The 57,671-nt window shown below is 75.3% G+C and carries 17 protein-coding genes (1 of these 17 running past the window's edge); 10 read left to right on the top strand and 7 right to left on the bottom strand.

Translation table 11 applies throughout. The annotated features are described in order from the left end of the window. Both RM555_RS24690 and RM555_RS24685 read left to right on the top strand, forming a co-directional pair. On the top strand, positions 1-1,086 hold the 3' portion of the coding sequence (locus tag RM555_RS24690) for a Gfo/Idh/MocA family protein (protein ID WP_311413972.1). It extends 48 nt beyond the left edge of the window; 1,086 of the gene's 1,134 nt are visible here — the last part of the coding sequence; the start codon falls outside the window, past its left edge; the stop codon is at positions 1,084-1,086. Positions 1,087-1,123: 37 nt separating this feature from the next. Further along, positions 1,124-1,819: an HAD-IA family hydrolase gene (locus RM555_RS24685; RefSeq protein WP_311413971.1), complete on the top strand. Its 696-nt coding sequence runs from the start codon at positions 1,124-1,126 to the stop codon at positions 1,817-1,819. Between the two features lie 19 nt (positions 1,820-1,838). Here RM555_RS24685 and RM555_RS24680 read toward each other — a convergent pair whose 3' ends face one another. Beyond that, entirely contained in the window at positions 1,839-2,351 is a 513-nt protein-coding gene (locus RM555_RS24680; RefSeq protein WP_311413970.1) for a DinB family protein, read from the bottom strand. Positions 2,352-2,807: 456 nt separating this feature from the next. Here RM555_RS24680 and RM555_RS24675 point away from each other — a divergent pair, with 456 nt between their 5' ends. After that, positions 2,808-3,482 carry a hypothetical protein gene (locus RM555_RS24675; RefSeq protein ID WP_311413969.1) on the top strand — a complete coding sequence of 225 codons (675 nt, stop codon included), beginning with the start codon at positions 2,808-2,810 and terminating at the stop codon, positions 3,480-3,482. Positions 3,483-3,575: 93 nt separating this feature from the next. Here RM555_RS24675 and RM555_RS24670 read toward each other — a convergent pair whose 3' ends face one another. From RM555_RS24670 to RM555_RS24660, 3 genes are all read right to left on the bottom strand, one after another. After that, the gene (locus RM555_RS24670) at positions 3,576-7,280 is read right to left on the bottom strand and encodes a non-ribosomal peptide synthetase (RefSeq protein ID WP_311413968.1); all 3,705 of its coding nucleotides are present in this window, start codon (positions 7,278-7,280) and stop codon (positions 3,576-3,578) included. An 84-nt stretch (positions 7,281-7,364) separates the two neighbouring features. After that, positions 7,365-11,063, bottom strand: a complete 3,699-nt coding sequence (locus RM555_RS24665; RefSeq protein ID WP_311413967.1) for a non-ribosomal peptide synthetase — start codon at positions 11,061-11,063, stop codon at positions 7,365-7,367. A gap of 128 nt (positions 11,064-11,191) precedes the next feature. Continuing rightward, entirely contained in the window at positions 11,192-14,890 is a 3,699-nt protein-coding gene (locus RM555_RS24660; RefSeq protein WP_311413966.1) for a non-ribosomal peptide synthetase, read from the bottom strand. A 1,090-nt stretch (positions 14,891-15,980) separates the two neighbouring features. On the opposite strand from RM555_RS24660, the gene RM555_RS24655 reads away from it, so the two are divergent. Both RM555_RS24655 and RM555_RS24650 read left to right on the top strand, forming a co-directional pair. Beyond that, positions 15,981-17,147 (top strand): ATP-grasp domain-containing protein, encoded by a 1,167-nt coding sequence (locus RM555_RS24655; protein WP_311413965.1) that lies wholly within the window; start codon positions 15,981-15,983, stop codon positions 17,145-17,147. A 226-nt stretch (positions 17,148-17,373) separates the two neighbouring features. Next, on the top strand, positions 17,374-18,141 hold the full coding sequence (locus RM555_RS24650) for an alpha/beta fold hydrolase (protein ID WP_311413993.1): 768 nt from the start codon (positions 17,374-17,376) through the stop codon (positions 18,139-18,141). Positions 18,142-18,175: 34 nt separating this feature from the next. Here the strand turns inward: RM555_RS24650 and RM555_RS24645 are convergent, their stop codons facing one another. Then, entirely contained in the window at positions 18,176-19,210 is a 1,035-nt protein-coding gene (locus RM555_RS24645; RefSeq protein WP_311413964.1) for a 3-dehydroquinate synthase family protein, read from the bottom strand. Continuing rightward, positions 19,191-20,027, bottom strand: coding sequence for a hypothetical protein (locus tag RM555_RS24640; protein WP_311413963.1), 837 nt, complete (start codon positions 20,025-20,027; stop codon positions 19,191-19,193). The genes RM555_RS24645 and RM555_RS24640 overlap by 20 nt, the downstream gene beginning before the upstream one ends. 225 nt (positions 20,028-20,252) lie before the next feature. Between RM555_RS24640 and RM555_RS24635 the strand changes: the two genes are divergently transcribed. The 3 genes from RM555_RS24635 to RM555_RS24625 all read left to right on the top strand — a co-directional run bounded on the left by RM555_RS24635 (position 20,253) and on the right by RM555_RS24625 (position 37,628). Continuing rightward, complete coding sequence (locus tag RM555_RS24635) at positions 20,253-35,054, top strand: SDR family NAD(P)-dependent oxidoreductase (RefSeq protein WP_311413962.1); 14,802 nt, start codon at positions 20,253-20,255, stop codon at positions 35,052-35,054. A 79-nt stretch (positions 35,055-35,133) separates the two neighbouring features. Next, positions 35,134-36,711: a bifunctional 3-(3-hydroxy-phenyl)propionate/3-hydroxycinnamic acid hydroxylase MhpA gene (gene mhpA / locus RM555_RS24630; protein ID WP_311413961.1), complete on the top strand. Its 1,578-nt coding sequence runs from the start codon at positions 35,134-35,136 to the stop codon at positions 36,709-36,711. 29 nt (positions 36,712-36,740) lie between these two features. Next, positions 36,741-37,628, top strand: coding sequence for a class I SAM-dependent methyltransferase (locus tag RM555_RS24625; protein ID WP_132240759.1), 888 nt, complete (start codon positions 36,741-36,743; stop codon positions 37,626-37,628). Positions 37,629-37,696: 68 nt separating this feature from the next. Here the strand turns inward: RM555_RS24625 and RM555_RS24620 are convergent, their stop codons facing one another. After that, positions 37,697-38,458, bottom strand: a complete 762-nt coding sequence (locus RM555_RS24620; RefSeq protein ID WP_151454782.1) for a thioesterase II family protein — start codon at positions 38,456-38,458, stop codon at positions 37,697-37,699. Positions 38,459-38,742: 284 nt separating this feature from the next. Between RM555_RS24620 and RM555_RS24615 the strand changes: the two genes are divergently transcribed. Together RM555_RS24615 and RM555_RS24610 are read left to right on the top strand one after the other, a co-directional pair. After that, on the top strand, positions 38,743-44,292 hold the full coding sequence (locus RM555_RS24615; RefSeq protein ID WP_311413960.1) for a type I polyketide synthase: 5,550 nt from the start codon (positions 38,743-38,745) through the stop codon (positions 44,290-44,292). 44 nt (positions 44,293-44,336) lie between these two features. Continuing rightward, positions 44,337-57,671, top strand: a 13,335-nt coding sequence (locus tag RM555_RS24610; protein WP_311413959.1) for a type I polyketide synthase, incomplete at its 3' end; no start/stop codon positions are given.

The raw sequence follows: 57,671 nt of genomic DNA, 5'->3' as shown, positions 1-57,671 counted from the left end.
GCGGTGGCCGGCCTCGGGTGGGCCGGGCGGGAGATCTGGCTGCCCCGGCTCGCCGCGCATCCGGGCTTCGAGGTGACCGCCGTGGTCGACCCGGAGCCCGGCGTACGCGACCGGGCCCGTGCCACCCACGATGTCCCGTCCGCGTACGCCGACGTCGACGACCTTCCCGCCGGGGCGGTCGACCTGGTGGTGGTCGCCGTACCGAACCACCTGCACGCCAGCGTCGCCGTCCGGCTGCTGCGCCGGGGCGTACCGGTGTTCCTGGAGAAGCCGGTCTGCCTGACCTCCGCCGAGGCGACCCTGCTGGCCGACGCGGAACGCGACGGCGGCGCGGTGCTGCTGGCCGGCAGCGCCGCCCGCTACCGGGCCGACATCCGGGCCCTGACCGGGGTGGCCGGCGAGCTGGGCCCGGTCCGGCACGTCGACGTGGCCTGGGTCCGCGCCCGGGGGGTGCCCGACGCGGGCGGCTGGTTCACCCGGCGCGACCTCTCGGGCGGGGGAGCGTTGGTGGACCTCGGCTGGCACCTGCTCGACACGGTGCTGCCGATGCTCGGCCCGACCAGGGTCACCCACGCCATCGGCAGCGTCTCCGACGACTTCGTCAACGACAGCGCCGCCCACGCCGCCTGGCGCAGCGACACCGCCGCCGGTGGTCGCGCCCCCGGGGACGTCGAGGACACCGCGCGGGGCTTCCTGCTCACGGCCGAGGGGGCCTCGGTCGCCCTGCACGCCTGCTGGGCCTCGCACGAGTCGCTGGACCGCACCACCGTCACCGTGCACGGCGCCGCCGGGTCGGCGACGCTGCGCTGCACGTTCGGCTTCAGCCCCAACCGGGAGCCGGCGCCGGTGCTGACCCGCACCCGGGACGGCGAGACCGTCCGGCTGCCGCTGCCCGAGGAGCCGATCGGTGCCGAGTACGACCGCCAGCTCGACGAGCTGCCCGGGCTGCTCGCCGACCCGGCGTCGCGGGGCGCGGCCGTCGCCGAGGCCCGCCGGACCATCGACATCATCGAACGGATCTACCAGTCCGCCCGGCCCACCGCGCCGGAGCGGCAGCACGCGCTGGCGGGCCATCGCGACAGGTGAGAACCACCGTCGGCCACACTCGCTTCCGGGAGCAGCCATGAGCCATCCATCGTCCACCGTCGAGGTGACCCCGCCGCCGTCGGGCCGCGGTCCGATCCGCGCGGTCGTGTTCGACCTCGACGGCGTCATCGTCGACAGCTCGGCCGTCATGCGTGAGGCGTTCAGCATCGCGTACGCCGAGGTGGTGGGCGACGGGCCGGCGCCGTTCGAGGAGTACAACCGGCACATGGGCCGGTACTTCCCGGACATCATGCGGCTGATGGGGCTGCCCCTGGAGATGGAGGAGCCGTTCGTCCGGGAGAGCTACCGGATGGCCCACCTGGTGCCGCTCTTCCCCGGCGTCCGGGAGACCCTGGAGACGCTGCACTCCCGGGGGATCCGGATGGCGATCGCCACCGGCAAGGCCGGCCCCCGGGCCCGCTCCCTGCTCGACCAGCTCGGCGTGCTGGGCCTCTTCGGCCAGGTGATCGGTTCCGACGAGGTGGCCCGCCCCAAGCCCGCGCCGGACATCGTGCTCCAGGCGCTCGGCCACCTCGACGTGCCGCCCAGCCAGGCGATGATGGTCGGCGACGCGGTCATCGACCTGCTCAGCGGCCGGGACGCCGGGGCGACCGCCGTGGCCACCACCTGGCACGGCGGGGACGTGGCCGCGCTGCTCGCCGCCGGCCCCGACCTGGTCGTGCACGCCCCGACGGAGCTGCTCGCGCACTGCCCGGCGGCCCTCGTCCACTGACCCACGTCGGTGGTTCCGGCTACTCGCCGGCCTGCCCGTCGATGCTCTCGCGCAGCAGGTCCAGGTGGCCGCAGTGACGCGCGGTCTCCTGGATCGTGTGCGCGAGCGCGTATCGCAGGGTGAAGGAGACCCCGGCGGCCCGGGCGCGGTCGTCGAGCGCCGCACCCGCCACGACGGCGGCGGACCGCGCGCACTCGGCCTGGTAGGCCGCGACGATCTCCGCCAGCGAGTCCTCCGGGCCGACGGCGAACGCGCCGGGCTCGTCGTCGGTCCATGGCGGGGGCAGCTCGTGACCGGCGAAATCGATGCTGAACCAGTACCGCTCCACCCCCGTCAGGTGCTTGACCAGCCCCGCGGGCGTGAGCGCGGACGCGGGCACGGGTCGACCGAATGCCTGCTCGTCGGTGAGCCCGGCGACCTTGTTCACCACCGAGGCACGCAGGAAGTCGAGCAGGCCGGCCAGGGTCACGCGTTCGTCGCCGTCCTCCGGAGGGCGGCTGCGGACCAGGGGCGCGACGGAAACATCGGTCATCGGGCCACCGTAGTGTCCGGCACCGACGCTTTTCGGACGTCGGGACCCGCCGGCCCTTTCCGCCATCCTCCCGCCCGCACCCCGGCGGGCGCGCGCGGCCCGGCCTGGCCGCCCGCGCCGAACCCGTGCGGGAGGTGCACCATGACCGGGTGGACTTTCTGGAGTTGCAGCAGCGCCTGCGTGCTGCGGGCCACGACCCGTTCCAGGTGCACGCCCCGCACTACGACACGCTGGACAACCGGAGTCGCGCAGCGGGCGGGTCGAGGTCGATCTGCCACGGCGCGTGGAACCTGCTGATCGAGGACGGCCGGTACATCGTCACCGTCCGGGACCTGTATCGCCCCGCCCGCTTTCCCCCCCGACACGCAAGGCCCGGAGCCGGTCGTCTTCGACAGCGAGCAGGCCGCCTGCGAGGAGCTGTGGGCCATCGCCAGCAGGCTCGATCCGCCCGGCAGCGTGCGGGCGGTCACCGTCGACGAACTCGATCCCGTCGCGGGCGACTGGCTACGCGAGTGCGGCTGGTGGCCGCCGGCGGAGTTGCACGGCAACCCCTTCGTCGCCACCGGTGAGCGGATGTCGTACCGGATCGCCGAACGCGCCGGCCGGTTCGAGCTGCACCTGCGCGACCACGGGGTGGCCAAGCTCGGCGATCCGGTGCACGCCGCCGACGATCTGGCCGACGTCACCCGGGTCCTGCTGACCGAGGTCGGCAACCGTTCCGCCCCACGCCCGCTGGGCTGGCCGTGCGTGGCGTTCCGGATCCCCTGCGCCGACAAGGAGGAACTCGCCGCGCTGCGTGCCCTCGACCTCGCGGCGATCACCCGGGCGTACCGCACCGAGCGTCCGGACCCGCCGCTGCGGATCATCTCCGAGGGGCCCGACCTGTCCCTGGTCACCACCGAACTCGTGGCACAGGCGGAGCGCAGCGGCCATCCGCTGCACCGGTTCGTGCGCACCGCCGAGTCGGCGGCGTTCGGCATGGACGTGCGGTACGTCGTCCGGCGTCACCACGAGCCGCTGCGCTACAGCGTCGACCGCTACGGCGAGCGGGAGAACCATGCCACCACCGTGTTCACCGCCGACGACCTGGCGCCGATCCACGAGTACCTGAGACAACGCTTCCAGCCCTGACCGTGGGCCAGCTCCGGCAGCGCGTCGTCCATCCGCGAACTGCGGCCCGGGGTGGTTCCGGCGGCAGGCCGGTCGCGGCGTGGGCGGGACCTCTCAGCGCGCCTCGTCGGCGGCCCCGGGTCCGGCTTCCAGGAAGCGCAGCATGGCGGTGGCCAGGATCTCGGCGACGGGGGCCGGGACCAGGTCGGTGCGGATGGTGACGCGCAGGAGGGCGCCCCCGTTGCCGGGAAGCACCTCGGCGACGCAGGAACCCGACCACTCCCGGGCGTACGGGTCGACGACCTCCTCGGTCCGGCAGCCGGGCAGCTCCAGCGGCAGCACCACGTTGTCCTGGTAGGCGAACGAGGGCATGCTGTTGGCCACCTCGCGGGACATGCCGAGGACCGGGTCGACGGTCATCTCCACGAAGGAGACGTCCTGGGCGGCCATCAGCCCGTCCGCCGTGCGCTGGACCGCTCGGATCAGGTTCCTCTCCGGTCCGTCGAAGCGGACCCGCAGGCAGTTGGAGGTGATCCTGCTCGTGAAGGTGGAGTCGAGGATCCGGCTGCCGCGCTGGGCGACGATCATCAGCAGGGCGATGTCGTCCTGCTGGTGGATGGTGCGCAGCGCCGAGGCGTAGGCGGCGGCGAAGTAGGTGGAGCGGCTGAACCGCTGTTCGCGGGCGGCCCGGTCCCAGCGGTCCAGCACCTCGGGAGGGACGGTGACGATGTGCCCGGTCCGGGGGCCCCAGGTCGGGGTCTGCTCCAGCAGCGACTGCGGCCGGCCCTCGCCCTGGCGGGCGAGGCCGCGCAACTCTTCGCGCCAGTAGTCCCGCTGCGCGTCGAGGTCGGTGGCGGCCCGCAGGCGGGTGTGCTCGTCGTGGAACTGGCGCAGCGTGGGCGCGGGACGGTCCCAGACGGGCGCCCGGCCGGCCAGGCGGGCGGCGTAGGCGTGGCCGAGGTCGCGGACGAGCAGCGCGTGTGACCAGCCGTCGAAGGCGATGTGGTGGATGCCGACGCCGAACAGGATCCGCTTCGTGGTCCTGTTGCGGATGAGCGCGGCGCGCCAGTTGCGGCCCTGGGTGTAGTCCAGCGGCTGCTGCACGGCCTCGGCGAGCTGGTCGAGGGCCTCCTGCTCGCTGGTGGCGTCGGTGAGCAGCCGCAGTTGCGGCATGCCCGGCTTCGGCGGGACGACGGCCACGGGCGGGTCGACCCGCCGGTAGCGGGCGTACAGCGCCTCGTGCCGGCGGTGCACGTCGCCGAGCGCCGCCATCAACGCGCGCAGGTCCAGGTTGCCCTCGATCCACCAGGTGGTCGGGCAGACCAGGTCGAAGGGGAGCCAGACGAACTTGCCGACCGACAGGGTCAGCGGGACGGGCCCGGCCGGGCCGGGGCGGCCGCTGACGGGTTGTTCCGGTTCGGCCGGGGGGCGGCGGGGCGCGGTGGTGAGCCAGTGCGCCAGGCCGTGCGGGGTGGGGGCGCGGTGGATCTGCGAGACGGGCACGACGACGTCGGCGGCCTCGTCGACGGCGGCGGCCACGGCGGCGGACTGCAGGGAGGTGCCGCCGAGGGCGAAGAAGCTGTCCCGCGTGCCGACCCGGTCGATGCCGAGGACGGTCGCGAACACTCCGGCCACGAGACGTTCCTCGTCGGTGGCGGCCTCGACGTAGTCCACGCCGAGGTCGGGGCGTTGCGCGTCGGGTGCCGGCAGCGCCCGCCTGTCGATCTTGCCGGTGCCGCCGACGGGGAACCGGTCGAGGACCATGATCACGGCGGGGACCATGTACGGGGGCAGTACGCCCGAGGCGTGCTCCCGCAGCCCGGTCACGGCCGGCTTCCGGCCGTCGCGGCCGGTCACGTAGCCGACCAGCCGGGCGACGCCCCGGTCCTCGCGGCGCACGACCACGGCCGTGCCGACGTCCGGGTGCTGTTCGAGGACGGCCTCGATCTCGCCGAGTTCGATGCGGATGCCGTTGACCTTCACCTGGTGGTCCATCCGGGCGAGGATCTCCAGCGCCCCGGTGGCGTTCCACCGGCCCAGGTCGCCGGTGCGGTAGGCGGTGCCGCCGCCGTAGGGGTCGGTGACGAACCGTTGCGCGGTCAGCTCGGGTCGGTTGAGGTAGCTGTCGGCGACCCCGGCGCCGGTGATCAGGATTTCCCCGGCCACGCCCATGGGGACGAGACCGAGGTTGGCGTCGACGACGCGGATCTGCCGGTTGGGCATGGGCCAGCCGATGGGCACGTACGCGCCGCCCCAGCCGGCCGACGCGTCGAACCACGTGCACGCCACGGCAGCCTCGGCGGGCCCGTACGCGTTGATCAGGCGCGCGCCGGCCGCGATCCACCGTCGCGCCATGCGCGGCGGCACGGGCTCCCCGGCGAGGGTCACGCACGACATGCTCGGGCAGTCGGCCGGATCCACGGCGGCGAGATTCGTGGGCGGGCAGAACGCGTGGGTGGTCTCCTCCTTCGCGATCAGCTCCGTCAACCGGCGGGCGTCGAGCAGGTCGTCGCGGGAGCAGACCACGACGCGGGCGCCGGAGGTCAGCGCGGTGTAGATCTCGCCCAGGGCCACGTCGAAGACCGGCGCGCAGCAGTGCAGCATCCGGCTGTCCGGGCCGACCGCGCACTCGTCGCGCATCCAGGTGACGAAGTTCGTCAGCATCCCGTGGGTCAGCACGACACCCTTCGGCGTGCCCGTCGAGCCCGACGTATAGATCACGAATGCCGGCCGGGAGGCGTCCACGACCGGCAGCTCGTCCGCCTCGGCCGCCGCCACGGTCGGCCAGTCGTCGTCGAGGGCGACGACCCGTACGCCGTCCGGGCGCGGGACGCGTGGGGCGACCTCGGCGACGGTGAGCACGACCCGGGCGCCGTGGTCGGCCAGCAACATCCGCATCCGCTCCGCCGGCCAGGACACGTCCATCGGCGTGTACGCCGCCCCCGCCCGCAGCACCGCCAGGGTGGCGACGAGGGTCCACATGCCACGGTCCAGCGCCAGCGACACCACGTCCCCGACGCCGACACCGGCGGAGCGCAGGTAGCGGGCGAGCAGCTCCGAACGGCGTGCCAGCTCCGCGTACGTGACGACCTCGCCGTCGGCGACGCCCGCGACCGCGTCCGGCGTGCGGCGCGCCCACTCCAGCACCAGCTCGTGCAGCGGCTCGGCCGGCACCGGGCGGACCGGACCCCGGCCCCACGCGAGCAGCCGCTCCCGCTCGGCCGGGCCCAGCAGCGGCAGTGCGGACAGCGGGACCTCGGGTTCCCGCACGCCGGCCGACAGCAGCGTCACGGTCTGGTCCAGCAGGCCCCGCACCCAGTCCGCGGAGAAACCCTCCGCCGCGTGGTCCACCCGCAGCCCGGACCCGTCCGAGGCCACGCTGACCACCAGGTCGACGTCCACGGTCTCCGGGCCCACGCCGGGCACCGGGCCGTCGACCAGGCCGACCGCCACCGGGCCCACCACACCCGCACCCGCCGCCGGCGCGGCCCACGCCGCACGCACCCGGCCCACCAGCTCACCGAACGCCGGATCGTCCGCCACACCGACCCGCAGCACCGCTCCGCCCGAGGAGAGGCCGAGGGCCACCTCCTCCTGACCGGTGTAGCGGGCCAGCACCCCGACGAGGCCCGCGAGCACCACCAGTCCCGCCGGCTCCGGGCCCGCCAGGTCGGGCAGCGCGAGCGTACGCAGCTCCGACGCCGCCCGGGCCGGCCATGCCAGCGGCCGGCGCAGGTCACCCATCAGGTCGAGGGCCTCGAAGTCGGGCCCGGCGACACCCGCGGTCGGGGCCTGGGCACCTACGAGCCCGACGGACATGGGTCAACCTCCGATCAGGACCGGCGCCACCCGCAGGGGTACGGCCGGGTCAGGAAAACCAGGAACAGGCGCGCGTACGGGCGTTCAGGCGGTGCCGGGAGCCGGGGCGGGCCCCGATTCGAGGAAGCGGAGCATGTGGGCGCCCAGCTCCTCGGCGAGGGTGAGCGGGATCAGGTCGGTACGGATGGTGATGCGCAGCAGGGCGTCGGTGTCCCGGGGGATCGCCTCGACGGTCAGCCCGCTCATCACCTCCCGCGCGTACGGCTCGACGACCTCCTCGGTCCGGCAGCCGGGCAGGTCCAGCGGGAGGACCACGTTGTCCTGGTAGGCGAAGCCGGGGATGCTGGCGACCACCTCGCCGGGCAGGCCGACGGCCGGGTCGGCGGCGGTCTCCGAGAAGGGCACGTCCTGGGCGGCCATCAGCTCGTCGACGGTCTGCTGGACGTGCCGGAGCAGGTCCTCCTCGGGCCGGAACCGGACCCGGACGCAGTTCGAGTTGATCCGGGTGGTGAAGGCGGAGTCGAGGATGCGGCTGCCGCGCCTGGCCACGATCATCAGCAGGCCGATGTCGTCCTGCTGGTGGATGGCGCGCAGCGCGGAGGCGTACGCGGCGACGAAGTAGCTGGACCGGCTGAACCGCTGTTCCCGCGCCGCCCGGTCCCAGCGTTGCATGACCTCGGGGGTGACGGTGACGATGTGCCCGGCCTTGGGGCCCCACGCCAGCGCCTGCTCCAGGGGCGCCTGGGGCTGGGCCCTGCCCTGGCGGGGCAGGCCGCGCAGCTGCTCGCGCCAGTAGGTCCGCTGGGCTTCGAGGTCGGCGGCGTCGCGTAGCCGGGTGTACTCCTCGTACGACTGGCGCAGCGTCGGCGCGGGCCGTGCCCAGACGGGGGCCGCGCCCGACACCCGGGCGGCGTAGGCGTGGCTGAGGTCGCGGACGAGCAGTGCGTGTGACCAGCCGTCGAAGGCGATGTGGTGGATGCCGACGCCGAACAGGATCCGCTTCGTGGTCCTGTTGCGGATCAGGGCGGCGCGCCAGTTGCGGCCCTGGGTGTAGTCGAGGGGTTGTTGTACGGCCTCGGCGAGTTGGTCGAGGGCGTCCTGTTCGGTGGCGGCGTCGGTGAGCAGTCGCAGTTGCGGCATGCCCGGGTTCGGCGGGACGAGCGCCACCGGCGGGTCGACCCGGCGGTAGCGGGCGTGCAGGGCCTCGTGCCGCCGGTGCACGTCGCCGAGCGCCGCCATCAACGCCCGCAGGTCCAGCTCACCCTCGATCCACCAGGTGGTCGGGCAGACCAGTTCGAAGGGGAGCCAGACGCACTTGGCGACCGAGAGGGTCAGCGGGACGGGCTTCGACGGGCCGGCGCGACCGGTGACGGGCGCCTCCGGTTCGGCCTCGGGGCGCCGGGGCGCGGTCGCCAGCCACCGGGCCAACCCCTGCGGTGTGGGAGTGCGGTGGATCTGCGAGACGGGCACGACGACGTTGGCGGCCTCGTCGATGCCCGCCGCCACCGCCGCCGACTGCAACGACGTGCCGCCCAGGTGGAAGAAGCCGTCGCGCGCCCCGACCCGGTCCAGCCCGAGCACCGCCGCGAACACCCCCGCGACGAGGCGTTCCGAGTCGGTCTCCGGCTCGGTGTACGGCACGTCGAGGTCGGGGCGTTGCGCGTCGGGTGCCGGTAGCGCCCGCCGGTCGATCTTGCCGGTGCCGCCGACGGGGAACCGGTCGAGGACCATGATCACGGCGGGGACCATGTAGGGCGGGAGCACGGCGGCGGCGTGCTCCCGTAGCTCGGCGGTGACGGGGAGGCGACCCTCGCGCCCGGTGACGTAGCCGACCAGCCGGGCGGTGCCGTGGTCCTCGCGGCGGGTGACGACGGCGGTGCCGACGTCGGGGTGTTGTTCGAGGACGGCCTCGATCTCGCCGAGCTCGATGCGGATGCCGTTGACCTTCACCTGGTGGTCCATCCGGGCGAGGATCTCCAGCGCCCCGGTGGCGTTCCACCGGCCCAGGTCGCCGGTGCGGTAGGCGGTGCCGCCGCCGTACGGGTCGGTGACGAACCGTTGGGCGGTGAGTTCGGGTCGGTTGAGGTACTGGTGGGCGACCCCGGCGCCGGTGATGAGGATTTCGCCGGGGACGCCCATGGGGACGAGGTCGAGGTTGGCGTCGACGACGCGGATCTGCCGGTTCGGCATGGGCCAGCCGATCGGCACGTACGCGCCGGGCCAGCCCGTCGACGCGTCGAACCAGGTGCACGCGACGGATGCCTCGGCGGGCCCGTAGGCGTTGATGAGGCGGGCGCCGGCGGCCATCCACCGCTGGGCCATGCGCGGCGGGATCGGCTCACCGGCGAGGGTCACGCACGACATGCTCGGGCAGTCGGCCGGGTCCACGGCGGCGAGATTCGTGGGCGGGCAGAACGCGTGGGTCGCCTGCTCCTTCGCGATCAGGTCGGTGAGGCGGCGGGCGTCGAGGAGATCGTCGCGGGAGCTGACGACGACGCGGGCGCCGGAGGTCAGCGCGGTGTAGATCTCGCCGAGGGCGACGTCGAAGACCGGGGCGCAGCAGTGCAGCATCCGGCTGTCCGGGCCGACGGCGCATTCCTCGCGCATCCAGGTGAGGAAGTTCGTCAGCATGTCGTGGGTCAGCACGACGCCCTTCGGCGTGCCCGTGGAACCGGACGTGTAGATGACGAACGCCGGCGCGGACGCCTCGACGACCGGCAGGTCGACGGGTTCGGCCGCCGCCACGGCGGGCCACTCGTCGTCCAGGGCGACCACCCGTACGCCGTCGGGTCGGGGGACGCGTGGGGCGACCTCGCCGACGGTGAGCACGACCCGGGCGCCGTGGTCGGCCAGCAGCATCCGCATCCGCTCCGCCGGCCAGGACACGTCCATCGGCGTGTACGCCGCACCCGCGCGCAGCACGCCCATGGTGGCGATCAACGTCCACAGGCTGCGGTCCAACGCCAGCGACACCACGTCACCGGCCCGCACACCCCGCGACCGCAGGTACCCGGCAAGCGCCCCCGAGCGGCGTTCCAACTCCGCGTACGTCAGCACCTCCCCGCCGGCGACGCCCGCGACCGCGTCCGGCGTGCGCCGCGCCCACTCCAGCACCAGCTCGTGGATCGGCCGGTCCGGCACCGGGCGGACCGGACCCCGGCCCCAGCCCAGCAACCGCTCCCGCTCCGCGTCGCCGATCAACGGCAACCCCGACAGGTCGAGCGTCGGCTCCGCCGACCCCGCGGACGCCAGCAGCACCACCTGGTCCACCAGGCCGCGCACCCACTGGGTCGAGAACCCGTCCGCCGCGTAGTCCACCCGTACCGCCGACCCGTCGCCCGCGACGGTCACCACCACGTCCACGTCCACCGCGTCCGGTCCCACCTCGGCCACCGGAGCGTCCACCAGCCCGACCACCACCGGACCCGCCGCGGCCCGCGCGACCGGCTGGGCCAACGCCGCGGCCACCCGGGACACCAGCTCCCCGAAGCCCGGGTCGTCCGCGACGTCGACCCGCAACACACCGCCTGACGACAGCCCCACCGCCACCTCGGCCTGGGCGGTGTACCGGGCCAGCACTCCCAAGACGCCGGCCAGCAGCACCACCGCGCCGGGGGAGCTCGCGCCCGCCAGGCCGGGCAGGTCCACCGCCCGGAACTCCGAGGCCGCCCGGGCCGGCCATGCCGTCGGCCGGCGCAGGTCGCCCACCAGGTCGAGGACCTCGAAGTCGGGCCCGGCGACATCCGTGGCCTGGGCACGACCACCAACGAACCCGACAGACATCAGTCAACCTCCGATCAGGCCCGGCGTCGCCTGCGGGGAATCCGCCGGGGGAATAACCACGAACTCCGGGGACGCGGCCCGCGCGCCCACGGCCATGACAAGCAGCCCGATGTGTACGGGGTGGACGGTCAACCGGCGGTGGGTGAGCCCGCCGGCCCGGCTTCCAGGAAGCGCAGCATGTGCCCGTTCAGCTCCTCGGCGAAGCTGTACGGCAGGTAGTCGGTGCGGATCGTGACGCGCAGGAGGGCGTGGTCGGCGCGGGGAAGCACCTCGACCGTGAGCCCGTTGGGCACCTCCCGCGCGTACGGGTCGACGACCTCCTCGGCCCGGCAGCCGGGCAGTTCCAGCGGAAGCACCACGTTGTCCTGGAACACGAAGGTCGGCAGGCTGGCGACCACCTCGCCGGAGAGCCCGGCGGCGGGGTCGTCGGCGGTCTCCGCGAAGGGGACGTCCTGGGCCCGCATGAGGTCGCTGATCGTCTCGTTGACCCGCAGGACGAGCTTGTCGTCCTCCGGCCCGTCGAAGCGCACCCGGACGCAGTTGAGGTTCAGCCGGGTGGTGAAGGCGGAGTCGAGGACGCGGCTGCCCCGCTTGGCCACCACCATCAGCAGGCCGATGTCGTCCTGCTGGTGGACGGCGCGCAGCGCGGAGGCGAACGCCGCGACGAAGTAGCTGGACCGGCTGAACCGCTGCTCCCGGGCGGCCCGGTCCCAGCGCTGTACGACCTCCGGCGTGACGGTGACGATGTGCCCGGCCTTCGGACCCCACGCCAGTGCCTGCTCCAGCGGTGCGGTGGCCTCGCCCCGGCCCTGGCGGGGCAGGCCGCGCAGTTGTTCGCGCCAGTAGGCCCGCTGCGCGTCGAGGTCGGCGGCGTCGCGCAGCCGGGCGTACTCCTCGTACGACTGGCGTAGCGTCGGCGCCGGCCGCGCCCACTCGGGGGCGGCGCCCGACAACCGCGCCGCGTAGGCGTGGCTCAGGTCCCGCACCAGCAGCGCGTACGACCAGCCGTCGAAGGCGATGTGGTGGATGCCCACGCCGAACAGGACCCGCCCGGTCGACTTCTCCCGGATCAGGGCGGCCCGCCAGACGCGGCCCTGGGTGTAGTCGAGCGGCTGCTGGACCGCCTCGGCGAGCTGGTCCAGGGCCTCCTGCTCGCTGGCGGCGTCGGTGAGCAGCCGCAGCTGCGGCATCGCCGGGTTCGGCGGGACGAGTGCCACCGGAGGAGCCGTCCGCCGGTAGCGGGCGTGCAGGGCCTCGTGCCGGCGGTGCACGTCGCCCAGCGCCGCCATCAGCGCGCGCAGGTCCAGCTCACCCTCGATCCACCAGGTGACCGGGACGACGACCTCCAGCGGCGACATCAGGCACTTCGCGACCTGCTGCGCGAGCGGAACCGGGCCGGGACGCTGACGGGCCTGCCCGGCGGTCGAGCCGGCGTCCGTACGGCGGGGCGCGGTGGTCAGCCAGTGGGCCAGCGCCTGCGGCGTGGGGGTGCGGTGGATCTGCGAGACGGGCACGACGACGTCGGCGGCCTCGTCGATGCGCGTCGCCACCGCCGCCGACTGCAACGAGGTGCCACCCAGGTCGAAGAAGCTGTCGCGCGTGCCGACCCGGTCGATGCCGAGGACTGTCGCGAACACCGCGGCGACGAGGCGCTCCTCGTTCGTCGCCGGCTCGACGAACTCCACCCCGAGGTCGGGGCGTTGGGTGTCGGGTGCGGGCAGGGCCCGCCGGTCGACCTTGCCGGTGCCGCCGACGGGGAAACGCTCGAGGACCATGACGACGGCGGGGACCATGTAGGACGGGAGCACGCTGGCGGCGTGCGCGCGCAGGTCGCCGACGGCGGGGGTACGGCCGTTGCGCCCGGTGACGTAGGCGACGAGTCGGGCGGTGCCGTCGTCCTCGCGGCGCACGACGACGGCGGCGCCGACGTCGGGGTGCTGGGCGAGGGTGGTCTCGATCTCGCCGAGTTCGATGCGGATGCCGTTGACCTTGACCTGGTGGTCCATGCGGCCGAGGATCTCCAGCGCGCCGGTGGCGTTCCACCGTCCGAGGTCGCCGCTGCGGTAGGCGGTCCCGCCGCCGTACGGGTCGGTGACGAAGCGTTCGGCGGTGAGTTCGGGGCGGTTGAGGTAGCCGTCGGCGACCCCGAAACCGGTGATGAGGATTTCGCCGGCCACGCCCGGGGGAACGAGGTCGAGGTTGGCGTCGACGACGCGGATCTGCCGGTTGGGCATGGGCCAGCCGATGGGCACGTACGCGCCGCCCCAACCCGCTGACGCGTCGAACCACGTGCAGGCCACGGCGATCTCCGCCGGCCCGTACGCGTTCACCACCCGCGTGCCCGCCGTCAACCACCGCTGGGCCAGCTGCGGCGGGACGGCCTCGCCGCCGAAGATGATGCAGCGCAGACCCGGGCAGGCGGCCGGATCGAGCGGGGCGACGTTGGTGGCCGGTCCGAACGTGTGCGTGACGTCGTGCCGGTTGATGAGGTCGGTGAGGCGGCGCGCGTCGAGCAGGTCGTCGCGGGAGCAGACGACGACGCGGCCACCACCGGTGAGCGTCGCGAAGATCTCCCCGAAGGCGGCGTCGAAGACCGGTGCCGCCGAATGCAGCATCCGGCTGTCGGGGCCGATGGCGCACTCGTCGGTCATCCACGCCAGGAAGTTCGTCAGCCTCTCGTGCGTCAGCACGACACCCTTCGGCGTGCCCGTCGAACCCGACGTGTAGATCACGAACGCCGGCGCGGACGCCGGCACCACCGGCAGGTCCACCGGCTCACACGCCCGCACCACCGGCCAGTCGTCATCCAACGCCACCACCGACACCCCGTCGCCACCGGGAATCCGGGGCGCCACCGCACCGACGGTCAACACCACCCGCGCGCCGTGGTCGGCCAGCAACACCCGCATCCGCTCGGCCGGCCACGACACGTCCATCGGCGTGTACGCCGCGCCCGCCCGCAACACACCCGTCGTCGCCACCAGCGACCACAGCCCGCGTTCCAACGCCAGCGACACCACGTCACCGGCACCGACGCCCACCGACCGCAGATACGCCGCCAGCGCGGCCGACCGGCGGTCCAGTTCCCCGTACGTCAACACCTCACCGCCCGCGACACCCGCCACCGCCTCCGGCGTGCGCCGCGCCCACTCCAGCACCAACTCGTGGATCGGCTCACCCGGCACCTCACGCACCGGGCCCCGACCCCACTCCAGCAACCGCTCCCGCTCCGCATCGCCCACCAACGGCAACGCCGACAACCCCACCTCCGGCCCCGCCAGCCCGGCGGAGACCAGCACCACGACCTGGTCCACCAGGCCCCGCACCCACTGCGCCGAGTAACCCTCCGCCGCGTAGTCCACCCGCAGCGCCGACCCGTCCGGGGCCACACCGATCACCAGGTCGACGTCCACCACGGCCGGCCCCGCGTCCGCCACCGGAGCGTCCATCAGCCCCAGCACCACCGGGCCCACCGGCTCCCGGCCCAGGGCCACCGGCGCCGCCAGCGCCGAACGCACCCGCGTCAGCAGTTCGGCGAAACCCGGCTCACCCGCCACGTCCACCCGCAGCACCGGACCGCCGCCACCGGACGCCAGGCCCAGCACCACCTGCTCCTGGGCCGTCCAACGGGCCAGCACCGCCACGAGCCCCGCCACCACGACGTCGCCGCCCGGCCCGCCGTTCGACGGCCAGGAGGGCAGCACCCGGTGCACCGACGCGGCCCGGGCCGGCCAGGCCGTCGGACGGCGCAGGTCCCCCACCAGGTCCAGCGTTTCGGCGTCGACCGCGCCGTCCACCGTCCGCGCACCATCGAACCCGACAGACATCAGCTCAACCTCCGATCGAGAGGGGGTGACCGGAAGGCACGGGGCCTCGGTACCGCACCACCGGGCGCATTCCGGTCGGCGCGGCAGGGACGGTTCGCGGGCACCGCGGCCGACTCGGGTGGCCGGGCGCGGACATGCGGTCCGACCAGGACGGGGTCACCGTCCGAATTCCGGGTCGCCACCACGTCGCCGATCGAAAGGAGCAGGTCGGTGCCCGATCCGATCACCGGCGCCTCCCGTCCGTCCGGGGCGCCGCGCACCCACATTCGTCCCCCGCCCGGTGCAATGAAAAGGGAACGACGAACCGATGGGGCCCGACCCTACGAAGCGGGGTGGAGTGGCGTACACCCCTAGAGATGCGCACGTCGACCCCTAGGGTGACGGCCGGAGATTCCGGCCGGGGGCCGCCGAGGATGCGTGCGGAGTAATCACCGGCCACCGGCCCGCGTCGGTGTCCTCACCGCCGGAACGGCAATTTGCGCTGGTCAGTGTGGTGTTTCCTCGTGGTGATTGATCAGGATCGCGGCCGGATGCCGCGAATTTTTCGGCATTAACATACGCGGCTATATCTTTTCTATAGTGGATGGTTGGCGCCCTCCGAGAGGGTCGATGCATGAATGTCCGGGTTTCGACGCAGAACGATCCCGGGGGGTAAGTCGAAAAGGGCTATTCGGTCAGCCCAGGTCCAGGGTTCGAATCGGAGAATTGGCGATCCTGGCGGCGGAAAGGGCCGCCTGCGGTCGGCTGACCGGCCCATCCCTCGGAAATGAGGATTGACTATGCTTTGCCGATCATGACCCAGTCGGTGACTGGCACATTCAGTCACCGCTGTTGGTGTGCACCTCGCCAAACGCAGCGCTGACCACAAGCCAGCCCGCTACCTGGCCGGTCTCGCCAGAGACCGTCCGGTCGGTGCACGCGGTACGCCCGACTCTCGTGGCCGAGCGGCCTCATCAGGACCGGGAGCGCCCGCGACCGTCCACGTTCTCCGCTGTTCGTGGTCGTTGCGCACCCGGACTCCGTGCCACCCCGAGGCCCCTTGCGGGCCGGCAGTTCAGGAGATCCAATGGACGGACCTATCCAGGTACAGGTGTTCGCTCACGACGGGGTGGTCCTGGCCCGGCCACCCGATCCGGTGACGACCGCCGGCAGCCGCTATCTCGCCGGTGCGGGCGCCGCCCTGTACAACGGGCTGGACATGATCACCGGTCTCCACCTGACCCTTCCGCACCAGTCGTCGGCCATTTGCAGCACCGGCTCCAGCGCGGACAAGTCGCTGCGCCTGCTCAGTCGGTGCGGTCTCAAGACGCCGAGCGACCTGCGCGAGTTCCGCTCCGGCGCGCAGGCGGTGCAGTTCGCCCGGGACGCCGCCGAGCGGGGCGAGACGCTGGAGTTCCAGTTCCCCCCGCACGATCCGCAGTTGCGGGCCGCGCGGGCCCGGGTCGCCCCGGACCTGCTCGCCCGCCTCAACAACAAGACCACCCTGGACACACTCGTCGCGCCGGAATACCTGCCCCGTCGCCAGGTCGCCACCCCCGCCGAGGTACGCCGCATCGTGCAGCAGGACCGGCGGCCGGCGGTGGTCAAACCGGCCGGCGTCGAGGTGTACAGCGGAATCGCGATCTTCACGAGGCGGTTGCAGGACCGGCGGCACCGGTCACTGTTCAACCAGCTGGAACAGGTGAGCGATCGGTGGATCGTCGAGGAGGAGGTGCCCTTCCGGACGATCTGGGGCGTCCAGTTCGGCGTGACGGAGAGCGGAGCGGTGCAGTACTTCGGTGCGTCCGTACACCTGCCGCAGCCCACTTCGACGTGGGTCGGTTGTGTGTTGGACGACGACCAGCCGCCGGCGGAGCTGATCGAAGCGCTGACCGTAGGGGTCCGAAAGGCCAGTGCCCTCGGGTACCGCGGGTACTGCTCCTTCGACGCCGGGATCGGTCGCGACGGCGCCCTGCGGGTCATCGACCCGAACTTCCGGGTCAGCGGGGCCACCAGTTCGGTCCTGCACCGCAGCTCGCTGCTGGGCCAGCACCCGTGCGCCATGACCACGTTCTTCTCGCTGGCCCCCGGCGTCGACGCCGAGCCGATCCTCGCCCCGTTCATCGACCGGGGGCAGTTCGTCGCGTTCATGCACCACGACCCGGCGGAGACGGACAACGGCCCGCTGCCGGCGACCATCGTCGGCATGGTCGGCGCCGCGGACCGGTTCGCCTGCGGGGTGCTGGTCGCGCAGATCCAGCGGGCACTGGGCGGTTGACGCGTCGTCCCCTCCGGGCCGTGGTGACGGGCCGGAGGGGACGCCCGACGGCCACGGCGGCGCTCGTCCCGCCCGGGCGAAAACGCCGTGCGCGATCGCCGGCGCCGCGGCCATGATGAGGATCATGAGGGTACGCGTCGACGATCCGGTCCGCCTCGGTGAGAGCCGACTCCCCGACGGACGGTTGCTCGGCTGGGCGGAGTGGGGGCCGCCGGACGGTGTCCCGGTGTTGCTGTGCCCGGGGGCGGCCACGAGCCGGTGGCTCGGCTTCGGCGCGGACGCCGTCGACACGCTCGGGGTGCGTCTCGTCTCCGTGGACCGCCCGGGGCTCGGCAGCTCGACGTCCGCGCCCGGCCGGACGTACGCCGACTTCGCCGCGGACGTCCGCGACCTCGCCGGGCTGCGAGGGCTGGCGTGCCCCGCGGTGGTCGGCAACTCGCAGGGCGCGCCGTTCGCACTCGCGTGCGCCGAGGCGGGTGTCGCCGCGGCGCTGGCCATCGTGTCCGGTGCGGACGAGGTCGCCGCGCCGGAGTTCGCCGAGGCGCTGCCGGCGGAGCTGCGTCGGCTCGTGGACACGACTGCCGTCGATCCCGCCGGGGCGGAGCAGATCTTCGCCGGCTTCGACGCGGACGCGATGTGGGACATGGTGACGAGCGGGAGCCCCGAGGCCGACCTGGCGGTGTACCGGGATCCGGGCTTCGAGGCCGCCTACCGCCGCGCCCTGCACGAGGGATTCGCCCAGGGCCCGGCCGGCTACGCCCGGGACACCGTCCTGGCCATGGGGCGATGGCCCTTCGACCTCGCGGAGATCACCGTTCCGGTCGACGTCTGGTACGGCGAGCAGGACACCAGCCACTCACCCGACAACGGAGCGACGCTGGCCGCCCGGATCCCCGGTGCCGTCCGGCATCTCGTCCCGGGGACCGGTGGCGCGGTGCTGTGGACCCGTGCCGAGCCGATCCTCCGCTGTCTGCTCGGACGAGCATGCACCTGAGCCGGGCTGCCGGCGGTGGTCGGGGTGCCGGCCGCTACCACATGCCGCCCAGCGCGGTGCGCACGGCGGACTCGGGGACGTCGGCGACCAGTTCGGGCCCGGCCGGGCCGTCCAGGACGAAGGACAGGCCCGAGGTGGCCTTCTTGTCCCGCCGCATCAGCGCGACCAGCTCGTCGTGGTCGACACCGTCGGGCAGCGCGGTGTCGAGGCCGTAGCCCGCCACCACCTCGTGGTGCTCGGCCACCCGGTCGGCCGGGACGCGGCCGAGGACGCCGGCCAGCCGGCCCGCGAAGACCGTGCCGACGCCGACCGCCTCGCCGTGCCGCAGGCCGAAGTCGGTGGCCCGCTCCAACGCGTGCCCCAGCGTGTGACCGTAGTTGAGGATGTGCCGCAGACCGGAGTCACGCTCGTCGGCGGCCACCACCCGCGCCTTCAGCGCCACGCAGGCGGCGATCTGCTCCGCCACCGGCCGGTCGCGCAGCTCGCCCGCGCCGATGAAGTGCGCCCGGGCGATCTCCCCGTAGCCGTTGCGCCACTCCCGCTGCGGCAGCGTGCCCAGGTGCTCGGTGTCGCAGAGCACCGCCCGGGGCTGCCAGTACACCCCGACGAGGTTCTTGCCCTCCGGCAGGTTGACCGCCGTCTTCCCGCCGACGCTGGCGTCCACCTGGGCGAGCAGCGAGGTCGGCAGGTGGATCACCGCGACGCCCCGGTGGTAGAGGCCGGCGGCCAACCCGACCACGTCCGTGGTGGTGCCGCCGCCGCAGGAGACGACGGCGTCGGCGCGGGTCAGCCCGAACTCGGCGAACGCCCGGCAGAGCTGCTCGACCGTGGCCAGGTTCTTGTCGTGCTCGCCGTCGCGGGCCGGCACCACCCGGTGCGGCACACCCGGGTCGGGCGTCCACTCCGGGGGCCGGGCCGAGACCACCACGACCCGCCGCGCACCGATCCGCGCCACCTCCGCCGGCAGCCGGTGGCGCACACCGGGGCCGATCAGCACCGGGTACGCGCGCTCGCCGAGCGCCACCTCGATCCGGGCCGGGACGTGCGGTTCAGGTGCGGACGGGTGCATGTGGCTGCTGCCTCCTCTGGACGACGGGCACCGGCACGGCGGCGACCGGGCGCTCCCGGACCATCGACAGGCGCAGCGCCAGCGCGGCCAGCGAGTCGACGTCCGGTCCGATGCCCCAGCGGTCGTGGGTGAGCTGGGCGTGGTGCGCCAGCAGGAAGCCCGACGGCGCCGCCGGGTGGTGCCGGCCGACCACGTCGGTCACCCGGTCCAGGTACCGCTGCCAGGCCACGGCGACCTCCCCGCACAGCGGCAGGTCGCCGGCCGCCAGGACGATCTTCTCCGCGCCGGCGTCCGCCTGCGCGGCCAGGTCCCGCCGCTGCGCGGCGGTGAGCCGCTGGCTGCGTTCCTGCCAGTGCAGGAAGAGGAACGCCAGCCGGTCGGCCGCCGGCACCAGCCCCGTCAGGTACCGCAGGTGCGCCACGGCCAGCGGCAGCTCGACGCCGGCCAGCCAGGGAGTGTCCCCGCCGAGCAGGGCCAGGGCCAGGTCGCTGCCCGCCGACGCGAGCGGGCCGCCCCGGGCGGCGTCGCGCACCACGTACCGGTCGGCGGCGAAGGAGACCCCCGGGTCGTACGCGAGCAGCCCCGCCCGTACCGCGTCGAGCGCGGCCGGGGCGGCGTGGAAGCCGAGGCTCACGTGCGGCCCGGCGGGGGAGCCCTCCGGGTCGAAGAACCAGTCCATGCCCGGATCGGCCCGGCGGGCGGCGGCGACCAGAGCGGCGAGGACCGTGCCGACCAGTTCGGTCACCCGCGTGTCCGGGGACCCGTCGGCCGGCACGGCCGAGCGGGCGAACAACCAGCAGCGTTCCAACGACGGCACCTCGGCTGACGGGCGGGTGGAGCACAGGACTCGACGGTCTGCGGGGGGTGGCCCCATCATCGGCCTGCGGCCCGTCCCACCACCTGATCAGCGGTCCGAACTGGGGACGACTTAGGGGGTGACAGGGGTAGGACGCCGGCAGGGTGCTCGGAAGACTTGGGCCGCTACGGCGAGCGGGGTCTACGCCGCGGATGAGAAGTCTCGCCGACGGACGGATGTGGTGACATGCTTCGGAGCGACCTGATCCAGCCGTTGTCCGATCTGATCGAGGCGCACGCCGCCAGGTTGGGGAACAAGGTCGCGTTCCGCGACGACCGCCGGGCGGTCGGCTACGCCGACCTGGCGGCGCGGACCCGTCGGCTGGCCGGTCACCTGGCGGCGTCGGGGGTCGGGCGGGGCGACCGGGTGGCCTTCTGCCTCGGCAACCGGGTGGAGACGGTCGAGACCTGGCTGGCCGTGACGCGGGCGGCCGCGGTCGGCGTACCGGTGAACCCGCACAGCACCGACGCGGAGCTGGCCCACCTGCTGGACGACTCCGGTGCGGTGCTGGTGGTCACCGACCCGCGGCACCTCGACCAGTTGCTGCGGCTGCGCGCGGGCCGGCCGGCCCTGCGGGTCGTGGTCACCGGGGACGGCCCGGTGCCCGCCGGGGTCACCGCGTGGCGTGACCTGGTCGACACCGAGCCGGGTGTGGACGCCCGTGACGACCTGGGCCTCGACGAGGTCGCCTGGATGCTCTACACCTCCGGCACCACCGGCCGGCCCAAGGGCGTGCTCTCCACCCAGCGCACCTGCCTCTGGTCCGTCGCCGCCTGCTACGTGCCGATCCCCGGGCTCACCGACGCCGACCGGGTGGTCTGGCCGCTGCCGTTGTTCCACAGCCTCTCCCACATCGGGTGCGTGCTCAGCGTGACCGCCGTCGGCGCCACGGCCCGGCTCATCGACGGCTTCTCCGCCGACGACGTGCTGCGCGCGGTCGACGAGGACGAGGCCACCGTGCTGGCCGGTGTGCCGGCCATGTACCACCACCTGGTCACCGCCGCCCGGGAGAGCGGCTTCCGCGCCCCGGCCCTGCGGGTCTGCCTGGTCGGCGGGGCGATCACCACCGGCGCGCTGCGTCGGGCGTTCGACGAGGTCTTCGACGCGCCGCTGCTCGACGCGTACGGCAGCACGGAGACCTGCGGCTCGATCGCCGTCACCCGGCCGGACCAGCCCCGGGTCGAGGGTTCCTGCGGGCGCGCGGTGCCCGGCGTCGAGGTGCGCCTGGTCAGCCCGCAGACCGGCCTGGACGTACCGACCGGCGCCGAGGGGGAGGTCTGGGTCAGCGGGCCGAGCGTCATGCTCGGCTACCACGGCCTGCCGGAGGTCACCGCCGCCGCCCTGCGCGACGGCTGGTACCGCACCGGCGACCTGGCCCGCCGCGACGCCGACGGCAACATCTTCGTCACCGGACGGCACCAGGAACTGATCATCCGGGGCGGCGAGAAGATCCACCCGGCCGAGGTGGAGGAGGCCCTGCGCGGGGTGCCCGGCGTCGCCGACGTGGCGGTGACCGGCCGCCCGCACGACGTGCTCGGCGAGGTGCCGGTGGCGTTCGTGGTGCCCGGGCCGGAGGGCTTCGACCCCCGGGCCGGGTACGCGGCCTGCCGGGAGAAGCTGTCCTACCACAAGGTTCCCGAGGAGCTGTACGAGATCGGGCAGGTGCCCCGCACCGCCTCCGGCAAGGTCACCCGCCGGCTCCTGCTCGACCGGCCGGCGCGGCTGCGGGCGGTCAACGGCAGCCACCACGAGACGCTGAGCCTGCTCGCCTGGCAGCCGCTCGACCTGGCCGCCGTACCGCCGGTCGAGGCGCCCGTCCCGACGGCCGCGCAGGCCGCCGCCGCACCGGCCCGCCGCTGGGCGCTCGTCGGTAGCGGAAGCGAGGCGCTGCTGGAACCGCTGCGCGCGGCGTCGCCCGAGGACCGGTTCCGGTCCCACCGCGACCTGGCCGCCCTGCGCGACGCCCCGGACGTGCCCGACGTGACGGTGCTGCTGGTCGAGCCGGCCGACGCCGTCGCGGCGGACCTCGCCGATCGGCTGCGCGGCTGGCTCGACGACGACCGGTTCGCCGGCACCCGCCTGGTGCTGCTGACCGGCCCGGCCGATCCGGCGGCCGGCGCGGTCCAGGCGGTCGGCCGCAGTCTGCAGGCCGCCCACCCGGACCGGATCGTGCTGGTCGACCGCGACACCGGACACCGTTCGACCGCCCTGCTCCCCGCCGTGCTGGACGCCGGCGCCGCGCAGGTCGCGCTGCGGGCCGGAGCCGCCCTGCACGCCGTTCTCGTGCCCGCCCCGGCGGCCGTGCCGGCGCGGCCGGTGAGCGTGGCCGACCCGGACCGCCCGGTCCTGGTCACCGGCGCGGACGGGCCGACCGGCGCGGCGCTGGCCCGACACCTCGTCGCCGCGCACCACGTCCGCCGGCTGCGGCTGCTCCACGTCGGCGCCACGCCCGGGACCGCCCTGGCGGACCTGGTCACCGAACTCGTCGCCGCCGGCGCCGACGTCGCCGCGCTGCCCGCCGACCGGGCGGGCGACGAGCCGCCCGGCGGGGTCTTCCTCTGCCCGTCCGACGACGAGCTGACCGACGACGAGGACATCGCCCGGCTGCTGCGCCTCGCCGGGAGGCTGGACGCCGCGACCCGGCTCCCGGCCGCCTCGTTCACCGTCCTCGCGCCGTCCGCCCTGCTGCTGGGCGCCGCCGGCCGGGAGCGGGCCGCCTCGGCCGTCGGCGCCCTGCACGCCCTGACCGCCCGCCGCCGGGCCGCCGGTCTGCCGGCCCGGGTCGTCGGCACGACCGCGCACGCCGACCGGGAGCCGTCGCCCGCCACCCTCGCGGCCACCGGAACCGGGGCGGGAAGCGTCGTCCCGGCGGCCGTACGCGCCGATCTCGCCGCGTTCGACGTGGCCCACGACGGCGACGACCTGGTCGTGCTCGCCCGCCCGGCGGGCCACGCCGACGCCGCGCACCCCGCCTGGCGCGGCCCCGTCGCGGCGCCCGACGACGCCGCCGACGACCGGGACGCCGCCGAGTTGCGCCGCCGGTTGGCCGGGCTGAGCACCGCCGAGGGGGACCGGCTCCTGCTGGATCTGGTCCGCACCGCCACCGCCGAGGTGGCCGGCCTGTCCGGGCCGGCCGCGGTGCGCCCCGGCCGGGCCTTCAAGGAACTCGGCTTCACCTCGGTCAGCGCGGTCGCCCTGCGCGACCGGCTGGCCCGGGCCACCGGGGTACGGCTCTCCGCCACGGCCGCCTTCGACCGGCCCAGCCCGGACGCCCTCGCCCGGCACCTCGCCGCCCGGCTGCGCGGCACCACCGGGCAGGCCGGCCCCGCGACGGACCGGCCGTCCGCGCCGTCCACCGTGGACGACCCGGTGGTCGTCGTCGCCATGGCCTGCCGGCTGCCCGGCGGTGTCGCCTCCCCCGAGCAGCTGTGGGACCTGGTCGACCAGGGCCGGGAGGGGCTCACGGAGTTCCCCACCGACCGGGGCTGGGACCTGGCGCACCTGTTCTCCGACGACCCCGACCGTCCCGGCACCTCGTACGTCCGGGTGGGCGGGTTCCTCACCGACGCGGCGGACTTCGACGCCACCCTGTTCGCGATCAGCCCGCGCGAGGCGCTCGCCATGGACCCGCAGCAGCGGCTGCTGCTGGAGACGTCCTGGGAGCTGTTCGAGCGGGCCGGCATCGACCCCACCTCGCTGCGCGGCAGCGCCACCGGTGTCTTCACCGGCGTCATGCACCACGACTACGCCGCGAACCTGCGCCAAGCGCCGCCCGGCACCGAGGGCTACCTCGGCGTCGGCACCGCCGGCAGCGTCGTCTCCGGCCGGGTCGCCTACGCGCTGGGGTTGGAGGGGCCGGCGGTCACCGTCGACACGGCGTGCTCGTCGTCGCTGGTGGCGCTGCACCTGGCCGCCCAGGCGCTGCGCGCCGGCGACTGCTCCCTCGCCGTGGCCGGCGGCGTGGCGGTGATGGGCACCCCGCAGGCGTTCGTGGAGTTCAGCCGGCAGCGCGGGCTCGCCCCCGACGGCCGGTGCAAGGCGTTCGGCGAGGGCGCCGACGGCACCGGCTGGTCCGAGGGCGTCGCCGTGCTGCTGCTGGAACGGCTCTCCGACGCCCGCCGGCGCGGGCACCCCGTCCTCGCCGTGCTGCGCGGCTCCGCCGTCAACTCCGACGGCGCGTCCAACGGGCTCACCGCCCCCAACGGGCCCGCCCAGGAGCGGGTCATCCGCCGGGCGCTGGACGCGGCCGGGCTCTCCGCCGCCGACGTGGACGTCGTCGAGGCGCACGGCACCGGCACCCGGCTGGGCGACCCGATCGAGGCGCAGGCGCTGCTCGCCACGTACGGGGTGGGCCGCGGCGACGCCGAACCGCTGCGGCTGGGCTCGCTGAAGTCCAACCTCGGCCACACCCAGGCCGCCGCCGGGGCCGCCGGGGTGATCAAGATGGTGCTCGCGATGCGGCACGGAACGCTGCCCCGCACCCTGCACGTGGACGCCCCGACGTCCGAGGTGGACTGGTCCGCCGGCGCCGTCGAGGTGCTCACCGAGGCCCGCCCGTGGCCCGAGGTGCGACGGCCCCGGCGGGCCGGCATCTCGTCGTTCGGCATCAGCGGCACCAACGCGCACGTCATCGTCGAGGCGCCCGCCGCCGACCCGCCCTCCGGGTCCGGGGTCGCGGACCAGCAGCCGTCGTCCGGGGTCGCGGACCAGCAGCCGTCGTCCGGGGCGGCCTCCGTGACCCGGCGACCGCCCGTGCCGTGGCTGCTCGCCGCGGCCTCCGGCGAGGCGCTGCGGGACCAGGCGGCCCGCCTGCTGACCTGGCTCGACGGGCCCGGGGCGGACGCCGACCCGGCCGACGTCGGGCACGCGCTCGCCACCACCCGCGCCGCCCTCGAACACCGGGCCGTGGTGCTGGCCGGCGACCCGACCACCGCCCGGACGGGCCTGACCGTGCTGACCCGCGGCGAGGCGGACCCGGACCTGCCGACCGTGCTGACCGGCCGGGTCGTCGACGGCCAGCTCGGCATGCTCTTCGGCGGGCAGGGCGGCCAGCGCGCCGGCATGGGCCGCGAGCTGCACGCGGCGTACCCGGTCTTCGCCGACGCCTTCGACGCGGCCTGCGCCGAACTCGACCGCTGCCTCGCCGGCCACGCCCCGCACCCCGTCGCGGACGTCGTCTTCGCCGCCGAGGGCGACGAACTGGCCGACCTGCTCGACCAGACCCTGTACACCCAGCCGGGGCTGTTCGCCTTCGAGGTGGCGCTGTACCGCCTCCTGGAGTCCTGGGGGGTGCGTCCCGACGCGGTGCTCGGCCACTCCGTCGGCGAGCTGGCCGCCGCGCACGTGGCCGGGGTGTTCCCCCTCGCCGACGCGGCGGCGCTCGTCGCCGCCCGCGCCCGGCTGATGCAGCAGCTGCCCGCCGGGGGCGCGATGGTCGCCGTCGAGGCCGACGAGGCCGAGGTCGCCGCGCACCTCACCGACCGGGTGGGCCTCGCCGCCGTCAACGGCCCGACGAGCGTCGTCGTCTCCGGCGACGCCGACGCGGTGCTGGCCGTCGCGGCCACCCTGCGCGCCGCCGGGCGTCGTACCAGCCGGCTGCGGGTGTCGCACGCCTTCCACTCGCCGCGCATGGAGCCGATGCTCGACGAGTTCCGCGCGGTGGCGGCCGGCCTCACGTACCGCACCCCGCACCTGCCGGTGGTGTCCAACCTGACCGGCCACCCCGTCGACCCGGCCCGGCTCTGCTCGCCCGACTACTGGGTGGCGCACGTGCGGGGCACCGTCCGCTTCCACGACGGCGTGCGGGCCCTGCACGGGCAGGGCGTCACCACCTTCCTGGAGGTCGGTCCGGCCGGCGTGCTCACCGCGATGGCCCAGGACTGCCTCCTCGCCGAGGCCGACGAGCTGGCCTTCGTGCCCGCCGTGCGGGGCGTCGCCGACGAACCGGAGGCGCTGCTCGCCGCCGTGGCGCGGCTGCACGTCCGGGGCGTCCCCGTCGACCGCGCCGCCCTCGCCGGCCCCGGGCCGCACCGCCGCGTCGACCTGCCCACGTACGCCTTCCAGCGCCGGCACTACTGGCTGCCCGCCTCAACCGCGGCCGGCGGCCCGGTCGGCGTCGGGCTGGCCGACGCCGGGCACCCGCTGCTCGGCGGCGTGCTGGCGGTCGCCGGCACCGGGCAGGTCGTCTGCACCGGGCAGGTCGCCGCGGCCACCCAGCCCTGGCTGGCCGCCCCCGGTGACGGCACTCCCGCGTTGCTGCCCGCCAGCGCCCTGCTGGACATGCTCACCCACCTCGGCGAACAGCTCGGCACCCCGACGGTGCAGCGGCTGCGCGTCCCCGATCCGGTGCCGCTGCCCGCCGAGGCGACCCTCGAGGTGCAGGTCGGCGTCTCCGCGCCGGACGAGCACCGGCGCCGGGTGGCGCACTGCCACGTCCGGGCCGGCGACGGGCAGCCCTGGCGGGAGGTCGCCGAGGCCGTGCTCGGCCCGGTCGACCCGGAGAGCGGCAGGGGTGTCCTCGCCCCGGCCTGGCCGCCCACCGGCGCCCGACCGGTCGACCTGACCGCCCCGCAGTACCAGGCCATGGCCGGGGAACTGGCCCGGGCCGCGTGGGTCGCCGCCGACCGGCTCTTCGTCGACGTACGCCTGCCCGAGGACGCCCGGGACCCGGATGCCGAGCGGTACGGCGTGCACCCGCTGGTGCTGGAGGCGGCCCTACGCCTGCTCCCGCTCGCCGACTTCGCGCCCGGTGACGACGCCGCGCCCACCGGCCGGCTGCTGCCCACCGAGTGGGCGGGCGTGCGCCTGCACGCCACCGGGGCGCACGCGCTGCGCGTCTGCCTGGCCCCCGCCGGGGCGGACGCGGTGACCCTGAGCGCCGTCGACGCCGCGGGCGTGCCCGTGCTCGACGTGGACCGGGTGGTGCTGCGGACCCTCGACCTGCCGCCCGCCGAGACGCCGGCGCCCCCGCCCGCCCCCGCCGGGCTGTACGCCGTCGACTGGTCGCCCGCCGCGTTCCCGGCGACGCCCGCGCCCTCCTGGACGCTCGCCGACGGCACACCCCCGGACGGGCCGCTGCCGCCGCTGCTGGTGCTGCGCGTCGGCGACGGCGAGCCGGGCCGGTCGGTGCCCGACCGTGCCCACGCCGTCGGCCTCGCCGTGCTCGGCGTGCTCCAGAGCTGGCTGGTCGACCCCCGCGCGGAGACCACCCGCCTGGCCCTCGCCGTCCGCGACGGCGACCCGGTGCACGCCCCGGTGGCGGGGCTCGTCCGGGTCGCCCAGGCGGAGCAGCCCGACCGGTTCCTGCTGCTCAGCCTCGACGCCACCGACGACGCGACCGTCCGGGCGGCGCTGGCCGTCGCCGGGGACGAGCCCGAGATCGCCGTCCGCGACGGCCGGGTCCTGCTGCCCCGGCTCCACCCCGTCGAACGACCTCCGGCCGCTACGCCGGTCCCGGCGCTGGCCGGCGGCACCGTGCTGGTGACCGGCGGCACGGGCGGCGTCGGGCGGCACGTCGCCACCCACCTCGCCACCGTGCACGGCGTCGCCGAGTTGGTCCTCGTCAGCCGCACCGGTCGGGCCGGCGACTGGACGGAGGCGTTGACCGACGCCGGCGTCACCGTCCGGGTGGTCGCGGCCGACGTCGCCGACCGGGCGGCGCTCGCCGAGGTCGTCGCCCCGCTGGCCGATCGGCTGGTCGCCGTCGTGCACGCCGCCGGGGCCACCGAGGACGCGCTGCTCACCGACCTCGACCCGGCACGCTGGGAGCGGGCCCTGCGGTCCAAGGTGCACGGCGCGTGGCACCTGCACGAGCTCACCGCCGGCCTCGACCTGGCCGCGTTCGTGCTCTTCTCCTCGGCCGCCGCCACCTTCGGCAGCCCCGGCCAGGGCAACTACGCGGCCGGCAACGCGTTCCTCGACGCGCTCGCCGCGCACCGCCGCGCCCAGGGCCTGCCGGCGACCGCCCTGGCCTGGGGGCTGTGGGCCGCGCAGGACGGGATGGCCGGCCGGCTCACCCCGGCGGACCTGGCCCGCCTCGCCCGGGGCGGCACCCGTCCCCTCGACACGGCCGCCGGGCTGGCGCTGTTCGACGCCGCCCTGCGCGTCGACCGGGCGACGCTGGTGCCGATCGGGCTCGACCTGGCCGCCGTGCGGACCTCCGGCGAGGTGCCCGCCCTGCTGCGGGCGCTGCTGCCCCCGCCGCCCCGTCGGGCCGTCAACGCCGACTCGGCGCCCGCCTCCGCCAAGGGCTTCGCCGACCGGCTGGCCGAGCTGGCCGAACCCGACCGCGCCGCCCTGCTGCTGGACCTCGTACGCACCCGGTGCGCCACCGTGGTCGGGCACACCGGCCCCGACGACGTCGAGCCGCGCCGCCCGTTCAAGGAACTCGGCTTCGACTCGCTGATGGCCGTGGAGCTGAGCAACCGGCTCACCGCCGTCACCGGCGTCCGGCTCGCCCCGCACGCCGTGTTCAACCACCCCACCCCGGAGCTGCTCGCCGCGCACCTGCACGCCCGGCTGCTCGGCACCGCCGCCACCGAGGTCACCGACGCGAGCACCGTCGCACTGGACGAGCCGGTCGCCATCGTCGCGATGGCCTGCCGCTTCCCCGGCGGCATCGGCTCCCCGGAGGAGCTGTGGCGGCTGCTCGACGCGGGCGCCGACGTCATCGGCGACCTGCCCGCCGACCGCGGCTGGCCGCTGGCCGACCTCTACGACCCGGTGCCCGGCACGGCCGGCCGCACGTACGTGCGGGCCGGCGGGTTCCTCACCGGGATCGCCGACTTCGACGCCGCGTTCTTCGGCATCAGCCCCCGCGAGGCCCTCGCCATGGACCCGCAGCACCGGCTGCTGCTGGAGACCTCCTGGGAGGCGCTGGAACGCGGCGGCATCGACCCGGTCACCCTGCGGGGCAGCCGCACCGGCGTCTTCGCCGGCACCCACGGCCAGGACTACGGCGACCGGATCGCCCCCGGCGTGCTCTCCGACGACGGCGAGGTCACCGCCGACGAGGGGCACCTGCTCACCGGTACGGCCGGCAGCGTCCTCTCCGGCCGGGTCGCGTACGCGCTCGGGCTGGAGGGGCCGGCCGTCACCGTCGACACCGCCTGCTCGGCGTCCCTGGTGGCGCTGCACCTGGCCGTGCAGGCCCTGCGCCAGGGCGACTGCGACCTGGCCCTGGCCGGCGGGGTGTCGGTGATGTCCACCCCGGCCGGGCTGACCGGCTTCAGCCGCCAGCGCGGCCTCGCCGCCGACGGGCGGTGCAAGGCGTTCGCCGAGGACGCCGACGGCTTCGGCATGTCCGAGGGCGTCGGGATGCTGGTGGTGGAGCGCCTCTCCGACGCCCGCCGCCGGGGCCACCCCGTGCTGGCCGTGGTCCGCGGCTCGGCGGTCAACCAGGACGGCGCGTCCAACGGGCTGACCGCCCCGAACGGGCCCTCGCAGGAGCGGGTCATCAAGGCCGCGCTGGGCGCCGCCGGGCTGAGCGCCGCCGAGGTGGACGTCGTCGAGGCGCACGGCACCGGCACGTCGCTCGGCGACCCCATCGAGGCGGAGGCGATCCTCGCCACGTACGGGCAGCGCCCCGCCGGCGCCCCGCCGGTGCTGCTCGGCTCGGTCAAGTCCAACCTCGGGCACACCCAGGCCGCGGCCGGCGTCGCCGGGGTGCTCAAGATGGTCCTCGCCATGCGGCACGGCCGGCTGCCCCGCACCCTGCACGCCGGGCGCCGCAGCTCGCGGGTCGACTGGGAGTCGGGCTCGCTGGAGCTGCTCACCGAGGCCCGCCCGTGGCCCGCGACGGACCGGCCGGCGCGGGCCGGTGTCTCGTCGTTCGGCATCAGCGGCACCAACGCCCACGTGATCGTCGAGGCGGTCGCCGGGCCGGCCCCGGACGCCGACGCCGCAGCCACGCCGACGGAGGCGTACGCGCTGCCGTGGCTGCTCTCCGCGCGTACCCCGGAGGCGCTCGCCGGGCAGGCCCGCCGGCTGCGGGAACACCTCGCCGAGCGGCCCGACCAGCGGCCCCTCGACGTGGCCTGGTCGCTGGCCACCAGCCGCAGCACCTTCGACTCGCGGGCGGTGCTGGTCGGCGCGTCGCCGGACCAGGTCGCCGCCGCCCTCGACGCGCTCGCCGAGGGCCGGCCCGACCCGGCGGTGACGCGGGGCGAGGCCCGGCCCGTCGGCCGGTGCGTCTTCGTCTTCCCCGGGCAGGGCTCCCAGTGGCTCGGCATGGGACTGGACCTGCTCGACCAGGCCCCCGTGTTCGCGGAGCGGATGGCGGCCTGCGACGCGGCGCTGCGGCCGTACCTGGACTGGTCGCTGCTGGACGTGCTGCGTCAGGTGCCCGGCGCGCCCGGCCTCGACGAGGTCGACGTGGTGCAGCCCGCGCTGTTCGCGATGATGGTGTCGCTGGCCGAGCTGTGGCGCTCGTACGGCGTGCAACCGGCCGCCGTGGTCGGCCACTCGCAGGGCGAGATCGCCGCCGCCTGCGTCGCCGGGGTGCTCTCCCTGCCCGACGCCGCCCGGGTGGTGGCGCTGCGCAGCCGGGCGCTGCGGGCCCTGGCCGGGCACGGGGCGATGGCCTCCGTCGCGCTCCCCGCCGACACGGTCCGCGACCGGATCGCCCGGTTCGGCGACCGGATCTCGGTCGCCGCCGTGAACGGCCCGGCCGCCGTCGTGGTGTCCGGCGAGCCGCAGGCGGTGGAGGAACTCCTCGCCGAACTGGTCGGCGAGCAGGCCCGGGTCCGGCGCATCGCCGTCGACTACGCCTCGCACTCCGCCCAGGTGGAAGGCCTGCGCGACGAGCTGGCCGAGGTGCTGGCGGGCATCGCCCCCGGCCCGGCGGCCGTGCCGCTCTTCTCCACCACCGACCTGCGCTGGCTCGACGGCGAGGAGATGGGGCCGGACTACTGGTACCGCAACCTGCGGCAGCCGGTCGAGCTGGAACAGGCGATCCGCTCGCTGGCCGGGCAGGGCCACGACACGTACGTCGAGTGCAGCCCGCACCCGGTGCTCACCGTGGGCATCGAGGCGACCCTCGCCGACCACGACGGCGAGAGCGTGGTGGTCGGCTCGGTGCAACGCGACCAGGGCGACCGGGCGCGGTTCCTGCTCTCCCTGGCCCAGCTGCACGTGTGCGGGGTCGCGGTGGACTGGCGGCCCGCGCTGGCCGGCGGCCGGCGGGTCGACCTGCCCACGTACGCGTTCGCCCACCGCCGCTACTGGCCCCGGCCCGTCTCCGGCCCCGGCGACGTCGGCGCCGCCGGCCTGGACGCCGCCGGGCATCCGCTGCTCGGGGCGTCGGTCGCGCTCGCCGAGACGAGGGGCCACCTGTTCACCGGGCGCCTGTCGACCGACGCGCAGCCGTGGCTGGCCGACCACCGGGTCTCGGACAGCGTGCTGGTGCCCGGCACCGGCCTGGTGGAACTCTGCCTCCGCGTCGGCGACGAGATCGGCCACCCGGTCCTCGACGAACTGGTCATCGAGGCCCCGCTGACCCTGCCCGCCGACGGCGCGACCCAGGTGCAGGTGACGGTCGGCGTGGGCGGCGACGACGGACGCCGCCCGGTGACCGTGCACTCCCGGCCCGCCGACGGCCCGGCCGCGGGGCCGTGGACCCGGCACGCCAGCGCCACCCTCTCCGCCGACCAGCCCGCCGCGTCGCCGCAGCCCACCACGTGGCCGCCGCGCGACGCCCGCCCCGTCGACCTGACCGGCTTCTACGCCGGCCTGGCAGCCGACGGCTACGCGTACGGGCCGGCGTTCCAGGGGCTGCGCGCGGTGTGGACCAGCGGCGACGAGGTCTACGCCGAGGTGGAGCTGCCAACGGCCGCACGGGTCGACGCCGACCGGTACGGCCTGCACCCGGCACTGTTCGACGCCGCCCTGCACGCCGCGCACTTCGGCGGCCTCGCCGGGGCCGGGGCCGGCCGGTTGCTGCTGCCGTTCGCCTGGAACGGCGTCAGCCTGCACGCCACCGGGGCGACCGCCCTGCGGGTACGGCTCACCCAGGTCGGACCGCACGCCATCGCGCTGACCGTCGCCGACCCGACCGGCGCCCCGGTGGCCGAGGTGACCGCCCTGACGATGCGGCCGATCTCCGCCGCCGAGCTGGCCGTCACCGACGACCGCGCCACCCGCGACGCCCTGTTCCGGCTCGACTGGACGCCGCTGCCGCCGGCCGACGCGGCCACCCCGGTCGACGCCGTGGCCGTCGCCCCCGGCCTGGACGGCTTCGGGCTGCACCCCGGGCTGGACGGGCTCGCCGACGCCGTCGACGCGGGACTGGCCCTGCCCGGGGCCGTGCTCGTGCCGCTCGACGCGGAACCCGCGCAGCCCACCCCCCGCGCGGCGCGGCACGCCGCCGTCCGCGCCCTCGACCTCGTCCGGCGCTGGCTCACCGAGCCCCGCTGGGCGGCGTCTCGGCTGCTGCTGGTGACCCGGGGCGCGGTGGCCGTGCACCACGCCGGCGAGGTGACCGACCCGGCCGCCGCGGCGGCGTGGGGCCTGGTCCGCTCCGCCCAGTCGGAGAACCCGGGCCAGGTCGTCATCGTCGACGTCGACGTCGACGGGATCGGCCCCGACCAGGTCGCCGCCGTGCTGGCGGCGGACGAGCCGCAGGCCGCGATCCGGGGTGGCACGGCGTACGTGCCGCGGCTGGCGCGGGCCGGGTCGGCGGGCGAACTCGCCGCGCCGCCCGCCGCCGCATGGCGGTTGGACGCGCCGGTGCGGGGCAGCCTGGAGAACCTCACCCTGGTCCCGACGGACGCCGCCGACGCCGTTCTCGGCCCCCGCGAGGTCCGGGTACGCGTCCGCGCCGCCGGCCTGAACTTCCGCGACGTGCTCAACGCGCTCGGCCTCTACCCGGGCGACGCGGGGCCGCTCGGCGGCGAGGGCGCCGGCGAGGTCGTCGAGGTGGGCGCCGAGGTGACCGACCTGCGCCCCGGCGACCGGGTGTTCGGGGTCTTCGTGGGCTGCTTCGGGCCCGTCGCGGTCACCGACCGCCGCCTGCTGGCCCCGATGCCGGCCGGCTGGTCGTACGTCGAGGCCGCCTCCGTGCCGGTGGTCTTCCTGACCGCCTACCACGGCCTGGTCAACCTGGCCGGGCTCGGCCGGGGCGAGTCGGTGCTGGTGCACGCGGCGGCCGGCGGCGTCGGTATGGCCGCCGTGCAGCTCGCCCGGCACCTCGGCGCCGAGGTCTACGCCACCGCCAGCCCCGCAAAGTGGGACGCCCTGCGGTCGATGGGCCTCGACGAGGACCGTATCGCCTCGTCCCGGACCCTCGACTTCGAGAACCGGTTCGCCGAGGCCACCGGCGGACGCGGCGTCGACGTGGTGCTGGACTCGCTGGCCCGCGAGTTCGTCGACGCCTCGCTGCGGCTGCTGCCGCGCGGCGGGCGGTTCATCGAGATGGGCAAGACCGACATCCGCGACGCCGCCCAGGTCGCCGCCGACCACCCGGGGGTGGCCTACACCGCCTTCGACCTGACCCTGGAGGACCCCGACGAGGTGCAGCGCATGCTCGTCGAACTGCTCGGGCTCTTCGAGCGGGGGACGCTCACCCCGCTGCCCACCCAGGTGTGGGACGTCCGCCAGGCACCGGAGGCGTTCCGGCACGTCAGCCAGGCCCGGCACGTCGGCAAGGTGGTGCTCACCATGCCCCGGGCGTGGGACCCCGACGGCACCGTGCTGCTGACCGGCGGAACCGGAACCCTGGGCGGGCTGGTCGCCCGGCGGCTGGTCGAGACGCACGGCGTACGGCGGCTGCTGCTGGTCAGCCGCCGCGGCGAGCAGGCCCCCGGCGCGGCCGAGACGGTCGCCGAACTGCGCTCGATGGGCGCCGAGGCCACGGTGGTGGCGGCCGACGTGGCCGACCGGGAGAGCCTGGCCCGGATCCTGGACGAGGTGCCGGCCCGGCACCCGTTGACCGCGGTCGTGCACCTCGCCGGGGTGCTCGACGACGGGATCGTCACCGCCCTCACCCCGCAGCGCGTCGACACGGTGTTCGCGCCGAAGCTCGACGCCGCATGGCACCTGCACGAGCTCACCCGCCACCTCGACCTGGCCGGGTTCGTGCTGTTCTCCTCCGGCGCGGGCGTCTTCGGCGTACCCGGTCAGGCCAACTACGCGGCGGCCAACGCGTTCCTCGACGCGCTCGCCCTGGCGCGCCGGGCCGAGGGCCTGCCGGGCCGGTCGCTCGCCTGGGGGCTGTGGGAGCAGGCCAGCGAGATGACCGCCAAGCTGGACCGGACCGACCCCCGGATCACCGCCCGCGACGGGCAGCTCGCGATCCCGTCCGACCTGGGGATGGCCCTGTTCGACGCGGGCCTGCGGCTGGCCGAGCCGGTGCTCGTGCCGACCAGGATCGACGTCGCCGCACTCGGCGAGCGGGTCGAGCGGCCCCCGGCCCTGCTGCGCGGGCTCATGCGGCGGGAACGGCCGAGCGCCCGGTCGAGCGCCCCGACCGGCGGCGGGCGCACCCTCGCCGACGAACTGGCGGCCCTGGCCGGGCCCGACCGCCACACCCTGGTGGTCGACCTGGTACGCGAGCAGGCGGCGAGCGTGCTCGGGCACGGCAGCCGCGCGGCGGTCGCCCCCGGCCGGGCGTTCAGCCAGATCGGCTTCGACTCGTTGACCGCCGTCGAGCTGCGCAACCGGCTGACCACGGCGACCGGTCTGCGCCTGCCGGCCACGCTGATCTTCGACTACCCGGACCCGAACGAGCTGGCCACGTTCCTGGTGTCGCAGCTGGCGCCGGACACCGGCCCGGAGGTTCCGCCGGTCCTCACGGACCTCGAGAACCTGGAACGCTCGCTGACCGAGGCCAGCGTCGAGGCGGAGCTGCACGCCCAGATCGGGTCCCGGCTGGAGGTGCTCATCGCCAAGTGGCGGACGATGCGCGCCGGCTCGGGCGGCGACCCCGACCTCGACCTCGAACTGGCCAGCGACGACGACCTCTTCGACCTCATCGACTCCGAACTCGGTCTCTGATGGCCGTCCGGCCGCCCCGCACGGCGCGAGCCGTCCCTTCCGACACCGTGTCCGACCGACCCCCGAGGAACCGATACCGATGCTGATGACCGACGTCCTGATCGTGGGCTACGGCCCCGTCGGTGAGATGCTCACGATCCTGCTGGCGCAGCGCGGGCTCACCGTCACGGCGGTCGAGCGCTGGGCCACCCCGTACAACTTCCCGCGTGCGGTCTCGTACGACGGGGAGGCGAGCCGCATCCTGGCCGCCGCCGGGGTCGCCGACCGGCTCGGACCGGTGGTGGAGTCGTCGGGCGAGTACACCTTCAAGAACGGCTTCGGCCGGACCCTGCTGCACGTCAAGGTGACCGGCGACGGCCCGATGGGGTGGCCCGACTCGGTCTCCTTCTACCAGCCCGGGCTGGAGGCGCTGCTCGCCGAGCGGGGAGCGGAGCTGCCGGGCGTGACGGTGCTGCGCCCGTACCAGGTGACCGGCCTGGTCGAGCACGACGACCGGGTCGAGGTCACCATCGCCGGCCCGGAGGGCGAGGAGGTCCACGCGGCCCGCTGGGTCGTCGGCTGCGACGGCGCCAACAGCTTCGTCCGGGAACACCTGGGCAGCGGCGTCACCGACCTCGGCTTCACGTACGACTGGCTGGTCTGCGACGTCGTGCCGCACGAGGCCCGCGAGTTCAAGCCGAACAACCTCCAGGTCTGCGACCCGGCGCGCCCCCGCACGGCCGTGTCGGCCGGCCCGGGGCACCGGCGGTGGGAGTTCATGCGGGTGCCGGGGGAGAGCCGGGAGGAGTTCGAGACCGTCGAGAGCGTGTGGCGGCTGCTCGGTCTCTTCGACATCACGCCCGACAACGCGACCCTGGAGCGGTACGGCGTCTACACCACCCAGGCGTGCTCGGCCGACCGCTGGCGCTCCGGCCGGATCCTGATCGCCGGCGACGCGGCGCACGTGATGCCGCCGTTCATGGGGCAGGGCATGAGCTCGGGTTTCCGCGACGCCCTCAACCTCGCCTGGAAGCTGGACCTGGTGCACCGCGGCCTGGCCGACGAGGCGCTGCTGGACACCTACCAGGAGGAGCGCTGCGCGCACGTGCAGCACGCCATCCGGATGTCCATGGACTCGGGCACGGTGATCTGCGAGACCGACCGCACCGCCGCCGCCGGCCGGGACGCCGTCATGCTCGCCGAACTGCGTCGGCGCACCTCCCGGCCGCGTACCCGTTCCCTGCTGGAACCCCTGGTCGGCGGGGTCCTGCACGCCCGTACGGCCGAGGCCCCGGCGGCCGGCGCGGGCGTGCCGATGCCGCAGGGGCGCGTCGAGGTCGACGGCCGCGCCGGGCTCTTCGACGAGGTCGTCGGCACCGGCTTCGTCCTGGTCTGCGCCGAGGACCCCGACGACCTGCTCGACGCGGACGCCCGGTCCTTCCTGGACTCGCTCGACGCCCGGGTCGTCCGGGTCGTCCCCGCCGGCGCGCCCGCCCCCGGGCCCGGCGCCGCGCCGACCGCCTTCGACCTCGACGACGTGTACCTGTCCCACCTCAAGCGGTACGACGCCGTCGCGGTGCTCGTCCGGCCCGACTTCTACGTCTTCGGCACGGCAGCCGACCCGGCCGGTGTGCCCGCGCTCGTCGAGGACCTGCGTCAGCAGGTCCGGCGCGGCTGATCGGCATCCATCCACCGGAAGGAACCCACATGTTCGAGAACCTGAAGATCGCCGGCCGGGCGATCCGCACGGTCTTCACCGCCGACCCCATCACCCGGGTCCGGCGCTTCTACGAGATCCAGTCGCCCGACGTCGAGTTCGCGGCCCGCCGCACGCACTACATGAACGTGGGCTACTGGGAGGACGGCGTCACCGACCTCGACACGGCCGCCGAGGCGCTGGCCGACAAGCTGGCCGACGCCGCCGGGCTCAAGCCGGACGACACCGTCCTCGACGTGGGCTTCGGCTACGCCGACCAGGACTTCAAGTGGCTGCGCGAGCGCCGGGTCGCCAAGGTGTACGGGCTCAACATCACCCCGCACCACGTCGAGGCGGCGCAGCGCCGGGCGCAGGAGGAGGGCCTCGCGGACCGCACCGACTTCCGGCTGGGCAGCGCCACCGAACTGCCCTTCGAGGACAACACCTTCGACCGGGTCGTCGCCCTGGAGTCGGCCTTCCACTTCTACCCGCGCAGCGCGTTCTTCGCCGAGGCGCTGCGGGTGCTGCGCCCGGGTGGCGTGCTGGCCACGGCCGACATCATCCCGGTCAGCGGGGACGTCGTCCGCGCGGCCATCCAGTCCGGCCCGCTGAGCTTCGTCAAGTTCAGCATCCCGAAGGAGAACTGGCACGACCGGGACACGTACCGGCAGGAGCTGGTCGAGGCCGGCTTCGCCAACCCGGAGGTGCACTCGATCAAGGAGCGCACCTGGGAGGGCTGGCGGGCGTACATGGCGGGACGGACCAACGACCCCGAGTTCCGCGCCGTCGTCAAGCCCGCCGTACGCAAGAGCATGGCCGCGCACTGGAAGAACCAGGACCTCATGAAGCGCGAGATGGCGCAGCTCGACTACGTGATCGCGGTCGGCCACAAGCGGTGACGCCCGGCACGGACGAGGGGCCCGCCGACCGGTCGTGACACCGGTGGACGGGCCCCTCGTCCGTGGGATCAGACGGCGGGCGCCGCGGTCAGGGCCGTCGAGATGGCCCGCAGGACCGCCGGCTGGTGCTCGGCCAGGAAGAAGTGCCCGCCCGGGTAGACCTTCAGGTCGAACGGCCCGGTGGTGTGGGTCGACCAGGCCCGGGCCTCCTCGACCGTCGTCTTCGGGTCGTCGTCGCCGGTGAAGACGGTGATCGGGCAGCTCAGCGGCGGACCCGGCCGGTAGGTGTAGGTCTCCGCCGCCCGGTAGTCGCTGCGGATCGCCGGCAGCGCGGCCCGCAGCATCTCCGGGTCCCCGAGGACGGCGGAGTTGGTGCCGCTGAGCTTCCGGACGTCGGCCAGCAGGCCCTCGTCGTCGAGCAGGTGCACCGTCTCGTGTCGCGCCTGCGACGGCGCGCGGCGTCCGGACGCGAACAGGTGCGCCGCCGTACCGCCGTCCTGCTCGATCAGCCGGGCGAGTTCGAAGCCGACGCTGGCCCCCATGCTGTGCCCGAAGATGGCCACCGGCTCGTCCAGCCACGGCCGCAGCACGGTGAAGACCTCCCGCGCGAGCTGGTGGATGTCACCGATGCACTTCTCGTGGCGGCGGTCCTGCCGGCCCGGGTACTGGATCGACAGCACCTCGACGGCGGGGGAGAGGCTGCGGGAGACGGGGAAGTAGAAGCTGGCCGACCCGCCGGCGTGGGGCAGGCACACCAACCGCCTGGCGCCACCCGGAGCCGGGTGGAAGCGTCGCACCCACAAGCCGTTGTCGGTATTTGGCGTGGTCATCCTTGGCGGTCCTTCCAGCGGCTGCGTTTCCCGACCGGATCTGCACGGACCCGGTCGAGGCGACGCTAGTGCGGCGGGTGGGGACCGGACACCCCTAGCTGGCCCGTTGCCTGGTTAGGGGTTGTCCGCGCTCGCGCACACCCAATAACTTCTCCCCGCAGATGGGGATCTGCGTGGCTCTCGGCCGAGCGAGCCGAACGACAGATACAGGTGTCGCCTGAGACTTCTGCGCATTCGTACCGTCGCTTACGTCGAGTCTCCGCCGTGAATCGCGATGGGCTGGGTTGATGGACACCGAAGACAAGCTCCGGGAGTACCTGAAGAGAGTCACCGCCGACCTGCGGCGGACCCGGCAACGGCTCCGTGACGTCGAGGCCGATGCGCAGCAGCCCATCGCGATCGTCGGCACCGGCTGCCGGTTCCCGGGCGGCGTACGCACGGCCGAGGAGCTGTGGGACCTCGTCGCGGCCGGCGGCGACGCCATCGCCTCCTTCCCCACCGACCGTGGCTGGGACCTGGACGCGCTCTACGACCCCGAGCGCTCCCGGCCGGGCACCTCCTCGGTACGCGAGGGCGGCTTCGTGCCCGACGCCGCCGAGTTCGACCCCCGGCTGTTCGGCGTCTCGCCGCGCGAGGCCCTCGCCATGGACCCGCAGCAGCGGCTGCTGCTGGAGACCTCGTGGGAGGCCGTCGAGTCGGCGGGCATCGACCCCACCAGCCTGAGGGGCGCCCGCGTCGGGGTGTTCGCCGGCATGACCCACAGCGGGTACGCCCACCCGCCGGAGACCCCGCCGGCGGGCGTCGAGGACTACCTGGGTCTCGGCAACGCGGGCAGCATCGCCTCGGGTCGGGTGGCGTACTCGTTCGGTTTCGAGGGGCCGGCGGTGACGGTGGACACGGCGTGTTCGTCGTCGCTGGTGGCGTTGCACCTGGCGGTGCAGGCGCTGCGGTCGGGCGAGTGCGACCTCGCCCTGGCCGGCGGCGTGACGGTGATGCCCACCCCGGCGGTGTTCGTCGACTTCACCCGGCAGGGCAACCTCTCCCCGGTGGCCCGGTGCCGGGCGTTCGCCGACGCGGCGGACGGCACGGCGCTCGCCGAGGGCGTCGGAATGCTGCTGGTGCAGCGCCTGGCGGACGCGCAACGCGACGGCCGCCAGATCCTGGCGGTGGTACGCGGCACGGCCGTGAACCAGGACGGCGCGTCGAACGGGTTGACGGCGCCGAACGGCCCCTCCCAGCAGCGGGTGATCCGGCAGGCCCTCGCGAGTGCGGGTCTGTCCACGGCCGACGTGGACGTGGTGGAGGCGCACGGCACCGGCACGACGCTGGGCGACCCCATCGAGGCGCAGGCTCTGCTGGCGACGTACGGGCAGGGCCGGGATGCGCCGTTGTTGCTGGGGTCGGTGAAGTCGAACATCGGTCACACGCAGGCGGCTGCCGGGGTGGCCGGGATCATCAAGATGATCTCGGCGATGCGGACGGGTGTGGTGCCGGCGACGCTGCACGTGGACGCGCCGTCGTCGCACGTGGACTGGGCGTCCGGTGCCGTGGAGCTGGTGACGCGGACGCGTGAGTGGCCGGCGGTGGAGCGTCCCCGGCGCGCGGGCGTGTCGTCGTTCGGCATCTCCGGCACGAACGCGCACGTGATCCTGGAACAGCCGGAACCCGAGACCGATCCCGAGACCGAGGCGGAACCGACGGCGGGCCCCCCGGGGTTGCCGGTGCCGTGGGTGGTGTCGGGGCGCTCCGAGCGGGGCCTGGCGGGTCAGGCGGCGCGGTTGGCGTCGTTCGTGCGCGATCGTGGCCTGTCGCCGGCGGATGTGTCGTGGTCGTTGGCGACGACCCGCGCGGCGTTGGAGCACCGTGCGGTGGTGTGGGGCTCGGACGTTGACGCGCTGGTCGCCGGCCTGTCGGCTGTCGCCGAGGGCGGGCCGGCGGTATCGGGTGTGGTGTCGGCGGGTCGCCGGGCGGTGTTGTTCACGGGTCAGGGTTCGCAGCGCGTGGGCATGGGCCGCGAACTGTGCGACGCGTTCCCGGTCTTCGCGGCGTCGTTCGACGCGGTGTGCGCGGAGATCGATCCGCGGCTGCCGCGTGCGCTGCGTGAGGTGGTGTTCGCCGAGCCGGGTTCGGCCGAGGCCGCGTTGCTGGACCAGACGGTGTTCGCGCAGGCGGGCCTGTTCGCGGTCGAGGTGGCGTTGTGGGAGTTGTTGTCGTCGTGGGGTGTGCGGGCGGACTATCTGGCGGGTCACTCGATCGGTGAGGTGACGGCGGCGTACGTGTCGGGGATGTTGTCGCTGGCGGACGCGTGCGCGCTGGTGGCGGCGCGGGGCAGGTTGATGCAGGCGTTGCCCGCCGGCGGCGTCATGGCGGCCGTCGGCGCGTCGGAGGAGGCTGTCGCCGAGCTGATCGGCGCGTCGGGTGCGGCGGTGGACGTCGCGGCGGTCAACGGTCCGGCGTCGGTGGTGGTGTCGGGCGCTGCCGGCGAGGTGGCCTCGGTGGTGGCGGCCGCCCGTGAGCGGGGTTGGCGGACGAAGGATCTCGCCGTCAGTCACGCGTTCCATTCGCGGTTGATGGAGCCGATGCTGGACGAGTTCGCGTCGGTGGTGGCGGGGCTGGACTGGCGGTCGCCGCGGGTGCCGATCGTGTCGAACGTGACCGGTGCGGTGGCGGGCGCCGGGGAGATCACCGATCCCGGCTACTGGGTGCGGCACGTGCGGCAGCCGGTGCGCTTCGCCGACGCCGTGCGGACCCTGCACGAGCAGGACGTGACGCACTTCCTGGAGGTCGGCCCCGACGCGGTGCTCACCGCGATGGCCCAGGACTGCGTCGAGGCGACCGGCGACGTCCGGTTCACCGCCACGCTGCGAGCCGGCCACCCCGAGCCCGACACGCTGCGCACCGCCCTCGCCGAGCGGTACGTCACCGGCGGCCACGTCGACTGGACCGGATACCTCACCGCTGCCGGGGCCCGGCCCCGCACGGTCGCCCTGCCCACGTACGCCTTCGACCACCAGCGCTACTGGCTCAACACCACCGCCGGTGGCGCGGGCGCGCCCGGGCTCGGCGTCCGCCCCGTCGACCACGCGCTGCTCGGCGCCGCCGTACGCGTGGCCGACGACGACGTACGGCTCTTCGGCACCGAACTCTCCGCGCGTACCCACCCGTGGCTCGCCGAGCACGTCGTCTGGGACTCGGTCGTGGTGCCCGGCGCCGCCCTGGTCGAGATGGTCCTGCACGCGGGCGCGCAGGTCGGCTGCGACACCCTCGACGAACTGACCCTGGAGGCGCCGCTGGCGCTCACCGGGCAGGACGCCCGGTCGGTGCAGGTGAAGCTGGGCACGGCGGACGAGGAGGGACGCCGGCCGGTCACCATCCACTCGCGGGCCGCCGCCGACCCGGACGGGGAGTGGGACCGGCACGCGGCGGGCGTCCTCGCACCCGCCGCACCGCAGCCCGACGGGGCCGAGCCGGCGCCCTGGCCGCCCACGTCCGGCACCGCCGTCGCGGTCGACGATGTCTACACCGAGCTGTCCCGCCTGGGCGTCGAGTACGGCCCGCTCTTCCGTGGCCTGCGCGCCGTCTGGCGTACCGACGACGAGGTGTGCGCCGAGGTGGCGGTGCCCGACGGCACCGAGGTCACCGGCTTCGGCATCCACCCCGCCCTGCTGGACGCGGCCCTGCACGTCGTCGGCCTGCTCGACTCCGACCAGGAGGCGTCGGGCGTACGCCTGCCCTTCGCCTGGACCGGCGTCACCCTCTCGGCGGTCGGCGCGACCGCGCTGCGGGTACGCGCCCGGCGCAGCGGCGGCGGGGTCACCCTGACCCTGGCCGACCCGGCCGGCGCCCCCGTCGCCCGGATCGGCTCCCTGGTCTCCCGCGCCGTGACCGCCGAGCAGGTACGCGGCGCCGACGCGGGCGTCGACTCGCTGTACGACGTCGCCTGGCAGAGCGTCCCGGCGGGCTCCCCGACGACCGCTGGCGCGGTGCTCCTCGGCGACGCCCCGTCCGACCTGGCGGCACTCGCCCGGTACGGGCTCGCCGAGCTGGCCGACGCGGTCGACGTCGGCCTGCTCGACACGGAACTGGTGCTGCTCGCCGCGTACGCCGACGACGAGCGCGCCCCGGTCCCCGCCGCCACCCGGACCCGGCTCGCCGCCGTGCTGACCGCCGTGCAGGGCTGGCTCGCCGACGACCGGCTGGCGGAGCGGCAACTGGTCGTGCTGACCCGGGGGGCCGTCCCCGCCGGCGACACCGGCCGCACGACCGACCTGCCCGGCGCGGCGGTCTGGGGCCTGCTGCGCTCGGCCCAGGCGGAACACCCCGGCCGCTTCGTGCTGGTGGACCTCGACGAGGCGCGGCGACCGGAGCCCGGCACGGTGGACCTGGTGGCCCGCGCGGTCGCCACCGGCGAACCCCAACTGGCGGTCCGGGACGAGCGGGTGCTGGCACCCCGGCTCACGCCCGCCGTCCTCGACCCGGCGCTGGGCGCCGACCTCGACCCCGACGGGACGGTCCTGGTCACCGGGGCCACCGGCGCCCTCGGCGGCCTGCTGGCCCGGCACCTGGTCAGCACGCACAAGGTGCGCCGGCTGCTGCTCGTCAGCCGGCGCGGATCGGACGCCCCCGGCGCGACGGAGCTGCTGACCGAGCTGACCGCGCTGGGCGCGCAGGTCCGGTTGGCGGCCGGCGACGTGGCGGACCGGGACTCCCTCGCCGCACTGCTGGCCGGCGTCCCCGCCGAGCACCCGCTCACCGGCGTCGTCCACGCCGCCGGCGTCCTCGACGACGCGGTGATCTCGGCGCTGACCCCCGGGCGGATGTCCGCCGTGCTCTCCGCCAAGGCCGACGCCGCCTGGCACCTGCACGAGCTGACCCGGGGGCGGAACCTGGCGATGTTCGTCCTCTTCTCGTCGGTCGCCGGCGTCCTCGGCGGCCCGGGGCAGGGCAACTACGCCGCCGCGAACGCGTTCCTGGACGGCCTCGCCCAGCACCGGCGCGCCGCGGGCCTCGCCGCCACCTCCCTGGCCTGGGGCCTCTGGGCCGCCGACAGCGGGATGACCGGCGCCCTCGACGCCGCCCAGCGGCAGCGGATGAGCCGCAACGGCCTCAGCCCGCTCGACACCGACCAGGCGCTGCGCCTCTTCGACGCCAGCCTGCGCGGCGGCCGCCCACACCTGGTGCCGGCGCTGCTCGACCCCGCCGCGCTGAGCCGCCAGGCCGACGCCGGCCAGCTCCCGGCGCCGCTGCGCGGCCTGGTCCGGGCCCGGCGGCGCGTCGTCGCCGGCGGTGACGGCGGCGGACCGTCCTTCGCGCAGCGCCTGGCCGGCACGCCCGAGGCGGAGCGCGGCCGGCTGGTGGAGGACCTGGTCAAGGCGCAGGTCATCGAGGTGCTCGGCTATCCGCCGGCCACCGTCGTGCCCTCCGGGCAGACGTTCACCGGCCTCGGCTTCGACTCGCTGACGGCGGTGGAGCTGCGCAACCGGCTGACCGCCCTCACCGGGATCCGGCTGCCGGCGAGCCTGATCTTCGACTGCCCCACGCCCGCCGCCCTCGCCGACTTCCTGCTGATCGACGCCGCCCCGCCGGCGCCCGAGGCGGGGCTGCTGGCCGAGCTGGACCGGCTGGAGGCCGCGTTCGCCGCGACCGGTCCGGAGGAGCTGGAACGACTGGCCGGCGACGACGAGACGCGGACCGCCGTGGCGGTCCGCCTCCGGGCGCTGGTCACCAGGTGGAGCGACGCCACCGATCGGCCGGCCGACGTCAGCCAGGCCCTCGACGAGGCCTCGGACGACGAGCTGTTCGACTTCATCGACCAGAAGTTCGGCCGATCCTGACCACGAGTCCGCCGCTTGCCCCTTAGCGACAGGTGATCAACCCGATGGCGAACGAAGCCAAGCTCCGCGAGTACCTCAAGCGCGTCACCGCTGACCTGCACGAGACCAGCGAACGCCTGAGGGCCGTCGACGAGCAGAACCACGAGCCGATCGCGATCGTGGGGATGGGCTGCCGCTACCCGGGCGGGGTGCGGACCCCCGAGGCCCTGTGGCGGCTGGTCGAGTCCGGCGTCGACGCCGTCACGCCGTTCCCGGCGGACCGGGGCTGGGACGTGGAGAACCTCTACGACCCGGACCCGGACGCGCACGGCAAGTCGTACACCCGCGAGGGTGGCTTCCTGCACGACGCCGGCGAGTTCGACGGCGGGTTCTTCGGCATCTCGCCGCGCGAGGCGCTGGCCATGGACCCGCAGCAGCGGCTGCTGCTCGAGGTCGCCTGGGAGGCGGTCGAGCGGGCCGGCATCGCCGCCGACTCGCTCAAGGGCAGCCGCACCGGCGTCTTCACCGGCGTCATGTACCACGACTACGTCTCCCGCCTCAACGGCGTGCCGGAGGAGGTCGAGGCGTTCGTCGGCACCGGCAACCACGGCAGCGTCGTCTCCGGCCGCATCGCGTACACCTTCGGGTTCGAGGGCCCGGCGGTGACCGTCGACACCGCCTGCTCGTCCTCGCTGGTGGCGATGCACCTCGCCGTGCAGGCCCTGCGCTCCGGCGAGTGCACGCTCGCGCTGGCCGGCGGCGTCACCGTCATGTCCAGCCCCGACACGTTCGTCGGCTTCAGCCGCCAGCGCGGCCTGTCCCCGGACGGGCGCTGCAAGTCCTTCGCCGCCGCCGCCGACGGCACCGGCTGGAGCGAGGGCGCCGGCCTGCTGCTGCTGGAGCGCCTCTCCGACGCCCAGCGCAACGGCCACCCGGTGCTCGCCGTCGTACGTGGCACGGCCGTCAACCAGGACGGCGCCTCCAACGGCCTCACCGCGCCGCACGGCCCGTCGCAGCAGCGGGTGATCCGCCAGGCCCTCGCGAACGCCCGGCTCTCCCCGGCCGACGTGGACGCGGTGGAGGCCCACGGCACCGGCACCCGCCTCGGCGACCCCATCGAGGCGCAGGCGCTGCTCGCCACGTACGGCCGGGACCGGGCCGAGGACCAGCCTCTCTGGCTCGGCTCGATCAAGTCCAACCTCGGGCACACCCAGGCCGCGGCCGGCGTCGCCGGCGTGATCAAGATGGTCATGGCGATGCGCCACGGCGTCCTGCCGCGGACCCTGCACGTCGACGAGCCGTCCCCGCACGTCGACTGGTCGGCCGGCGCGGTGAGCCTGCTCCGCGAGCCGCGCCCGTGGCCGCGCGGCTCCCGGCCCCTGCGGGCCGGCGTCTCCTCGTTCGGCGTCAGCGGCACCAACGCCCACGTCATCGTCGAGGCCGCCCCGACCGCGCCGCAGCCGGCCGCCGGCACCGACGCCGTCGCCGGGCCCGACCCGCTGCCGTGGGTCGTCTCCGCGCGCAGCGCCGCCGCGCTCGGCGCCCAGGCCGACCGGCTGCGCTCCTGGCTCGCCGAGCACCCCGACGCCGCGCCGGCCGCCGTGGGCCGGGCCCTGGCCACCGGCCGGTCCGTCCTCGAACACCGGGCGGTGGTGCTCGGGGCCGACCGGGACGAGCTGGTCGCCGGGCTCGGCGCGCTCGCCGACGGCGTCCCGGCGGCGTCCGTGCGGCGCGGGGTCGCCAGCCCCACCCGCGTCGCCGTGCTCTGCACCGGGCAGGGCGCCCAGCGCGTCGGCATGGGCCGCCAGTTGTACGCGGCGTTCCCGGTCTTCGCCGCGGCCTTCGACGCCGCCTGCGCCGAGCTGGACAGGCACCTCGACCGGCCGCTGCGCGCCGTGCTCGACGGTCCCGCAGAGGTGCTCGACCGCACCGGCTACGCCCAGGCGGCGCTGTTCGCCGTCGAGGTGGCGGCCTACCGGCTCGTCGAGTCCTGGGGCGTCGTGCCGGACTTCGTGGCTGGCCACTCGGTCGGCGAGGTGGCCGCCGCGCACGTCGCCGGCGTGCTGTCGCTGCCCGACGCCGCCCGGCTGGTCGCCGCCCGGGGCACCCTGATGCAGGCCCTGCCCACCGGCGGGGCGATGGTGTCGATCCGCGCCACCGAGGCGGAGGTACGCCAGCACCTGGACACCGTCGGCGGGGCGGCCGGCGCCGGGCTGGCCGCCGTCAACGGCCCGGAGTCCGTCGTCGTCTCCGGCGACGAGGACGCCGTGCTGGCGGTCGCCGCACACTTCGCGGCCCTCGGCCGCAGCACGAAGCGGCTGCGGGTCAGCCACGCGTTCCACTCCGCGCGGATGGACCCGATGCTCGACGCGTTCGGCGACGTGCTCGGGCAGTTGACCTTCGCCGTGCCCCGGATCCCCGTGGTCTCCACCGTGACGGGCGCGGTGCTCGACCCCGACGAGGTGCGCTCCCCGGCGTACTGGCTGCGCAACGTCCGCGACACCGTCCGCTTCGAGGCGGCCGTGGCCACCCTGCGTGAGTTGGGCGTCGGCGCGTACGTCGAGGTGGGGCCGGGCGGGGTGCTCTCCGCGCTGACCCAGGAGATCGTCGGCGCGGACCATTCGGTGTGCGCCCCGATGCTGCGCGCCGACCACGACGAGGCGGCGACGGCGCTGGCCGCCGCGGCCACCGTGTGGGCCCGGGGCGTGCCGGTGGACTGGGCGGCCCTGTTCGACGGCCCGCCCGCGCCGGTCGACCTGCCCACGTACGCGTTCCAGCGCGAACGCTACTGGCTGCTGCCCCTGCCGCAGGCCGCCGACGTGACCGCCGCCGGACTGACCCCGACCGGCCACCCGCTGCTCGGCGCGGTGTTCCGCTCGGCCGACGGCGACGAGGTGACGCTCACCGGCCGGCTGTCGGTGGAGAGCCAGCCCTGGCTGGCCGAGCACGCCGTACGCGACGTGGTGCTCTTCCCCGGAACCGGATTCGTGGAACTGGCGTTGCGCGCCGGCGCGGAGGTCGGCGCCGACCAGCTCGCCGAGCTGACCCTCCAGGCGCCGCTGGTGCTGCCGGAGACCGGCGGCGTCGACGTGCAGGTCGCCGCCGAGCGCACCGGCGGCGAGGCGTGGCAGGTGACGGTCCACGCCCGCCGCTCCGGCACCGACGACCTGTGGGTCCGGCACGCCACCGGCCTGCTCGCCCCGGCGCCCGGGGACGGCGGCGCCACGCTGGCGGACTGGCCGCCGACCGGCGCCACCGCCCTCGACGTGTCGGAGCTGACCGGGCGGGCGGCGCGGGCCGGGTTCGCGTACGGCCCCGCCTTCCAGGGGCTGCGCGCCGCCTGGCGGGTCGGCACCGACGTGTACGCCGAGGTGGCGTTGCCCGAGCCGGCGGCCGACGGGGCCGGCGCGTACGGGCTGCACCCGGCCCTGCTCGACGCCGCCGTGCAGGCGGTCGGGCTCGGCATCGTCGACCCCGGCGAGGCCCGGTTGCCGTTCGCCTGGTCGGACGTGACGCTCTCCGCCCACGGCGCGGACACGCTGCGGGTGCGGCTGACGCCCACCGGCGCGGACACGGTGGCCATGCTGGTCGCGGACGCCACCGGCGAACCCGTCGCCCGGGTCGGCTCCCTGGTGCTGCGGCCCCTGCCGGCCGGGGAACTCACCTCCGGCGGGTCCCCGTGGCGTCGCTCGCTGTTCCGCCTCGACTGGCCCCGGCACGCTGGCGGCGTGGGCGCGCCCGACGGCACGACCTGGGCGGTGCTCGGCGACCGCCCCGCGCCGCTGCCGTCCGGCGTGACCGCCGACCGGCACGTCGACCTCGACGCGCTCTGCGACGCGGGGGTGCCCGACGTCGTGCTGTACCCGGTGGCCGGCGCCGCCGCGACCGGCCCCGGCCCGGTCCACGACCTGCTCGCCGAGGTCCTCGCCGTGCTCCAGGGCTGGCTCGCCGCCGAGCGCCACACCGGCGGGTCCCGGCTGGTGGTCCTCACCAGCGGCGCCGTCGCCGTGGACGACGACGCGGACGTCGCCGACCTGGCCGGCGCCGCCGTGTGGGGCCTGCTCCGGTCCGCCCAGGCCGAGCACCCCGGCCGGTTCCTGGTCGTCGACCTCGACGACGAGGAGAGCTCCGCGTCCGCCCTCGCCGGCCTGCTGTCGGCCGACGAGCCGCAGGCGGCGGTACGCGACGGCGTGGTCCGGGTGCCCCGGCTCGTCGCCGCCCCGGAACCCGACGCCCCGGCGCCGGCGCTGGACCCGGACGGCACGGTGCTGGTCACCGGCGGCACCGGTGCCCTGGGCGCGCTCGTCGCCCGCCACCTGGTCACCCGGCACGGGGTCCGCCACCTGGTGCTGACCAACCGGCGCGGGCCCACCGCGGCCGGCGCCGCCGACCTGCTCGCCGACCTCGCCGACCTGGGCGCCACCGCGACGGTCGAGGCGTGCGACGCCGCCGACCCCGACGCCCTCGCCGCGCTGCTCGACCGGATCGACCCGGCACACCCGCTGACCGGTGTGGTGCACACCGCCGGCGTGCTGGCCGACCGCACCCTGACCTCGCTCACCGCCGGGTCCCTCGACGAGGTGCTCCGGCCGAAGGTGGACGCCGCCGCGCACCTGCACGAGCTGACCGCCGCCCATGGCCTCGCGCTCTTCGTCACCTACTCGTCGGCGGCGGGCGTGACCGGCAGCCCCGGTCAGGCCAACTACGCGGCGGCCAACGCCTTCCTGGACGCGCTCGCGCACCGGCGGCGGGCCGCGGGCCTCCCCGCACACTCCCTGGCCTGGGGACCGTGGGTCGAGTCGGGCGGCGGCATGACCGCCGGCCTCGACCGCGCCGACACCGACCGGCTGGCCCGCGCCGGCGTACGGCCGCTTCCCGAGGCGGACGGCCTCGCGCTCCTCGACGCCGCTCTGCTGACCGGCCTGCCCACGACGGTGCCGATGGCGCTGGACGGCCCGGCGCTGCGCGCCCAGGCCGAGGCGGGCACCCTGCCGTCGGTCCTGCGCGGCCTGGTCCGCGCGCCCCGGCGTCGGGCCGCCCGGTCGGGCCCGGCGGAGACCGCCGCCCTGGCCGAACGGCTGGCCGGGCTCGACCGCGAGGAGCGCGCCGCGGCCCTGCTGCGGCTCGTCCTCGACCAGGTCGCGGCGGTGCTGGGGTACGCCGACGCCGCCGCCGTCGAGGCCGGACGCCCGTTCACCGAGCTGGGCTTCGACTCGCTGACCGCCGTCGAGCTGCGCAACCGGCTGGGCGTGGTGACCGGCCTGCGCCTGCCGGCGACCCTGGTATTCGACCACCCGACCCCGCTCGCCCTGGCCGAGCACCTGGACGCCGAGACCGGGACCGCCGCCGGTGCGCCGCCGGCCCCGGTCGCCGCCGTCGCGGCGCTCGACGAGCCGATCGCGATCGTCGGCATGAGCTGCCGCTACCCGGGCGGCGTACGCTCGCCGGAGCAGCTGTGGGACCTCCTCGTGGCCGGTGGGGACGGCATCACCGGCTTCCCCGCCGACCGGGGCTGGGACGTCGACGACCTGTACGACCCGTCCGGCGCGCGCCGGGGCAGCAGCTACGCCCGCGAGGGCGGCTTCCTGGCCGACGCCGGCGACTTCGACGCCACCCTGTTCAAGATCTCGCCGCACGAGGCGCTCGCCATGGACCCGCAGCAGCGGCTGCTCCTGGAGACCGCGTGGGAGGCCATCGAGGACGCCCGGATCGACCCGCTCGCGCTGCGGGGCCGCCCCGTCGGCGTGTTCGCCGGCATGATGTACCACAACCACGCCGCCGGGCTGGCCGACGTTCCGGAGGCCCTCGACGGCTACCTCGGCGTCGGCACCGCCAGCAGCGTGTTGTCGGGCCGGGTGGCGTACTCGTTCGGTTTCGAGGGCCCGGCGGTGACGGTGGACACGGCGTGTTCGTCGTCGCTGGTGGCGTTGCACCTGGCGGTGCAGGCGCTGCGGTCGGGCGAGTGTGACCTCGCGCTGGCCGGCGGCGTCACGGTGATGGCGACGCCCGAGACGTTCATCGACTTCTCCCGGCAGCGGGGCATGGCCCCCGACGGCCGGTGCAAGTCGTTCTCGGACGCCGCGGACGGCACGGGTTGGTCCGAGGGCGTCGGCGTGCTGCTGGTGCAGCGGCTGTCGGACGCGCGGCGCGACGGGCGCCGGGTCCTGGCGGTGGTGCGGGGCACGGCGGTGAATCAGGATGGTGCGTCGAACGGGTTGACGGCGCCGAACGGCCCGTCGCAGCAGCGGGTGATCCGCCAGGCCCTCGCGAACGCCCGGCTGGGCGTCGCCGACGTCGACGTCGTGGAGGCGCACGGCACGGGCACGACGCTGGGCGACCCCATCGAGGCCCAGGCGCTGCTCGCCACGTACGGGCAGGACCGCGACGACCGGGACGCGCTGCTGCTGGGGTCGGTGAAGTCGAACATCGGCCACACGCAGGCCGCCGCCGGGGTGGCGGGCGTCATCAAGATGATCATGGCCATGCGGTACGGGACCGTGCCGGCGACGCTGCACGTGGACGAGCCCTCGTCGCACGTGGACTGGTCGTCGGGCGCCGTGGAGCTGGTGACCCAGGCGCGCGAGTGGCCGGGTGTGGGCCGCGCGCGCAGGGCGGCCGTGTCGTCGTTCGGCATCTCCGGCACGAACGCGCACGTGATCATCGAACAGTCGGAGCCGGAGCCCGCCGCGGCGTCTGCCGCCCCCGTCGGGTTGCCGGTGCCGTGGGTGGTGTCGGGGCGCTCCGAGCGGGGTCTGGCGGGTCAGGCGGGGCGGTTGGCGTCGTTCGTGCGGGACCGGTCCGTGTCGCCGGTGGATGTGTCGTGGTCGTTGGCGACGACCCGGGCGGCGTTGGAGCACCGGGCGGTGGTGTGGGGCTCCGACGCGGACGAGCTGGTCGCCGGTCTGTCGGCTGTCGCCGAGGGCGGGCCGGCGGTATCGGGTGTGGTGTCGGCGGGTCGTCGGGCGGTGTTGTTCACGGGTCAGGGTTCGCAGCGCGTGGGCATGGGCCGGGAGCTGTATGACGCGTTCCCGGTCTTTGCGGCGTCGTTCGACGAGGTGTGCGCGCGGTTCGACGGCTTGCTGCCGCGTGCGCTGCGTGAGGTGGTGTTCGCGGAGGCGGGTTCGGAGACTGCTGGTCTGTTGGAGCAGACCGTGTTCGCGCAGGCGGGGTTGTTCGCGGTCGAGGTGGCGTTGTGGGAGTTGTTGTCGTCGTGGGGTGTGCGGGCGGACTATCTGGCGGGTCACTCGATCGGTGAGGTGACTGCGGCGTACGTGTCGGGGATGTTGTCGCTGGCGGACGCGTGCACGCTGGTGGCGGCGCGGGGTCGGTTGATGCAGGCGTTGCCCGCCGGCGGCGTCATGGCGGCCGTCGGCGCGTCGGAGGAGGCTGTCGCCGAGCTGATCAGCGTGAGCGGTGCGGCCGTGGACATCGCGGCGGTCAACGGTCCCGCGTCGGTGGTCGTCTCCGGCGCCGGCGACGAGGTGGCTCCAGTGGTGGCGGCCTGCCGTGAGCGGGGTTGGCGGACGAAGGAACTCGCGGTCAGTCACGCGTTCCATTCGCGGTTGATGGAGCCGATGCTGGGCGAGTTCGCGTCGGTGGTGGCGGGGCTGGACTGGCGGTCGCCGCGGGTGCCGATCGTGTCGAACGTGACCGGTGCGGTGGCGGGCGCCGGGGAGGTCACCGATCCCGGCTACTGGGTGCGGCACGTGCGGCAGCCGGTGCGCTTCGCCGACGGTGTGGTGGCGTTGCGGGCGCTGGGGGTGGACACCTTCCTGGAGGTGGGTCCGGATGCGACGTTGACGGCGATGGTGGCGGAGATCGTCGCGGATGCGGGGGTGCGGCGGGTTCCGGCGTCGCGGCGGGAGCGGTCGGAGGTCGCCGCGGTGACGGCGGCGTTGGGGCAGTTGTGGGTGGCGGGTGTGCCGGTCGACTGGGCGGCGTACCACGGCCAGACCGGCGCCCGGCCGCGCGTGGTCGACCTGCCCACGTACGCCTTCGATCATCGACGTTACTGGATCAATGCCGCGACGCGGTCCTACCGTCCCCCCGCCGCCCGGCGTACCGCCGCCGACGAGGACTTCTGGCGGGCGATCGAGGCGGAGGACCTGACCACCCTCGCCGAGAGCCTGGCCGTCGACGCCGACGCCCCCCTCGCGGACGTGCTGCCGGCGCTGTCCACCTGGCGACGCCGCCGGGACGCCGAAGCGGCCCTCGACTCCTGGCGCTACCGGGTGGCCTGGCAGCCGCTCACGGACGACGCCGCCCGCGCCGAGGCGACCGACTTCCTGCTCGTCGTACCGGCCGACGCCGACGCGGCCGTGACGGACTGGGCCGCCGCCCTCGGCGCCGCCGGCGGGCGGATCGTCGAGGTCGACGCCGCGTGCGACCGCAAGCGGCTCGCCCACGACCTCGCCGAGGCGTCGACCGGCCGCGACGGGGACGTGCTGCCCGTACTCTCCCTGCTGGCCCTCGACACCCGGCCGTACGCCGGGGCCGCCTCCGTGCCGACGGGCCTCGCCGGCACGGTCGCGCTCGCGCAGGCGCTCGGGGACGCCGGGATCGCCGCCCGGCTCTGGATCCTCACCCGCGGCGCGGTCTCCGTCGGGTCCCGGGACCGGCACGTCGACCCCGTGCAGGCCATGGCGTGGGGCTTCGGCAGCGTGCTGCGCGCCGAGCACCCGCACCGGTGGGGCGGGCTCGTCGACGTCCCCGAGCAGCCCGACCAGGGCGTCGTGCGCATGCTCCGGACGCTGATCGCCGGCACCGGCCGGGAGGACGAGGTCGCCCTGCGCGGCACCGGCGGCCACGCCCGCCGGCTCGTTCGCGCGACGTACGGCGACACCGGTACGCGCCGGTCCTGGACGCCGCGCGGCACGGTGCTGATCACCGGCGGCACCGGGGCGCTCGGGGGACACGTCGCCCGCACGCTGGCCGCCGAGGGAGCCGAACACCTCCTGCTGGTGAGCCGGCGGGGTGGTGAGGCGCCCGGCGCGACCGCCCTCGCCGAGGAACTCGCCGGGCTCGGCGCCCGGGTCACCCTCGCGTCCTGCGACGTGGCCGACCGGGCCGCGCTCGCGGCGCTGCTCGACTCGATCCCCGCAGAGCTTCCGCTGAGCGCGGTCGTGCACACCGCCGCCGCCCTCGACGACAACGTCGTCGACGCCGTGAGCGTCGACCAGCTGGCCACCGCCCTGCGGGCGAAGGTCGACGCCGCGCGCAACCTGGACGAGCTGACCCGGGGCACCGACCTCTCCGCCTTCGTCCTCTTCTCCTCCCTCGCCGGCCTCATGGGCGCCGCCGGGCAGACCACCTACGCACCGGGCAACGCCTTCCTCGACGCGCTGGCGCAGCGGCGTCGCGCGGAGGGGCTGCCGGCGACCTCGCTCGCCTGGGGCCTCTGGGCCGACGGCGGGGTGAGCGCCGGTGAGTTCGAGCAGCGGCTGAGCCGCACCGGCTTCGGCGCGATGGCACCGGAGACGGCCGTACGCGCCCTCACCCGGGCGCTGGACCGCGACGAGACGTACCTCGTGGTGGCCGACATCGACTGGGCCCGGGTGGCCGCCGCCGGCGGTCGGCGCCCGCACCCGCTGGTCCGCGACCTGCTGGCCGAGGCCGGCGCGGCGGGGGCGGCCGACGCCCCCGTGCCGGCGGCCGACCTGCGCCTCCGCCTGGCGGGAATGTCCGGTGCGGAGCAGCTGCGCGCCCTCGGCGAGCTCGTGCGTGCCGAGGTCGCGGCCGTCCTGGGCCACGAGTCCGCCGAGCGGGTGGCGCCCGACCGGGCCTTCCAGGACCTCGGCTTCACCTCGCTGGCGGCGGTCGAGCTGCGCAACCGGCTCGACGCGGCGACCGGCCTCGCGCTGCCGACCACGCTCGCCTTCGACTACCCGAACTCGGCGGCCCTGGCCGGCCACATCCACGCCGAGCTGCTCGGCGGGCAGGCGCTGCCCGTCCCCGCCGCCACCGGCCCCGTCGTGGGCGACGACCCGATCGTCATCGTCGGCATGGGCTGCCGTTTCCCGGCCGGAGCCGAGTCCCCGGAGGGGCTCTGGGACCTGCTGACGGCCGGTGCCGACGCGATGTCGGACTTCCCGACCAACCGGCACTGGGACCTGGAGTCCCTGGCCGGAACCGACTCCTGCGTCTCGCGCGGGGCCTTCCTGGCCGACGCGGGTGGCTTCGACGCGGAGTTCTTCGGCATCTCGCCGCGCGAGGCCCTGGCCATGGACCCGCAGCAGCGGCTGCTGCTGGAGGTCGCCTGGGAGGCGTTCGAGGACGCCCGGATCGAGCCCCTCGCGCTGCGCGGCGACCGGGTCGGGGTGTTCGCCGGCACGAACGGGCAGGACTACGAGACCGTCGTACGCCAGGCCGGGGAGGCCCTCGCCGGATTCGGCGCGACCGGCGCCTCCGCGAGCGTGTTGTCGGGTCGGGTGGCGTACTCGTTCGGGTTCGAGGGGCCGGCGGTGACGGTGGACACGGCGTGTTCGTCGTCGCTGGTGGCGTTGCACCTGGCGGCGCAGGCGCTGCGGTCGGGCGAGTGCGACCTGGCGCTGGCCGGCGGCGTCACTGTGATGGCCACCCCGGGTGCCTTCATCGAGTTCTCCCGCCAGGGCGGGCTGTCGGCGGACGGCCGCTGCAAGGCCTTCGCCGAGTCGGCGGACGGCACCGCGTGGGGCGAGGGCGTCGGCGTGCTCGTGGTGCAGCGGCTGTCGGACGCGCGGCGCGACGGGCGCCGGGTCCTGGCGGTGGTGCGCGGTTCGGCGGTGAATCAGGATGGTGCGTCGAACGGGTTGACGGCGCCGAACGGGCCGTCGCAGCAGCGGGTGATCCGGCAGGCCCTCGCGAGTGCGGGTCTGTCGACGGCTGATGTGGATGTGGTGGAGGCGCACGGTACGGGTACGTCGTTGGGTGATCCGATTGAGGCTCAGGCGTTGTTGGCGACGTATGGGCAGGGTCGGGATGTGCCGTTGTTGTTGGGTTCGGTGAAGTCGAACATCGGTCACACGCAGGCGGCTGCGGGGGTGGCCGGGATCATCAAGATGGTCTTGGCGATGCGGCACGGGATGGTGCCGGCGACTTTGCACGTGGATGCGCCGTCGTCGCATGTGGACTGGGCGTCGGGTGCGGTGGAGTTGGTGACGGAGTCGCGTGAGTGGCCGGGGGTGGAGCGTCCCCGGCGGGCGGGTGTGTCGTCGTTCGGCATCTCCGGCACGAACGCGCACGTGATCATCGAGCAGCCGGAGTTGGCGGCGGAGGCCGCGCCGCTGCCGGGGCCTGCGGCCGCGTCGGCTGCGGAGCCGGTGGCAGCGGAGGAGTCTGTCCACCCCTCGGGGGCGGAGCAGCGCGGCGAGGCCGACCGGGGCGGACCGGCGGACGGGCTGCCGGTTCCCGCGCCCGTGGGTCTGCCGGTGCCGTGGGTGGTGTCGGGGCGCTCCGAGCGGGGCCTGGCGGGTCAGGCGGCGCGGTTGGCGTCGTTCGTGCGGGACCGGTCCCTGTCGCCGGTGGACGTTTCCTGGTCGTTGGCGACGACCCGGGCGGCGTTGGAGCACCGGGCGGTCGTGTGGGGCTCGGACGTTGACGAGCTGGCGGCGGGCCTCGCGACGGTTGCCGAGGGCCGGGTCTCGGGTGTGGTGTCGGCGGGTCGTCGGGCGGTGCTGTTCACGGGCCAGGGTTCGCAGCGCGTCGGGATGGGCCGGGAGCTGTATGACGCGTTCCCCGTCTTCGCGGTGTCCTTCGACGAGGTGTGCGCGCGGTTCGACGGCTTGCTGCCGCGTGCGCTGCGCGAGGTGGTGTTCGCCGAGCCGGGCACCGCCGATGGGGCTCTGCTCGACCAGACCGTCTTCGCGCAGGCGGGCCTGTTCGCGGTCGAGGTGGCGTTGTGGAAGTTGTTGTCGTCGTGGGGTGTGCGGGCGGACTTCCTGGCGGGTCACTCGATCGGTGAGGTGACCGCCGCGTACGTGTCGGGGATGTTGTCCCTGGCGGACGCGTGCACCTTGGTGGCGGCGCGGGGCCGGTTGATGCAGGCGTTGCCGGCCGGCGGCGTGATGGCGGCCGTCGGCGCGTCGGAGGAGGCTGTCGCCGAGCTGATCGGCGCGTCGGGTGCGGCGGTGGACGTCGCGGCGGTCAACGGCCCCGCGTCGGTGGTGGTCTCGGGCGCTGCCGGCGAGGTGGCCTCGGTGGTGGCGACCGCCCGTGAGCGGGGTTGGCGGGTCAAGGAGCTCGCGGTCAGTCACGCGTTCCACTCCCGCCTGATGGAGCCGATGCTCGACGAGTTCCGGTCGGTGGTGGCGGGGCTCGACTGGCGGGTGCCGCGCGTCGCGGTGGTGTCGAACGTGACGGGTGCCGTGGCGGACCCGTTGGAGCTGGTGGATCCGGAGTACTGGGTGCGGCACGTGCGGCAGCCGGTGCGGTTCGCCGATGGTGTGGTGGCGTTGCGGGCGCTGGGGGTGGACACCTTCCTGGAGGTGGGTCCGGATGCGACGTTGACGGCGATGGTGGCGGAGATCGTCGGAGATGCGGGGGTGCGGCGGGTTCCGGCGTCGCGGCGGGAGCAGTCGGAGGTCGCCGCGGTGACGGCGGCGTTGGGGCAGTTGTGGGTGGCGGGTGTGCCGGTCGACTGGGCGGCGTACCACGGCCAGACCGGCGCACGGCCGCGCGTGGTCGACCTGCCCACGTACGCCTTCGACCATGCCTGGTACTGGCCCGAGGCGGCGCCCGCAGCCCGCCGGGACGCGCACGGCGAGGCTCTCGACGGGCGGTTCTGGGCGGCCGTGGAGTCCGGCGACCCCGACCTGGTCGGCGGCGAGCTGGGCGTCGGCGCGGACGAACCGTTCAGCGCGGTCCTGCCGAAGCTCGCGCAGTGGCGGCGGGCCGCACAACAGCGGTCGACTGTGGATTCCTGGCGCTACCGCGTGGTGTGGCGACGCCAGGACGTGACCGGGACCGGGAACCTGACCGGCTCCTGGCTGGTGCTGATGGTCCCCGGCCAGGAGGACCACCCGTTGCTGGCCGGGCTGGCGGAGCGGGGCGCCGAGGTGGTGCCGGTGGTGCTGGACGCGCTGGACCGGGACGAGGTCGCGCGCCGACTGGCCGGAGCGGTGGAGGCCGGGCAGCCGGTCGCCGGGCTGGTCTCGCTGCTGTCGCTGGCCGGAGCGGGCGTGGTCGAGGCGCTGGCGGTGGCGCAGGCGCTGGCCACCACGGAGGTCCAGGGGCGGCTCTGGTGGCTCACCCGTGGGGCGGTCTCCGTTGACGACGCGGAGCCCCTGACCGACGTGGTGGGTGCTGCGGTGTGGGGTTTGGGTCGGGTGGTGGGTGTGGAGGTGCCGTTGCGGTGGGGTGGTTTGGTGGATTTGCCGGGGTTGTTGGATGGGGGTGTGTGGGGTCGGTTGTGTGGGGTGTTGTCG

It is taken from the genome of Micromonospora reichwaldensis (assembly GCF_031845925.1).
GTDB lineage: Bacteria > Actinomycetota > Actinomycetes > Mycobacteriales > Micromonosporaceae > Micromonospora > Micromonospora reichwaldensis.
Note: the sequence above shows the minus strand (reverse complement) of the source record. Positions and strands in the feature narration are given on the sequence as shown.

Coding starts and splice junctions, on each gene's coding strand:
- mhpA (WP_311413961.1), top strand. CDS start 35,134: ATGCTGATGACCGACGTCCTGATCGTGGGCTACGGCCCCGTCGGTGAG.
- RM555_RS24625 (WP_132240759.1), top strand. CDS start 36,741: ATGTTCGAGAACCTGAAGATCGCCGGCCGGGCGATCCGCACGGTCTTC.
- RM555_RS24665 (WP_311413967.1), bottom strand. CDS start 11,063: ATGTCTGTCGGGTTCGTTGGTGGTCGTGCCCAGGCCACGGATGTCGCC.
- RM555_RS24680 (WP_311413970.1), bottom strand. CDS start 2,351: ATGACCGATGTTTCCGTCGCGCCCCTGGTCCGCAGCCGCCCTCCGGAG.
- RM555_RS24635 (WP_311413962.1), top strand. CDS start 20,253: ATGCTTCGGAGCGACCTGATCCAGCCGTTGTCCGATCTGATCGAGGCG.
- RM555_RS24620 (WP_151454782.1), bottom strand. CDS start 38,458: ATGACCACGCCAAATACCGACAACGGCTTGTGGGTGCGACGCTTCCAC.
- RM555_RS24660 (WP_311413966.1), bottom strand. CDS start 14,890: ATGTCTGTCGGGTTCGATGGTGCGCGGACGGTGGACGGCGCGGTCGAC.
- RM555_RS24685 (WP_311413971.1), top strand. CDS start 1,124: ATGAGCCATCCATCGTCCACCGTCGAGGTGACCCCGCCGCCGTCGGGC.
- RM555_RS24670 (WP_311413968.1), bottom strand. CDS start 7,280: ATGTCCGTCGGGCTCGTAGGTGCCCAGGCCCCGACCGCGGGTGTCGCC.
- RM555_RS24645 (WP_311413964.1), bottom strand. CDS start 19,210: ATGCACCCGTCCGCACCTGAACCGCACGTCCCGGCCCGGATCGAGGTG.